At 74.1% G+C, this 57,671-nt stretch carries 52 protein-coding genes (1 of these 52 running past the window's edge); 36 read left to right on the top strand and 16 right to left on the bottom strand.

Annotated features, from left to right (window positions below; all coding sequences use genetic code 11):
• Positions 1-170 carry the final stretch of an acyl-CoA thioesterase gene (locus AB0G13_RS02730; protein ID WP_357867876.1) on the top strand. It extends 349 nt beyond the left edge of the window, so only the last 170 of its 519 coding nucleotides appear in the window; its start codon lies beyond the left edge, outside the window; its stop codon occupies positions 168-170.
• Between the two features lie 192 nt (positions 171-362).
• Positions 363-2,381, top strand: coding sequence for an acetoacetate--CoA ligase (locus tag AB0G13_RS02725; RefSeq protein WP_357867874.1), 2,019 nt, complete (start codon positions 363-365; stop codon positions 2,379-2,381).
• A 146-nt stretch (positions 2,382-2,527) separates the two neighbouring features.
• Here the strand turns inward: AB0G13_RS02725 and AB0G13_RS02720 are convergent, their stop codons facing one another.
• Entirely contained in the window at positions 2,528-3,217 is a 690-nt protein-coding gene (locus tag AB0G13_RS02720; RefSeq protein WP_357867872.1) for a TIGR03089 family protein, read from the bottom strand.
• A gap of 150 nt (positions 3,218-3,367) precedes the next feature.
• Here AB0G13_RS02720 and AB0G13_RS02715 point away from each other — a divergent pair, with 150 nt between their 5' ends.
• Together AB0G13_RS02715 and AB0G13_RS02710 are read left to right on the top strand one after the other, a co-directional pair.
• Positions 3,368-4,513, top strand: coding sequence for a glycosyltransferase family 1 protein (locus AB0G13_RS02715; protein WP_357867870.1), 1,146 nt, complete (start codon positions 3,368-3,370; stop codon positions 4,511-4,513).
• A gap of 61 nt (positions 4,514-4,574) precedes the next feature.
• Positions 4,575-5,666 (top strand): sugar phosphate nucleotidyltransferase, encoded by a 1,092-nt coding sequence (locus tag AB0G13_RS02710; protein WP_357867867.1) that lies wholly within the window; start codon positions 4,575-4,577, stop codon positions 5,664-5,666.
• Here the strand turns inward: AB0G13_RS02710 and AB0G13_RS02705 are convergent.
• The gene (locus AB0G13_RS02705; protein ID WP_357867864.1) at positions 5,635-6,252 is read right to left on the bottom strand and encodes an NUDIX domain-containing protein; all 618 of its coding nucleotides are present in this window, start codon (positions 6,250-6,252) and stop codon (positions 5,635-5,637) included. The two genes, AB0G13_RS02710 and AB0G13_RS02705, sit on opposite strands and share 32 nt — an antisense overlap.
• A 39-nt stretch (positions 6,253-6,291) precedes the next feature.
• On the opposite strand from AB0G13_RS02705, the gene AB0G13_RS02700 reads away from it, so the two are divergent.
• Positions 6,292-7,326 carry a hypothetical protein gene (locus AB0G13_RS02700; RefSeq protein ID WP_357867861.1) on the top strand — a complete coding sequence of 345 codons (1,035 nt, stop codon included), beginning with the start codon at positions 6,292-6,294 and terminating at the stop codon, positions 7,324-7,326.
• Between the two features lie 281 nt (positions 7,327-7,607).
• Positions 7,608-8,612, top strand: a complete 1,005-nt coding sequence (locus AB0G13_RS02695) for a winged helix-turn-helix domain-containing protein (RefSeq protein ID WP_357867859.1) — start codon at positions 7,608-7,610, stop codon at positions 8,610-8,612.
• Positions 8,613-8,639: 27 nt separating this feature from the next.
• Here AB0G13_RS02695 and AB0G13_RS02690 read toward each other — a convergent pair whose 3' ends face one another.
• On the bottom strand, positions 8,640-9,728 hold the full coding sequence (locus AB0G13_RS02690; protein ID WP_357867856.1) for a coenzyme F420-0:L-glutamate ligase: 1,089 nt from the start codon (positions 9,726-9,728) through the stop codon (positions 8,640-8,642).
• Positions 9,725-10,672, bottom strand: a complete 948-nt coding sequence (gene cofD / locus AB0G13_RS02685; RefSeq protein ID WP_357867853.1) for a 2-phospho-L-lactate transferase — start codon at positions 10,670-10,672, stop codon at positions 9,725-9,727. The genes AB0G13_RS02690 and cofD overlap by 4 nt, the downstream gene beginning before the upstream one ends.
• Positions 10,673-10,771: 99 nt before the next feature.
• On the opposite strand from cofD, the gene AB0G13_RS02680 reads away from it, so the two are divergent.
• The 3 genes from AB0G13_RS02680 (at position 10,772) to AB0G13_RS02670 (ending at position 15,538) form a co-directional block, all read left to right on the top strand.
• Positions 10,772-11,731, top strand: a complete 960-nt coding sequence (locus tag AB0G13_RS02680; RefSeq protein ID WP_357867850.1) for a hypothetical protein — start codon at positions 10,772-10,774, stop codon at positions 11,729-11,731.
• 337 nt (positions 11,732-12,068) lie between these two features.
• Entirely contained in the window at positions 12,069-14,576 is a 2,508-nt protein-coding gene (locus AB0G13_RS02675; protein WP_357867847.1) for a bifunctional FO biosynthesis protein CofGH, read from the top strand.
• Between the two features lie 704 nt (positions 14,577-15,280).
• Complete coding sequence (locus AB0G13_RS02670) at positions 15,281-15,538, top strand: WhiB family transcriptional regulator (protein WP_007455784.1); 258 nt, start codon at positions 15,281-15,283, stop codon at positions 15,536-15,538.
• Between the two features lie 35 nt (positions 15,539-15,573).
• On the opposite strand, the gene AB0G13_RS02665 is transcribed toward AB0G13_RS02670, so the two are convergent.
• Positions 15,574-16,023 (bottom strand): metallopeptidase family protein, encoded by a 450-nt coding sequence (locus AB0G13_RS02665; RefSeq protein WP_089001916.1) that lies wholly within the window; start codon positions 16,021-16,023, stop codon positions 15,574-15,576.
• 153 nt (positions 16,024-16,176) lie between these two features.
• On the opposite strand from AB0G13_RS02665, the gene AB0G13_RS02660 reads away from it, so the two are divergent.
• The 7 genes from AB0G13_RS02660 to AB0G13_RS02630 all read left to right on the top strand — a co-directional run bounded on the left by AB0G13_RS02660 (position 16,177) and on the right by AB0G13_RS02630 (position 22,377).
• Entirely contained in the window at positions 16,177-16,545 is a 369-nt protein-coding gene (locus tag AB0G13_RS02660; RefSeq protein ID WP_357867843.1) for a DUF3499 domain-containing protein, read from the top strand.
• Positions 16,546-17,001: 456 nt separating this feature from the next.
• Positions 17,002-17,769, top strand: a complete 768-nt coding sequence (locus AB0G13_RS02655) for a helix-turn-helix transcriptional regulator (RefSeq protein ID WP_357868008.1) — start codon at positions 17,002-17,004, stop codon at positions 17,767-17,769.
• Positions 17,760-17,960 (top strand): DUF397 domain-containing protein, encoded by a 201-nt coding sequence (locus AB0G13_RS02650; protein WP_311414314.1) that lies wholly within the window; start codon positions 17,760-17,762, stop codon positions 17,958-17,960. Before AB0G13_RS02655 ends, AB0G13_RS02650 begins: the two co-directional genes overlap by 10 nt.
• Before the next feature lie 327 nt (positions 17,961-18,287).
• The gene (locus AB0G13_RS02645) at positions 18,288-19,472 is read left to right on the top strand and encodes a spermidine/putrescine ABC transporter substrate-binding protein (RefSeq protein ID WP_357867840.1); all 1,185 of its coding nucleotides are present in this window, start codon (positions 18,288-18,290) and stop codon (positions 19,470-19,472) included.
• A gap of 5 nt (positions 19,473-19,477) precedes the next feature.
• Positions 19,478-20,644, top strand: coding sequence for an ABC transporter ATP-binding protein (locus tag AB0G13_RS02640; protein WP_357867837.1), 1,167 nt, complete (start codon positions 19,478-19,480; stop codon positions 20,642-20,644).
• Positions 20,641-21,555 carry an ABC transporter permease gene (locus AB0G13_RS02635; protein WP_357867834.1) on the top strand — a complete coding sequence of 305 codons (915 nt, stop codon included), beginning with the start codon at positions 20,641-20,643 and terminating at the stop codon, positions 21,553-21,555. Before AB0G13_RS02640 ends, AB0G13_RS02635 begins: the two co-directional genes overlap by 4 nt.
• 3 nt (positions 21,556-21,558) lie before the next feature.
• Entirely contained in the window at positions 21,559-22,377 is an 819-nt protein-coding gene (locus tag AB0G13_RS02630) for an ABC transporter permease (protein WP_357867831.1), read from the top strand.
• A gap of 49 nt (positions 22,378-22,426) precedes the next feature.
• On the opposite strand, the gene AB0G13_RS02625 is transcribed toward AB0G13_RS02630, so the two are convergent.
• Positions 22,427-24,370, bottom strand: coding sequence for a proprotein convertase P-domain-containing protein (locus tag AB0G13_RS02625; RefSeq protein ID WP_357867829.1), 1,944 nt, complete (start codon positions 24,368-24,370; stop codon positions 22,427-22,429).
• Positions 24,371-24,556: 186 nt separating this feature from the next.
• Here AB0G13_RS02625 and AB0G13_RS02620 point away from each other — a divergent pair, with 186 nt between their 5' ends.
• A complete protein-coding gene (locus AB0G13_RS02620) occupies positions 24,557-25,996 on the top strand; it encodes an aldehyde dehydrogenase family protein (RefSeq protein ID WP_357867826.1) in 1,440 nt (479 codons plus the stop codon).
• Between the two features lie 39 nt (positions 25,997-26,035).
• Here the strand turns inward: AB0G13_RS02620 and AB0G13_RS02615 are convergent, their stop codons facing one another.
• Complete coding sequence (locus AB0G13_RS02615) at positions 26,036-27,268, bottom strand: SUKH-3 domain-containing protein (protein WP_357867823.1); 1,233 nt, start codon at positions 27,266-27,268, stop codon at positions 26,036-26,038.
• A gap of 75 nt (positions 27,269-27,343) precedes the next feature.
• Between AB0G13_RS02615 and AB0G13_RS02610 the strand changes: the two genes are divergently transcribed.
• From AB0G13_RS02610 to ahcY, 13 genes are all read left to right on the top strand, one after another.
• Positions 27,344-27,763 carry a YbaB/EbfC family nucleoid-associated protein gene (locus tag AB0G13_RS02610; protein ID WP_357867820.1) on the top strand — a complete coding sequence of 140 codons (420 nt, stop codon included), beginning with the start codon at positions 27,344-27,346 and terminating at the stop codon, positions 27,761-27,763.
• On the top strand, positions 27,763-28,101 hold the full coding sequence (locus tag AB0G13_RS02605) for a hypothetical protein (protein ID WP_357867818.1): 339 nt from the start codon (positions 27,763-27,765) through the stop codon (positions 28,099-28,101). The genes AB0G13_RS02610 and AB0G13_RS02605 overlap by 1 nt, the downstream gene beginning before the upstream one ends.
• Before the next feature lie 18 nt (positions 28,102-28,119).
• Entirely contained in the window at positions 28,120-32,523 is a 4,404-nt protein-coding gene (locus AB0G13_RS02600) for a toxin glutamine deamidase domain-containing protein (protein ID WP_357867816.1), read from the top strand.
• Entirely contained in the window at positions 32,520-32,969 is a 450-nt protein-coding gene (locus tag AB0G13_RS02595) for a hypothetical protein (RefSeq protein WP_357867813.1), read from the top strand. Before AB0G13_RS02600 ends, AB0G13_RS02595 begins: the two co-directional genes overlap by 4 nt.
• Positions 32,970-33,174: 205 nt before the next feature.
• The gene (locus AB0G13_RS02590) at positions 33,175-33,507 is read left to right on the top strand and encodes a hypothetical protein (protein ID WP_357867810.1); all 333 of its coding nucleotides are present in this window, start codon (positions 33,175-33,177) and stop codon (positions 33,505-33,507) included.
• 56 nt (positions 33,508-33,563) lie between these two features.
• Positions 33,564-34,244: a deoxyribonuclease V gene (gene nfi / locus AB0G13_RS02585; RefSeq protein WP_357868006.1), complete on the top strand. Its 681-nt coding sequence runs from the start codon at positions 33,564-33,566 to the stop codon at positions 34,242-34,244.
• Between the two features lie 273 nt (positions 34,245-34,517).
• Entirely contained in the window at positions 34,518-35,669 is a 1,152-nt protein-coding gene (locus tag AB0G13_RS02580; protein ID WP_357868004.1) for a hypothetical protein, read from the top strand.
• A gap of 69 nt (positions 35,670-35,738) precedes the next feature.
• Positions 35,739-37,124, top strand: a complete 1,386-nt coding sequence (locus tag AB0G13_RS02575; protein ID WP_357867808.1) for a phosphomannomutase/phosphoglucomutase — start codon at positions 35,739-35,741, stop codon at positions 37,122-37,124.
• A 62-nt stretch (positions 37,125-37,186) separates the two neighbouring features.
• Positions 37,187-37,369, top strand: coding sequence for a Trm112 family protein (locus AB0G13_RS02570; RefSeq protein ID WP_089001904.1), 183 nt, complete (start codon positions 37,187-37,189; stop codon positions 37,367-37,369).
• Positions 37,366-38,562, top strand: a complete 1,197-nt coding sequence (locus AB0G13_RS02565; RefSeq protein WP_357867805.1) for an SIS domain-containing protein — start codon at positions 37,366-37,368, stop codon at positions 38,560-38,562. Before AB0G13_RS02570 ends, AB0G13_RS02565 begins: the two co-directional genes overlap by 4 nt.
• 76 nt (positions 38,563-38,638) lie before the next feature.
• A complete protein-coding gene (locus AB0G13_RS02560; RefSeq protein ID WP_357867803.1) occupies positions 38,639-39,637 on the top strand; it encodes a cation diffusion facilitator family transporter in 999 nt (332 codons plus the stop codon).
• Positions 39,638-39,640: 3 nt separating this feature from the next.
• Complete coding sequence (gene manA / locus AB0G13_RS02555; protein ID WP_357867801.1) at positions 39,641-40,804, top strand: mannose-6-phosphate isomerase, class I; 1,164 nt, start codon at positions 39,641-39,643, stop codon at positions 40,802-40,804.
• 296 nt (positions 40,805-41,100) lie between these two features.
• Positions 41,101-42,600, top strand: coding sequence for an adenosylhomocysteinase (ahcY, locus tag AB0G13_RS02550; protein ID WP_357867799.1), 1,500 nt, complete (start codon positions 41,101-41,103; stop codon positions 42,598-42,600).
• Between the two features lie 136 nt (positions 42,601-42,736).
• Here the strand turns inward: ahcY and AB0G13_RS02545 are convergent, their stop codons facing one another.
• The 4 genes from AB0G13_RS02545 to AB0G13_RS02530 form a co-directional block, all read right to left on the bottom strand.
• Positions 42,737-42,895 (bottom strand): hypothetical protein, encoded by a 159-nt coding sequence (locus AB0G13_RS02545; RefSeq protein ID WP_357867796.1) that lies wholly within the window; start codon positions 42,893-42,895, stop codon positions 42,737-42,739.
• Complete coding sequence (locus tag AB0G13_RS02540) at positions 42,892-43,764, bottom strand: tetratricopeptide repeat protein (RefSeq protein ID WP_357867792.1); 873 nt, start codon at positions 43,762-43,764, stop codon at positions 42,892-42,894. Before AB0G13_RS02540 ends, AB0G13_RS02545 begins: the two co-directional genes overlap by 4 nt.
• A complete protein-coding gene (locus tag AB0G13_RS02535) occupies positions 43,761-44,213 on the bottom strand; it encodes a hypothetical protein (protein WP_357867789.1) in 453 nt (150 codons plus the stop codon). The genes AB0G13_RS02540 and AB0G13_RS02535 overlap by 4 nt, the downstream gene beginning before the upstream one ends.
• Positions 44,214-44,291: 78 nt before the next feature.
• Positions 44,292-45,359 (bottom strand): RDD family protein, encoded by a 1,068-nt coding sequence (locus AB0G13_RS02530; RefSeq protein ID WP_357867787.1) that lies wholly within the window; start codon positions 45,357-45,359, stop codon positions 44,292-44,294.
• A 33-nt stretch (positions 45,360-45,392) separates the two neighbouring features.
• Here AB0G13_RS02530 and AB0G13_RS02525 point away from each other — a divergent pair, with 33 nt between their 5' ends.
• The gene (locus tag AB0G13_RS02525) at positions 45,393-46,373 is read left to right on the top strand and encodes a stage II sporulation protein M (RefSeq protein ID WP_357867784.1); all 981 of its coding nucleotides are present in this window, start codon (positions 45,393-45,395) and stop codon (positions 46,371-46,373) included.
• Here the strand turns inward: AB0G13_RS02525 and AB0G13_RS02520 are convergent.
• From AB0G13_RS02520 to AB0G13_RS02500, 5 genes are read right to left on the bottom strand one after another with little or no spacing between them, the layout of a single operon-like run.
• Positions 46,364-47,674: a DUF58 domain-containing protein gene (locus AB0G13_RS02520; RefSeq protein WP_357867781.1), complete on the bottom strand. Its 1,311-nt coding sequence runs from the start codon at positions 47,672-47,674 to the stop codon at positions 46,364-46,366. The two genes, AB0G13_RS02525 and AB0G13_RS02520, sit on opposite strands and share 10 nt — an antisense overlap.
• On the bottom strand, positions 47,671-48,663 hold the full coding sequence (locus tag AB0G13_RS02515; protein WP_357867778.1) for a MoxR family ATPase: 993 nt from the start codon (positions 48,661-48,663) through the stop codon (positions 47,671-47,673). Before AB0G13_RS02515 ends, AB0G13_RS02520 begins: the two co-directional genes overlap by 4 nt.
• Positions 48,660-50,156, bottom strand: coding sequence for a DUF4350 domain-containing protein (locus AB0G13_RS02510; RefSeq protein ID WP_357867776.1), 1,497 nt, complete (start codon positions 50,154-50,156; stop codon positions 48,660-48,662). Before AB0G13_RS02510 ends, AB0G13_RS02515 begins: the two co-directional genes overlap by 4 nt.
• Positions 50,153-50,719 carry a DUF4129 domain-containing protein gene (locus AB0G13_RS02505; protein ID WP_357867774.1) on the bottom strand — a complete coding sequence of 189 codons (567 nt, stop codon included), beginning with the start codon at positions 50,717-50,719 and terminating at the stop codon, positions 50,153-50,155. The genes AB0G13_RS02510 and AB0G13_RS02505 overlap by 4 nt, the downstream gene beginning before the upstream one ends.
• Positions 50,716-51,558 carry a hypothetical protein gene (locus tag AB0G13_RS02500; protein ID WP_357867772.1) on the bottom strand — a complete coding sequence of 281 codons (843 nt, stop codon included), beginning with the start codon at positions 51,556-51,558 and terminating at the stop codon, positions 50,716-50,718. The genes AB0G13_RS02505 and AB0G13_RS02500 overlap by 4 nt, the downstream gene beginning before the upstream one ends.
• Before the next feature lie 199 nt (positions 51,559-51,757).
• Here AB0G13_RS02500 and mtrA point away from each other — a divergent pair, with 199 nt between their 5' ends.
• From mtrA to raiA, 5 genes are all read left to right on the top strand, one after another.
• Entirely contained in the window at positions 51,758-52,447 is a 690-nt protein-coding gene (gene mtrA, locus AB0G13_RS02495; protein ID WP_089001893.1) for an MtrAB system response regulator MtrA, read from the top strand.
• Between the two features lie 12 nt (positions 52,448-52,459).
• Positions 52,460-54,247, top strand: a complete 1,788-nt coding sequence (gene mtrB / locus AB0G13_RS02490; RefSeq protein WP_357867770.1) for an MtrAB system histidine kinase MtrB — start codon at positions 52,460-52,462, stop codon at positions 54,245-54,247.
• Positions 54,244-56,040, top strand: coding sequence for an LpqB family beta-propeller domain-containing protein (locus tag AB0G13_RS02485; RefSeq protein ID WP_357867767.1), 1,797 nt, complete (start codon positions 54,244-54,246; stop codon positions 56,038-56,040). Before mtrB ends, AB0G13_RS02485 begins: the two co-directional genes overlap by 4 nt.
• Positions 56,041-56,045: 5 nt before the next feature.
• On the top strand, positions 56,046-56,747 hold the full coding sequence (locus tag AB0G13_RS02480; RefSeq protein WP_357867764.1) for a ComF family protein: 702 nt from the start codon (positions 56,046-56,048) through the stop codon (positions 56,745-56,747).
• A 249-nt stretch (positions 56,748-56,996) separates the two neighbouring features.
• Positions 56,997-57,629, top strand: coding sequence for a ribosome-associated translation inhibitor RaiA (gene raiA, locus AB0G13_RS02475; RefSeq protein ID WP_357867760.1), 633 nt, complete (start codon positions 56,997-56,999; stop codon positions 57,627-57,629).
• Positions 57,630-57,671 lie beyond the last annotated feature (42 nt).

Below are 57,671 nucleotides of genomic sequence, written 5' to 3'. Positions count from 1 at the left end.
CCACCGCGTACCTGGTCTTCGTGGGCGTCGACCTCGGCGGTGCGCCGCGGGTGGTCCGGCCGGTGCTGCCGGAGAGCCCGGAGGACGAGCGCCGGTTCCGGGAGGCGGAGATCCGCCGCGCCCACCGGCTGGCCCGGCGGCGCGCCATCCAGGCCCACCGCGCCGGCTGAGACGTCAGGGAGGGCGCTTCCGCTCAGGAAGGGGCCCCGCCCCGCCTCGCCCACACAGGGTGGTGCCGGGGCATGTGGGTTCCGCACGTGCGCCGACGGAGGTCGGGTGCGGAGAATGGCGCTCTGAGGTAGGGCAAGATGGCGCCACGGCCCATTTCACAGTGTCGTGCGGGGCCAGGGGAGGGTGGAGCAGTGGGTGACGTGCTGTGGACGCCGCCGGCGGACGTACGCGAGCGGTCCCGGATCGGGAGCTACCTGCGCTGGCTGCGTGAGCACCGGGGGCTGGACTTCGCCGACTACGACGAGCTGTGGCGCTGGTCGGTCACGGACCTCGACGCGTTCTGGCGGTCGGTCTGGGACCACTTCGGGGTGGTCGCGCACACCCCGCCGACCGCGACGCTGACCGGCCGGGGGATGCCCGGGACCAGGTGGTTCCCCGGCGCCACGCTCAACTACGCCGAGAACGTGCTGCGGATGCCGGGCCGGGCCGACGACGACCCGATGGTGATCGCGCACGGGCAGACCCGGGCGCCGGTCACCCTCACCGCCGCCGAACTGCGCGATCAGGTCCGCCGGGTGGCCGCCGGGCTGCGCCGGCTCGGCGTCACCGCCGGCGACCGGGTCGCCGCCTACGCGCCCAACATCCCCGAGACGTACGTGCTGCTGCTCGCCACCAGCAGCCTGGGCGCGATCTTCTCCTCCTGCGCCCCGGAGTTCGGCACCCGCAGCGTCACCGACCGGTGGCAGCAGATCGAGCCGAAGGTCCTGGTCGCGGTGGACGGCTACCGCTACGGCGAGAAGCCGGTGGACCGGCGCGGCGAGGTGGCCGCGATCCGGGCCGCCCTGCCGTCGCTGGAGCACACCGTCTGCATCGCCTACCTCGACCCGGCCGGGGATGCGGGCTCCGCGCCCTCGGGCGGCGCTCCGGACCGGACGACGGCCGCGTTCGAGGGCGCGCTCGCCTGGTCGGAGCTGGCCGCCGAGACCGACGAGCCGCTGACCTTCACCCCGGTCGCCTTCGACCACCCGCTCTACGTGCTCTACTCCTCCGGCACCACCGGGCTGCCGAAGCCGATCGTGCACGGCCACGGCGGCATCCTGCTGGAGCACCTGAAGATGCTGGCCCTGCACCACGACCTGGGCCCGGCGGACCGGTTCTTCTGGTTCACCACCACCGGCTGGATGATGTGGAACTTCCTGGTCTCCGGGCCGGCGGTGGGTGCGGCGATCGTCCTCTTCGACGGCAACCCGGGCCACCCCGACCTGGGCGCGCTGTGGCGGCTGGCCGGCGAGACCGGCACCACGTACTTCGGCACGTCCGCGCCGTTCCTGCTGGCCTGCCGCAAGGCCGGGCTGGTGCCGAGGGAGACCGCCGACCTCACGGCGCTGCGCGGGGTCGGCTCGACCGGCGCGCCGCTGCCGGCCGAGGGCTTCACCTGGGTGTACGAGAACGTCGGCGACGACCTCCAGCTCCAGTCGCTCTCCGGCGGCACGGACGTCTGCACCGGCTTCGTCGGTGGGGTGCCGCTGCTGGCGGTGCACGCCGGGGAGATCACCTGCCGGGCGCTCGGCGCCAAGGTGGAGGCCCGTTCGGCCGACGGCACCCCGGTCATCGGTGAGCTGGGCGAGCTGGTGATCACGGAGCCGATGCCGAGCATGCCGGTGGGCTTCTGGGACGACGCGGACGGCAGCCGCTACCGGGAGGCGTACTTCGACGTCTACCCGGGCGTCTGGCGGCACGGCGACTGGATCACCATCAACGACCGGGGCGGCTGCGTGATCACGGGCCGTTCCGACGCCACCCTCAACCGGGGCGGCGTGCGGCTCGGCACGGCCGAGTTCTACTCGGTGGTCGAAGGGCTCGACGAGGTCGTCGACTCGGTGGTGGTGCACCTGGAGGACGACGAGGGCGGCGCCGGTGAGCTGCTGCTGTTCGTGGTGCTCGCCGAGGGGCTGGAGCTGGACGACGCGATGCGGAAGAAGATCTGCCGCGAGCTGCGTACCGCGCTGTCGCCCCGGCACGTCCCGGACGAGATCCACCAGGTCAAGGCCGTCCCGCGCACCCTGTCGGCGAAGAAGCTGGAGGTGCCGGTGAAGAAGATCCTCACCGGCACCCCGGTGGACTCGGCGGCGGCCAGGGGCGCCCTGGCCAACCCGGAGTCCCTCACGGCCTTCGCCACCCTCGCCCAACACCGCACCCCCCGCCCCTGACCCCCCTCCCACCCCACCCCCCCCGCTCGGCGCGTCGATCATGCAGTTGTGGTGCCCCGCAAAAGGCGCATATCCGCACCTTCCGGCCACCACGACTCCATGATCGACGCGCAGGGGAGGGGGCGCGGGGGTGAGGGTGGGGTGGGTCAGGGGAGGGGGCGGGTCACGCGTTCCGTGGTGGCGCGGGTGGGGAGGGTCGACGGGTCGGCGTTGGCGCAGAGGACCGTGGTGGCCCTCGCCGCCAGGGGGGCGAGCAGCCAGTCGACCGGGTCGGGGTACGCCCCCGTGTCGATCAGGACCCGGTCGCCGGGCGCGATGCCCAGCTCCGTCGCGCGGGCCGTCGCGCGGCCCAGCAGCTCCGCCTCGCCCGGGCCACCCGGCGCGTACGGGCTGAAGTGGTCGCCGTGGGCGCGTACCTCCGACACGTAGTCGGCGAAGCCGGGCGGCACCTGGCGCATCGGCAGGGCGAACGGGTCGAGGGCGAGGACGTACCGCTCACCCGCCGACCAGGCGTCCGCCTCGGCCAGCCGCGTCGCGGCGGCGAAGAGCACGTCCACGTCGCCCGGCGTGTCGGCGACGGTCAGCCCGGCCGACCAGCAGCCGAGCAGCACCGCCGCGGTCTGCCAGTGCGGGGGGAGCAGCACCCCGGCGACGTCACCGGGGCCCACGGCCACCTCGTCGACGAGCAGGTTGGCCGTCTTGGCCACCCAGTTCGCCAGCGTGGCGCCGGAGAGCTCGGTGCGTTCGCCCGTGGCGTCGTCGTACCAGGTCAGCAGCGGTCGGGTCGGGTCGGTGGCGATCGCGTCGGCGAAGACCCGGGCAATGTTGTCGGCCATCGGCGCGAACGATACGCCCCCGGTGGCCGTACTCGATGACAGCGACAAGTCGGCGTACCGTCGGGTCGCAGTCAGCGTCCGTGCCGGGCTCCGGCGTAGGCTTGCCGGAGTGTTGTTCCCCACAGGCCCGTCAGTTCAAGGAGTCGCCCCGTGACCGCCGGTCGCCCGCCCCGCGTGCTCATCGACGCCACGAGTGTCCCCGTCGACCGTGGTGGTGTCGGTCGATACGTCGACGGCCTGCTCGGCGCCCTCGGCAAGGTGTGCGGGTCGGGGGTGGAGCTGGCCGTCGTCTGCCTCCGCACCGACCTGGAGCGCTACGCCCGGATGCTGCCCGGCGCGGAGATCATCCCGGCCCCGGCCGCCGTCGCGCACCGTCCCGCCCGGCTCGCCTGGGAGCAGACCGGCCTGCCGCTGCTCGCCCAGCAGGTGGGCGCGCAGGTGCTGCACTCGCCCTTCTACACCTGCCCGCTGCGCGCCGGCTGCCCGGTCACGGTGACCGTGCACGACGCGACGTTCTTCACCGAGCCGGAGCACTACGACAAGTCGCGGCGCACCTTCTTCCGCAGCGCGATCAAGACGTCCCTGCGCCGCGCCAGCCGGGTGATCGTGCCGAGCAAGGCCACCCGGGACGAGCTGATCCGGCTGCTCGACGCCGACCCCACCCGGATCGACGTCGCCTACCACGGCGTCGACCACGCCGCCTTCCACGCGCCCAGCGACGAGGAGAAGGCCCGGGTCCGGGCCCGCCTGGGGCTCGGCGGCACCCACTACGTGGCCTTCCTGGGGGCCAAGGAGCCGCGCAAGAACGTGCCGAACCTGATCCGCGGCTGGGCCCGCGCGGTGGCCGACCGGGAGGAGCCGCCGGCCCTGGTGATCGCCGGCGGCCAGGGGCACGACGACGACATCGACCGCGCGGTGGCGGAGGTCCCGTCGCACCTGCGGCTGCTCCGCCCCGGCTACCTCCGCTACGCGGACCTGCCCGGCTTCCTCGGCGGGGCGCTGGTGGCCGCCTACCCGTCCTACGGGGAGGGTTTCGGCCTGCCGATCCTGGAGGCGATGGCGTGCGCCGCCCCGGTGCTCACCACGCCCCGGCTGTCGCTGCCGGAGGTGGGCGGCGACGCCGTCGCGTACACCAGCGAGGCGCCCGACCAGATCGCCACCGACCTGGCCGCGCTGCTCGACGACGAGCAGCGGCGGTTGTCCCTGGCCAAGGCCGGTTTCGACCGGGCCAAGGAGTTCACCTGGGAGTCCAGCGCCGAGGTGCACATCGCCGCCTGGAGCCGGGCCCGGTCCTGACCGCCGCGACCGGGGGCGTGAGAATGCGTCCCCGGTCAGGCGAATCGGGCATGATGTGCGGGTGATTTACGCCGTCATCCCGGCGGGTGGCAGTGGCACGAGGTTGTGGCCGCTGTCCCGCGCCGGGCATCCCAAGTTCCTCCACCCGCTGACCGGCTCCGCCGCCTCGCTGCTCCAGGCGACGGTGGACCGGCTGGGCCCGCTGACCAGCGCCGAGCGCACCCTGGTGGTCACCGGGACAGCGCACGTGACGGCGGTCGCGCGCCAGCTCGCCGGGCTGCCGGAGGAGAACATCCTGGTCGAGCCCTCGCCCCGGGACTCGTGCGCGGCGATCGCCCTGGCCGCCGCCGTCATCGCCCGGCGCGACCCGGAGGCGGTGATGGGCTCCTTCGCCGCCGACCACCTGATCGGTGACCCGGAGCGCTGGCGGGAGGTCGTCCGGGAGGCGGTCCGCGGCGCCGAACGGGGCCTGCTGATGACGGTCGGCATCACCCCGACGCGGGCCGAGACGGGCTACGGCTACCTCCAGACCGGCGACCCGGTCGACGGGGGCCCGCTGCGGCCGGTGGCCGAGTTCAAGGAGAAGCCGAGCGCCGAGGTGGCCGAGGCGTACCTGCGCTCGGGGCGGCACCTCTGGAACGCCAGCATGTTCGTCTGGCGGGTCGACGTCTTCCTCGCCGAGCTGGCCCGCCAGCAGCCGGCCCTGCACGCCGGGATCGTCGCGATCGCCGAGGCGTGGGGCACCGAGGAGCAGGACGACGTGCTCGGCACGGTCTGGCCGACGCTGCCGAAGATCTCCGTCGACTACGCGGTGATGGAGGGCGCGGCGACCGCCGGTCGGGTGGCGACCGTGCCGGGCGACTTCGGCTGGAACGACGTCGGCGACTTCCACACCCTCGGCGAGGTGCTGCCCGCCGACGCGGACGGCAACGTGGTGCTCGGCGCCGACGCCAAGCCGGGGGTGCTGCTGCGGGACAGCGGCGGACTGGTGGTGGTGCCCTACTCCGGGCGGCTGGTGGCCGCCATCGGCGTGCACGACCTGATCATCGTCGACACCCCGGACGCGCTGCTGGTCTGCCCCCGCGACCGGGCGCAGGACGTCAAGAAGGTCGTCGACGAACTCAAGGAACGGGGCGAAGAGGGGCTCGTCTGAGCGTCGCCAGGGCCGGGGCGACCAGGTGCGCCGTCCCGCCGGCCAGCGGCTGGGGCAGCCGGTCCGGCGGGAACCAGCCCAGCGCCTCGGACTCCTCGCTGACCCGCTCCACCGCGCCGGGCGGGGCGAGCACGGCGAAGCGTACGTCGTGGTGCAGCGAGCCGCCCTGGCAGCTCACCGGGTGGATGTCGACGTCGATCGGTACCGGGTCGATCCGCAGGCCGGCGATGCCGGACTCCTCGCCGGCCTCGCGCAGGGCGGCGGCGGCGAGGGTCCGGTCGGCCGGCTCGCAGTGCCCGCCGAGCTGCACCCACCGCCGGAACTTGCCGTGCAGGCAGAGCAGCACCCGGGAGCCGGTGGCGTCGAGCACCAGCGCGCTCGCCGTGACGTGCCCGGGCCGGTGCGCCCGGCTCATCGCCACCGGCCCGGCGGCCAGCAGCGCCACGGTGCGGTCGCGGGCCTCGGCGGCGGCCGGGCCGGTCGGCTCCCACCGGCTCAGCGTCGCGACGGCGTCGGCGTGCAGCGCCGCGTACGCCTCGACGTCCGACGACGGTCGGGAGGCGGCGGCGGTGGGGGAGTCGGCCATGTGGACACTGTACGAGCCGACGCTTCGTACCCTGGCCCGGTGACCCTGCGACTGTTGGAGTTCGTCGTGGCCGGCAACGAGGCCAGCGACCTGCTGCCGGTGCGCTCCGCGCCGCTGTTGCGGGCGCACGGCGCCCGGCGCGGCTTCTGGACCGTGCTCGACGAGGGTCCGGTGGAGCACTGCCTGGCCCTGCTGCTGGAGCTGGACGACGGCCGCTGGATCGCCCACCACGTGGCCGCCGACGCCGGGGCGGAGAACGGCCGCACGGAGGACGGCGAGGCGCTCGCCCACCACGACGGCTGGGTGTACGTCTTCGGCTCCCACTTCGGCTCGAAGGCGGGCCCGCTGCGCCCGCGACGCGCCTTCGTGGCCCGGTTCCGCGAGGACGCCGCGGCGGCGGGCCCGGTGCCGGTGCAGGTGGTCCGCAACCGGTTCCGGCTGCACCGGGCGGTCAACGACGCCCTGCTCAAGGCGGCGTTCACGCCGCTGCCGCCGGGCGAGCGGGTGCGGGCCCGGTTCATCGGGGAGACCGTCGCCCGGGGCACCGCCCGGTCGAAGGGGTGGGTCAGCCGGCTCGTCCCCGACGACCTGCCGCTGAACGTCGAGGCGGCGGCCTTCACTCCGGCCGGGGGTGTCCTGCTCGGGCTGCGGTTCCCGGTCACCGCCGACGGTGAGCCGATCCTGGTCGAGCTGACCGGGGTGCCGGGCATGTTCGACCCCGCGCCGAGCTGGCCGCAGGCGTCGGGGGCGTACGTCCTGACCGGGGTGACGCCGCCCGGCGCGCTGGCCGGCTTCCGGGCGATCGCGCCCACGGACGACGGCGGCTACGCGGCGATCATCGGGTCGATCGACGCGCTGGGCAAGGGCTCGGTGCTGCTTGACGACCACCCGGCCGGCGGCGAGGTCACCTCCCGGCACGTCCGGTTCCCCGCGCCCGGCGACGGGCACCTCGTCCCCGGCGAGCTGGTGGTCGACCTGGCGCCGTTCCACCACGTGGAGGGGGTGGCCGAGTGGGACGGGCAGAGCTTCTACGTCACCGACGAGGACCATCGGGTGGCGCTCTGGGTCGCCTGACCGGCGGTGGACCGACGAGCGGGCGGCACCTCCGCGGAGCAAGGCCGCAGACCCTCGTGGTGCCGGCCGGCCGCCGGTCCTTCCCCGTCCCCCGGGCGCCCGGTTCCGGGCGTGTCGGGTGACGCGCCCGCCCCCGTGCGCGGGCAGTGGAAGCATGCCCAACGGCCCCGGGGGACGTCGAGGTTTTTCAGCCCACGCTTAAAGACGGAGATAAGTGCCGGCCAGGTACAGTGCAAACGGTTGCCAGGCATCCCCTCTGCCCGGCGACGCGGGAGCCGTCCATGCTGAAGATCTATTTTTCCGCCGAGGACATCCTCCGGACCCGGGTGGCTCCGGCGGCGGATCCGGTGTGGGAGCTGGTTCTCAGCCTGCACCTGCTGCCCGGCCGCGGCCGGGACCCGCTGCTGGCGGGCTGGCGGCGCAGTGTGACACGCGGGCTGCGTGAGGGCAGCGGCTCGGCGGGGCTGCGGCTCCTGCTGACGCTCAACCCGCCCCGCGGCTACTTCCCCGACTTCCTCACCCCGTACGAGAGCGTGTCGGGCTTCGAGGCCGGCATGGAGGCGGTCCGCAACACCCCCGTGGCGCTGCTGCACCGCGACGTGGCGCTGTTCGCCGCCAACGGCTCCCTCCCCGCCGGCGCCGCGGCGCTGGCCCGGGGGGAGCCGGACACGCTGCGCGGCCTGACCGGCGCGATGGAGCGGTACCGCGGCCTGGCGATCGACCCGTACTGGACCCGGATCCAGGCGGCGGTGGAGGCCGACCGGTCCCGGCGGGCCCGGGCCCTGCTCGACGGCGGGGTGGAGGGACTGCTGGCCAGCCTCCGGCCCGCCATGCGCTGGGAGTCCGGGGTGCTGGAGATCCGCGACTACCCGCACAGCCGGGAGCTGCACCTGGGTGGGCGCGGGCTGCTGCTGGTGCCGTCGTTCTTCTGCGCGGCCACGCCGGTCGCCCTGCTCGACCCGGCGCTGCCCCCGGTCCTGGTCTACCCGGTGGACCGGCTCGGCGGCCTGCTGCCGGCCCCCGGCGAGGGCGGCGGCCCCGGCGCGCCGGATCCCGGGCGGGAGGCGCTGGCCGCGCTGCTCGGCCGCACCCGGGCCGCCGTGCTGGCGGCCAGCGACGACGGCTGCACCACCGGCGAGGTGGCCCGCCGGCTGAGCATCTCGGCCGCCGCCGCGAGCCAGCACACCACCGTGCTGCGCAACGCCGGCCTCCTGGTCAGCCAGCGCGACCGCAACACCGTCCTGCACACCCTGACCCCGCTCGGGCGGGCGATGCTCAACTCCTGAGCGCCGCCCGTGCCCGCCCGGGCGCCGTCACAGGGCCAGGGCGGCGCTCGCGGCGGTGCCGGGGGGTGGGGGAAGCAGCAGGGAGGCGACGCCCTCGGCGGCCAGGGCGGTGCGGAGGCGTTGCAGGTCCGCGCCGAAGCGGACCAGGTCGGTCGGGCCGGCCGGGGTGGCTGGGGAGCCGAGCAGCAGCGTCGTCGCCTCCGCCGGCCAGCCGGGCACCCGGGCGGCCAGCCCGGCGCGGGCCTCCTCGTCGGCGACCAGGCTGAAGACCGTGCCGGGGGCGACCACGTCCGCGACGGCGCCGATCGCCCGGCGTACGGCCTCGGGGTCGGGCGGGGTCGGGTTGGGGCCGTCCGGCAGGGTGGCGGCGGCGGCCAGCCCGGCGGCCTTCGCCTCGGCGGTGCCCAGCGAGAAGAGGTCCATCGCGGCGTCCCGGACCAGCGCGGACGCGCCGACGCCGTCGTCGGGTCGGGGCGCGGTGAGGTAGCCGCGCACCACCGCGACCGGCATCTGGTCACACTTGCCCTTGATCAGCTCGCCCGCGCCGGCCAGCTCGTCCACCACCGCCATCTGGGTGAGCTGGAGCTCGTTGCCGTACGGGTCGACCTCGCCCCGGTGGTCGCGGATCGCGTCCATTCCGGCGACGCCGAGCGCCACGTCGGTGAGCCCGTTGCGCCAGGGCCGGCCCATCGTGTCGCTGACGATCACCGCGACGTCCACGCCGTGGCGCTCGCGCAGGGCGGCGCGCAGCGCCCGGGCCGAGGCGTCCGGGTCCTCGGGGAGCAGCACGAGCCGGGTCTTGTCGACGTTCGAGGCGTCGATGCCGGCCGACGCCATCACGAAGCCGTGGTGGGTCTGCACGATCCGGGTCGCGCCCCGGGTGGCCACCACCCTCGCCGTCTCGGCGGCCAGCACCTCGTCGCGCGCGGCGAGCCGCTCCGGCCCGTCCGCCGGGACGTCGACGAGGCGTCCCTCCGCCTTCGAGACGATCTTGCTGGTCACCACCAGCACGTCGCCGTCGCGCAGCCAGGGCGCGGCGGCGGCGATCAGGGCCGCCAGGTCGTCGCCCTCGGACACGTGGCCGATGCCCGGCACCGGCAGGATCTCCAGCCTCACGTCAGCTCCAGCGCGGCGCGGACCATGGCCGCCGTCGCCGCCTCGTCGGTCATCCGCAGCGGCGCCGCGCGGACCGTCACCTCCGGCACCACCGTGCCGGCGTCCTCCTCGGCGACCAGCCAGCCGTCGAGCAGCCCGCCGGCCGACCGGCCGCCGTAGAGCCGGCCCACGCCGGCCGCGCTGCACTCCACCCCCAGCACCGCCAGGCAGCGGTCGGCCATGCCGCGCACCGGCGCGCCGCCGATGATCGGCGACACGCCGACCACCGGGGCGGGACCGTCGGCGACCGCCTCGCGCAGCCCGGGCACGGCCAGGATCGGGGCGACGCTCACCACCGGGTTGCTCGGCGCGATCAGCACCACGTCGGCCCCGGCGATCGCCTCCGTCACGCCGGGCGCCGGCCGGGCGGTCTCCGCGCCGACGAAGACGAACCGGTGGGTGGGGACGTCGCCGCGGTGGCGCACCCACCACTCCTGGAAGTGGATCGCCCGCTGGCCGCCGTCGAGCTCCACCACCACGTGGGTCTCCAGCCGGTCGTCGGTCGCCGGCAGCATGCGTACGCCGGGCTGCCAGCGGGCGGCGAGCGCCTCGGTGACCGCGTGCAGCGGGTAGCCGGCGTTGACCATGGTGGTCCGCACGAGGTGGGTGGCGATGTCCTTGTCGCCGAGCCCGAACCAGGTCGGCTCGGCGCCGTACGCGGCCAACTCCTGCTTGACCGTCCAGCTCTCGCCGACGCGCCCCCAGCCCCGCTCCGGGTCGGCGCCGCCACCCAGCGTGTACATCACGCTGTCCAGGTCGGGGCAGACCTTCAGCCCGTGCAGGAGCAGATCGTCGCCGACGTTGACCACGGCGGTCACCTCGGCGCCGACCTCGCGGGCGTACGCCCGGACGCCGACCAGGAAACGAGCGCCCCCGATGCCGCCCGTCAGAACCACGATGCGCATGCCGACCATCCTCGCGTACGGGCCGCCTCCGGTCCGCCCATGGGCCGGGAGACTAGGCTCACGTCGGCAACTGTCCGCATTCGCCCCAAGGGGGATCCCGTGACCAGCCCCGCCGAGCCCGCGTCCACCGACGCGACGCAGGCCAGCCAGCTGACCAAGCCGCTGCGTGAACTCGCCGCGTTCGTGCTCCTCGGCGCGAACGCCGTGTTCCTCTTCGTCGGCCTGATCCGGATGGTGACGCCGACCGAGTACACCACGTTCGGCGGTCGGGCGGGCAGCGCCTTCTACGCCTTCGTCGGCGTGGAGGCGGTGTTCCTGCCGCTGCTGGCCGTGCTGCTCGCCACGCACGTACGGCCCCCGGTGCCGAAGGCGAAGCTGATCACCCAGGTCGCCCTGGGCGAGTACGCCGTCAGCGCGCTGTTCGGCGGACTGACCTTCCTCTTCTGGACGGTCAACCGGCTCGCCGAGGGCGAGATCCTCGACGCCTTCCTGGGCCTGCTGAGCCGGGTGGCCTGGCTGGCGCTGTTCGCGGTCGCCGCGTACGTCGTGTTCAAGGTCTGGCGCACCCTCTACCACGTGCCCAAGCCGAAGCCCCAGCCCGGCGTGTACGGCCAGCCGCAGCCCGGGTGGCCCCAGCAGCAGGGCGGCTACCCGGCCCCCGGCCAGCAGGTCCCCGGCCAGCAGGCTCCCGGCCAGCAGGGCGCCTGGCAGGCGCCGGGCCCCTACGGCGCCCCGTACGGTCAGCAGCCCGCGCCGTTCGCCGGCGGCCCGCAGCCGGGCTCGCCGTTCAGCCCGGCGCCGCAGTCGGCGCCCCCGGCCGCCCCGGCGCCGCAGTCGGCGCCCCCGGCCGCCCCGGCGCCGCAGTCCGCGCCCCCGTTCGGCCCGCCGCAGAGCGCCCCGCCGTTCGGCCAGCCGCCCTCGGCCGACCCCACCCAGGCGATCCCGCGCCAGTCCGGCGAGCTGGCGGAGCCCACCCAGGCGATCCCGCGTCCCGCCGCCGACGAGACCGACCGCACCCAGCGCATCAACCCCGGCGAGACCCCCGACGCCCCGCGCTGACCGGCCGACGACCCACCCGAGCGCCCCGCACGGCCCCCGTGCGGGGCGCTCGCCGTCCCACCGCACCCGCCCTCGCCGTCCACCCGCCCTCTTCGCCCTCCCCACCCGCCCTCGTCGCGCCCTTCGTCGCGGTGATCAAGAGGTTCTGGCCCGCAGAAAGCGCTTCCCAGGATCCAAACCTCTTGATCACCGCGCGCATGGGCGGGCGCGACCGGGGGCGGGCGGGACCGGGGGCGGGCGGGACCGGGGGCGGGCGGGGCGAGGGCGGCGGGGTGCGCTTGTTCACGGCGTGGGCCGGGTGGGCGGGACGGGGTGGACGAGCGCTTAGGCTGGGCGAATGGTTGATCGCACCGTGCCCGGCCCGACCGACGCGAGCGTGCGGCGGGCACTGCACCGGGCCGCGAGCGGGCGGGCGCTCGACGTCGACGAGGCCGCCGCGCTGCTGGCCGCCCGGGGCGAGGCGCTGGACGGGCTGCTCGACGTGGCGGGCGCCGTCCGCGACGCCGGCCTGCGCGAGGCCGGGCGGCCGGGCGTGGTCACGTACTCGAAGAAGGTCTTCATCCCCCTCACCCGGCTGTGCCGGGACCGGTGCCACTACTGCACCTTCGCGACGGTGCCGCACCGGCTGCCGGCGGCCTTCCTCGACCGGGACGAGGTGCTCGCCATCGCCCGGGCGGGGGCGGCCCAGGGCTGCAAGGAGGCCCTGTTCACGCTCGGCGACCGGCCGGAGGAGCGCTGGCCGGCGGCCCGGCGGTGGCTGGACGAGCGCGGCTACGACTCCACGCTGGACTACCTGCGCGCCTGCGCGGTGGCGGTGCTGGAGGAGACCGGGCTGCTGCCCCACCTGAACCCGGGCGTGCTGTCCTGGTCGGAGTTGCAGCGGCTCAAGCCCGTCGCGCCCAGCATGGGCATGATGCTGGAGACCACGGCGACGCGGCTCTGGTCGGAGCCGGGCGGCCCGCACTTCGGCTCACCCGACAAGGAGCCGGCGGTCCGGCTGCGGGTGCTCGACGACGCGGGCCGGGTCGGCGTGCCGTTCACCACCGGCATCCTGATCGGCATCGGCGAGACCCCCGCCGAGCGGGTCGACGCGATCTTCGCGATCCGCCGCGCGCACCGCGAGTACGGCCACCTCCAGGAGGTGATCGTGCAGAACTTCCGCGCGAAGCCGGACACGGCGATGCGCGGGATGCCCGACGCCGAACTGCACGACCTGGCCGCCACGGTGGCGGTGGCCCGGGTGCTGCTCGGGCCGAAGGCCCGCATCCAGGCCCCGCCGAACCTCATCGCGGGCGAGTACGACCTGCTGCTGCGCGCCGGCATCGACGACTGGGGCGGGGTCTCTCCGCTGACCCCGGACCACGTCAACCCGGAGCGCCCCTGGCCGCAGATCGACGAGCTGGCCCGGCACACGGAGAAGTCCGGCTTCACCCTGCGCGAGCGGCTGACGATCTACCCCGAGTACGTGCGGGCCGGCGACCCGTGGCTGGACCCGCGCCTGCTGCCGCACGTCGGCGCGCTGGCCGACCCGGCGACGGGGCTGGCCGTCGAGGAGGCCCGACCGGTGGGCCGCCCCTGGCAGGAGCCCGACGAGACGTACGGCGGTCGGGTCGACCTGCACGCCACCATCGACACCACCGGGCGGACCGGCGACCGGCGCGGCGACTTCGACCACGTCTACGGCGACTGGTCCGAGGTGGCCGGCAAGGTCACCGCCGGGGGCGGGGCGGGGACCGACCGCGACCTGCGGGCCGGGCTGCGGCTGGCGGCCGACGACCCGGCGGCGCTGCTGGACCCGCGGCACGCCGACGCCGCGCTGGCGCTGTTCGCCGCCGACGGGCCGGCGCTCGACGAGTTGTGCCGCCTCGCCGACGACGTCCGCCGGGCGGCGGTCGGCGACGACGTGACGTACGTGGTCAACCGCAACATCAACTTCAGCAACGTCTGCTACGTCGGCTGCCGGTTCTGCGCCTTCGCCCAGCGGGAGCGGGACGCCGACGCGTACCGGCTCTCGGTGGACCAGGTCGCCGACCGGGCCGAGGAGGCGTGGGCGGCCGGCGCCAGCGAGGTCTGCCTCCAGGGCGGGATCGACCCGAAGCTGCCGGTGACCGTCTACGCCGACCTGGTCAGGGCGATCAAGGCGCGGGTGCCGGGGATGCACGTGCACGCGTTCTCGCCCATGGAGATCGTCACCGCCGCCGCCAAGGCCGGCGTGTCCGTGCGGGAGTGGCTGACCGGGCTGCGCGAGGCCGGGCTGGACACCATCCCGGGCACCGCCGCCGAGATTCTCGACGACGACGTGCGCTGGGTGCTCACCAAGGGCAAACTGCCGGCCGCCGCCTGGGTCGACGTGGTCGGCACGGCCCACGAGCTGGGCATCCGGTCCAGCTCCACCATGATGTACGGCCACGTGGACCACCCCGCGCAGTGGCTCGCGCACTTCCGGGTGCTGGCCGGGGTGCAGGACCGCACGGGCGGGTTCACCGAGTTCGTGGCGCTGCCGTTCGTGCACACCAACGCGCCGATCTACCTCGCCGGCATCGCCCGCCCGGGGCCGACGTGGCGGGAGAACCGGGTCGTGCACGCGATGGCCCGGCTGCTGCTGCACGGCCGGATCGACAACATCCAGTGCTCGTGGGTGAAGCTCGGCGACGAGGGCACGGCGGCGATGCTCCGGGGCGGCTGCAACGACCTGGGCGGCACGCTGATGGAGGAGACGATCTCCCGGATGGCCGGTTCCGGCAACGGCTCGGCGCGTACGGAGGAGCAGTTGATCGCCATCGCGACGGCCGCCGGCCGGCCGGCCCGCAGGCGCACGACCGCGTACGGCCGCCCCCGCCCCTAGCGCGGCGGGCGCCGCCCAGCGGGGTCGCGCCGCAGGTCGTCGGGGGTGGACATCGACGGTTGCCCTGACCGTCCACACCGGACCGTGCGCGTCCCGCCGCTGGCCGGGCGGGCCGGTCGGCCGCGTCCGTACCGACTGGTGGGACGAGTGCCGCCGGTCGCCCGGATTTCTGTCCTCAGTGGAGCGGCGACCGTATTAGTCCGACCCAGCAGCGCCTTGGCGGCTCCCCGGGAGCCGGGGGGCGCCGCCGCGCCGCCCCGCACCGTCCACATCGTGGGCGGAGCACCGTCGGCGTCCCGCGCTCGACGGGCGGTCTGCGCCAACTCGGGTTAACCTGTGCCCCACCAAGATCAACGGATCGTGGTGGGTGACTTCCGAGGGTCCCCACCGACCTGCCCCGTCGGGTCGGCGGGGGAGCGCCACGGGAGAAAACTCGGGCAACTCGCCGGAGAGGGCGTTACTCGGCCGGGGTCTGAATCGATAGGGCAGGTTGCGAGGCCGGATGGCCGGGTGGCCGTCCGGAGTGTTGTCGGGAGGACGACTCCATTATCAAGTCCGGCTTGACGGCGCACGTATTACACGCGTGTAATTTGAATGGGGTTGTTCGCACGGAACGCAACAAATCGGGACCGTACGGACAAGCACGCCTTCCGCGTGGGGGGTTGCAGCGGCGATGACGCCGGTGCGCGACAAGGAGGCATCTGATGGACGGCCAGCTTGAGGTGGCCGACCTGCTCGGAAACGCGCCGGAGTGGCAGGAGCGGGCGCTTTGCTCCCAGACCGATCCGGAGGCGTTCTTTCCCGAGAAGGGCGGCTCGACCCGCGAGGCGAAGCGGATCTGCTCGCGCTGTGAGGTGAAGACGGAATGCCTCGAATACGCTCTCGGCCACGACGAGCGATTCGGGATCTGGGGCGGGCTCTCGGAGCGGGAGCGGCGCAAGCTCAAGCGGCGGGCCGCCTGAGCGTTGCCGGGCCGGGGCGGTGGGGGCCGCCCGGCTCAGGCCAACTCGTCGGGGTCCACCCCGAGCAGATTGGCCACCTGTTCGATGATCACGTCGTGCACGAGATCCGCGAGGTCCTCGCGGTCCATCGCACGGAACTCCAACGGCCGGCGGTAGAGCACGATCCGCGGGGGCACCTCCTGCCGGCCGGGCCGACCGGGCAGCAGCCGGGCGAGCGGCACCTCGCCGTCCTCCAGCACGTCGGAGTCGTAGACGTTGAGGTCCGGCGGGACGTCCTCCACCGCGAACTCGACCCCGGCCAACTCCTTGGCGAACCGCCGTTCGAGGGTCTCGACCGTGTCCAGCACCAGGTCGTCGAAGATCTCCGCCTTCGTACGCGCCAACGGCACCGTCGCCGGGACCAGCCGCCCGCGCAGACCGCGCCCGTGCCGGTCGCGGTGGGCGCGCCGGCCGGGGCCGGGGCGGCGGTGTTCCGGGCTCGTCATGAGGGCAAGGTTAGCGCCCGCACCGACCTGGCCTGCGGCAGCGCCTCTGACGCGGCGCGGCGCGGCCACGCCGGCCGAATTGTGATCACCGTGACGGGCGTGTCGCAACGCGAAGCAGTGCGCCGGACCCGGTAATGGAGATACCCTGCCGCCGTGAGGTCACCACGGCGCTGCTCCCGTAACGGCTGCCCCCGGCAAGCGGTCGCCACGCTGACCTATGTCTACAACGAGTCGACAGCGGTGGTCGGCCCGCTGGCGGCATTCGCCGAGCCGCACACGTACGACCTCTGTGAGCCGCACGCCCGGAGCCTGACGGCGCCGCGCGGCTGGGACGTCGTCCGGCACGAGGGCGAGTTCGAACCCCCGCCGCCGACCACCGACGACCTCGTCGCCCTCGCGGAGGCCGTCCGCGAGGCCGCCCGCCCGGTGGCGCCCCGCCCGCCCGAGGACGACCAGACCGCCAACTCGACTCCCCAGACGGGCCGCCGAGGGCACCTCCGCGTCATCCCCCCGAACCACTGACCCGCCGTTGGCCGGGGCCGCGGGCCAGCCGACGGAGGCCACGGGCGCCGGGGAGAGAGGTCCGCGCGAACTCGGCAGCTTGCCGTGCCGAGGCGCCGGCCGGATGGGCGCGCCGGGCACTGTCGAGCTGAATCGTCTGCGACCTCAGTTCGACAGCGCGGGTGAGGTGGGACCGGGCACCCGCGTTCGGACCCCGGCGAGCCACCGATCGAGGGCGCGCGGCCGGCGCGCGGACCCTTCGGAGGTGCGGCCCGCTCGTTCCGGCGCCTGGCAAGCGTGCCGGCGGCGGAGGACCGGTGGTGCGCCGGGCATGTCCAGGGCCTTTTCCGGGCGGTCGTCGGCCACCTCGGGCGCGCGAAACAGATCCCGCCGCGACACGCCGGCAGCGCCACGACAGGGGCACGCAGCGTGGCTACCGTGCGCCCCAGTGTGATCGCGGGCGCGGGAGGTCGGATGGTGAACGAGGCACTGCGGGTGGCGATGGCCGAGAAGGGGGAGACCGCCGAGTCGCTGGCGGAGAAGGTGGGGGTCGACCCGAAGACGGCGGGGCGGTGGCTCGCGGCAGGCCGGATCCCGCACCCCAGGACCCGGCTCGCCGTCGCCGAGGTCCTCGGGCGCGATGCCGCCGAGCTCTGGCCCGAGCCGTTCCGCCGTCGCGACCTGCCGTGGTTCCGACCGTGGGCCGAACTGGAGCAGGACGCCGTCTCGATCAGGTCGTACGAGCCGCTGCTCGTGCCGGGCCTGCTCCAGACCGAGGGGTACGCCCGCGCGGTGCTGGCGACCGGCGGTCTGCTGCCGGCGGCCGAGGTCGACGAGATCGTGGGTGGCCGGCTGGCCCGGCAGGCGATCCTGGCCCGGGACGCCCCGCCCCAGCTCGTCGCCGTGATCGACGAGGTGGTGCTGCGCCGGCGGGTGGGGGACCGGGCGGTGATGGCCGGGCAGCTGGCCCACCTGCTGGCGGTCGCCGCGCAGGAGCACGTGCAGGTCCGGGTGATCCCCGCCGAGGCGCCGTGGCACACCGGGCTCGCCGGCCCGTTCGTCCTGATCCGCCTGCCCGACGGCGCGGAGACGGCCTATCTGGACAACCAGCTGCGCGGTCAGGTCGTGACCGAGAGTGCCGACATTGCTAGCCTGAGCGCGAGATGGGAGAGCGTCGCCGGCGAGGCGCTGCCGCGACGCCAGTCGATCGAGCTGATCGGGGAAGTGGCGACGACATGGACATGACCGACGCCCGCTGGCGCACCGCGACCCGCAGCAGCAACAACGGCGGAAATTGCGTCGAGGTGGCCGACAACCTGCCCGGTCGGGTGCTCGTGCGGGACAGCAAGGACCGCGCCGGGGGCGTGCTCACCTTCGCGCCCGACGCCTGGCGGGCGTTCGTCGGGTCGGCCGGCCGGCACGGGCGCGCCGGCTGATCGGGCGGGGCCCCAGGCGTACGCCCGTCCGCGCGGGGTGAGGCAGGCGGACGCCGCGGTCGCGAGATCGGGCCGTCACCGCGACGATCCGCCTCACTCCCGCGACGGTCAGCATCGCCTCCGCGGCGGTCAGCATCACTCCTGGGACGGTCAGCACCACTCCCGGCGTCGAGCAGAATGTGGTCGCGCCTTCGCCCTTCGCGCACGCTGACCCGCCGTCCGTCGTCGCCGTCGGCCCATGCCAAGATCTGTCGTTCACCGCACCTGACGTCCCGTCGGCGCGCCACCACCGCCTGTCCGCCGACGATGACCTCAAGGAGTCGTCACATGCGAACTCCCCTCCGGCCCCTCACCCGGCGTGGGCTGCTGACCGGCGCCCTCGGCTCGGCGGCACTGCTGGCGGCGGGCGGCTCGCTGACCGGCTGCGGCACCAGGGGCGCCGCCCAGACGGAGGCCGGCTGCGTCAGCGAGGACCTCTCCGGCACCGAGAAGACGCTGACGTTCTCCAACTGGCCGCAGTACATGGACGTGGACGACGCCGACTCCTCCAAGCGGCCGACCCTCGACGCCTTCGTCGCCAGTAGCGGCATCCAGGTCGCCTACACCGAGGACGTCAACGACAACAACGAGTTCTTCGGCAAGGTGCAGAACCAGCTCGCGGGGTGCCAGTCGACCGGGCGGGACATCATCGTCCTCACCGACTGGATGGCGGCCCGGATGATCCGGCTCGGCTGGGTCCAGAAGCTGGACAGGTCCAAGCTGCCCAACGTCGAGGCCAACCTGCTGCCCTCGCTGCGCGGCCGGTCCTTCGACACGGAGAACCAGCTCGCCATCCCCTGGCAGTCCGGCCTGGCCGGCCTCGCCTACAACGGCAGGGTGACCAGGGAGGTCCGGACGGTCGACGAGCTGCTCACCCGCCCCGACCTCAAGGGCAAGGTCACCGCGCTGGCCGAGATGCGGGACACCATGGGCCTGCTGCTCCAGTCGAACGGCCACGACCCGGCGAACTTCACGGGCGCCCAGTTCGACGACGCGCTCGCCAAGCTCAAGAAGGCCGTCGACTCCGGCCAGATCCGCAGGTTCACCGGCAACGACTACGCGCCGGACCTCGCCAAGGGCGACATCGCCGCCTGCATCTGCTGGTCCGGCGACGCCATCCAGCTCGGCTTCGACGACGACAGGATCAGGTTCGTGGTGCCCGAGTCCGGGGTGATGATCTGGTCGGACAACGTGGTGGTACCGAACAAGGCCACCCACAAGGGCAACGCCGAGCGGCTCGTCGACCACTACTACGAGCCGGCGGTCGCCGCCCGGCTCGCCGCGTTCGTCAACTACATCTGCCCCGTCCGGGGCGCCCAGGCCGAGATGGAGAAGATCGACCCGGCGCTGGCCGCCAACCCGCTGATCTTCCCCGACGACGCCATGCTGTCGAGGTCCAAGGTCTTCATGGCGCTGGACGAGAAGCAGGAACGCGAGTACGAGGGCAAGTTCCAGCAGGTCATCGGGGCGTGAGCGGGATGGGTGGGACGACTGCGGGACGCGAGACCCCGGGCGGCGACCTGCGGCTGGCCAACCTCACCAAGCGCTTCGGCGCCGTCACCGCGGTGGACGACCTCAGCCTGACCGTCCCGCAGGGCTCGTTCTTCGCCCTGCTCGGCGCGTCCGGCTGCGGCAAGACCACCACGCTGCGGATGATCGCCGGCCTGGAGGAGCCGACCGGCGGGCGGGTGCTGCTGGGCGAACGGGACGTCACCCGGCTGCGCCCGTACAAGCGGCCGGTGAACACCGTCTTCCAGAGCTACGCGCTCTTCCCGCATCTGGACGTCTTCGAGAACGTGGCGTTCGGCCTGCACCGGCGGGGCATCCGCTCCGTCGACGACGAGGTCATGGGCATGCTCGCGCTGGTGCAGCTCGACGACCACGGCCACCGCCGCCCCGCCCAGCTTTCCGGCGGGCAGCAGCAGCGGGTCGCGCTGGCCCGCGCCCTGGTCAACCGTCCGCAGGTGCTGCTGCTGGACGAGCCGCTCGGCGCGCTGGACCTGAAGCTGCGCCGGCGGATGCAGATCGAACTCAAGCGGATCCAGACCGAGGTCGGCATCACGTTCGTGCACGTCACCCACGACCAGGAGGAGGCCATGACGATGGCCGACACCGTCGCGGTGATGAACGCCGGGCGGATCGAGCAGCTCGGCGCCCCCGCCGACCTCTACGAGTACCCGGCCACGGCGTTCGTGGCGAACTTCCTCGGCCAGTCCAACCTGCTCGCCGGCGAGGCGGCCCGCGCGGGCGGGAACGAGGTGGCGGTGTCGGCGCACGGCCGTCGCTTCTCGGTGCCCGCCGGCCGGGCCCGGGTCGACCGGGGGCCGGTCCACCTGGGCGTACGCCCGGAGAAGCTGCATCTGGTCGACTCCGCCGACCAGGTCCCCGCCGGGTGCCAGCACGTCACCGGGGTGGTCACCGACGCCTCCTACGTGGGGGTGAGCACCCAGTACCTGCTGCGCACCGGCTGGGGCGGCGAGCTGACGGCCTTCGTCGCCAACAGCGGCACGGCCCGTCCGCTGCCCGTGGGCGCGGAGGCGGTGGCGTACTGGGACCCGCGGCACGCCTTCCTGCTGCCCCGGGAACCCGGCGGGCAGGACCGGACCGCGCCGGCACGCGACGAGCCGGTGGGCGCGCCGTCGTGAGCGCCCTCGCGCACCTGCCCACCGGTTCCGCCCCGCCGGCGGCACCTGCACCGCCCCGCCCGCCCGGGCGGCACCGGCTCCTGCCGTACCTGCTGCTGCTGCCCGCGGCGGCGTGGCTGCTCCTGTTCTTCGCGGTGCCGCTGCTCCAGCTCGCCGCCGCCAGCCTCTACGACCCGACCGGCTCGCTCGCCACCGGGTACGCGATGACCTGGGCGTTCGGCAACTACCCCGACGCGCTCGCCGCGTACTGGCCGCAGTTCGGGCGCTCCTTCGGCTATGCCGGGGCCGCGCTGGTGCTGGCGCTGCTGGCCGGCTACCCGCTGGCGTACGCGATCGCGCAGAAGGCCGGCCGGTGGAAGAACCTGCTGCTGGTCTGCGTGGTCGCGCCGATGTTCACCAGCTTCCTGGTGCGCACGCTGGCGTGGAAGACCATCCTGTCGGACAACGGCTGGCTCGTCGGGCTGCTGCGCGACGTGCACCTGCTCGCCCCCGACGGCCGGCTGCTCGCCACCCCCGTCGCGGTGGTGCTCGGCCTGACGTACAACTTCCTGCCCTTCCTGGTGCTGCCGCTCTACGCGAGCCTGGAGCGGCTGGACCCCCGGCTGCTGGAGGCGGCCGGCGACCTCTACGCCGGCCCGCTGCGGACGTTCCGCCGGGTCACGCTGCCGCTCTCCATGCCCGGCCTGGTCGCCGGCACGCTGCTGTTCTTCATCCCGGCCAGCGGCGACTACATCAACGCCGAACTGCTCGGCACCCCCAACGAGTACATGATCGGCAACGTCATCGACTCGGCGTTCCTGGTCCGGCTGGACTACCCGCAGGGCGCGGCGCTGTCGTTCCTGCTGATGGCGGCGATCCTCGCGGTGGTCTTCGGCTACCTGCGCCGTACCGGCACGGAGGAGGTGCTCTGACCGGTGGGACACCGTTTCGGACGCTGGCTGGCCGACCGCTGGGTGACGGGCGTGGCGCTGCTGGTGCTCGGCTACCTCCTCCTGCCGATCGCCGTGGTCGCCGCGCTCTCCTTCAACCGGCCCTCCAGCCGCCTGTCGTACGACTTCAACGAGTTCACCCTCGACAACTGGCGCAACCCGTGCGCCACCTCCGACATGTGCGACGCGGTGGTGCGCAGCGTGCAGATCGGCTTCATCTCGACCGTGGTCGCCACGGTGCTCGGCACCCTGATGGCGTTCGCGCTGGCGCGGCACCGGTTCCGTGGCCGCGCCGGGATCAACGTGCTGATCTTCCTGCCGTTGGCCACCCCCGAGCTGGTGATGGGCACCTCGCTGCTGGCCCTCTTCGTCTCCGCCGGGGTGCCGCAGGGCTTCTGGACCGTCGTCGTCGCGCACGTCATGTTCTGCCTGTCGTTCGTGGTGGTCACCGTCAGGGCACGGCTGGCCGGGATGGACTCCCGGCTGGAGGAGGCCGCGATGGACCTCTACGCGAGCGAGTGGCAGACCTTCCGACGGATCACCCTGCCGCTGGCGCTGCCCGGCATCGTGGCCGCCGCGCTGCTCGCGTTCTCGCTCTCCTTCGACGACTTCATCGTCACGAACTTCAACGCCGGCACCACCGTCACGTTCCCCATGTACGTCTGGGGCGCCGCCCAGCGGGGCATTCCGCCGCAGGTCAACGTCATCGGCACCGCGATGTTCGTGCTCGCGCTCCTACTGGTCCTGACCAGCACCCTGCGCGCCCGCCGCACGAGACGGGCCCCTCGTCAGGCGGGAGCGTGACGAGGGGCCCTTGGTCCGGGAGCCGGCCCGGGTCGGTCGGGGGTTCGGGCTAGAGGGTCAGGGTCCAGCTGTCGATGTAGCCGGTGTCGCCGCTGGCGGCGTCCTGGACCCGCAGGTTCCAGGTGCCGTTGCGGGTCTCCGTGGAGAGGTTCACCGTGTAGGTCTGGTTGATGTTGTCGGCGGAGCCGCCGCTGCGGTTGTGCAGGGTGTAGGCGCTGCCGTCGGGGGCGACGAGGCTGACCACGAGGTCACCGACGTAGGTGTGCACGATCTGCACGGCCACCTTGCTGGTGGACGAGGCGGTGCCGGTGCAGCCGGCGATCGCGACGCTGCTGGTGACCGTCGCGTTGTCGCCGACGGTGACGTTGTTGGCGTTGGTGCCGGTGCAGTCCGTCGTGCCGGAGCCGCCCAGGTTGAGCGTCCAGCTGTTCAGGTAGCCGGTGTCGCCGGCGCCCGCGTCCTGGACCCGCAGCTTCCAGGTGCCGTTGGCCACCTCGGAGGAGAGGTTGACGGTGTACGTCTGGTTGATGTTGTCGGCGGAGCCGCCGGTGCGGTTGTGCAGGGTGTAGGCGCTGCCGTCGGGGGCGACGAGGCTGACGGCGAGGTCACCGACGTAGGTGTGCACGATCTGCACGGCGACCGTGCTGGCCGAGCCGGCGGTGCCGGTGCAGCCCGCGATGGTGATCGTGCTCTCCACCGTGGTGTTGTCGCGGATGGTCACGTCGGTGCCGTTGGTCTGGGTGCAGCCGGTGGGCGGCGGGGGCGGCGGGGGCGTGGTGCCGCCGTCGCCGACGTACAGCAGCTTGTTGGGCGAGCCGGTGCCGGGGCTGGTCACCGCGTTGCTGGTGGCGTCGGTGACGAGCTTGTCGCGCACCTGCTGCGGGGTGAACGTCGGGTTGGCGGCGAGCACGAGCGCGGCGGCGCCGACCACGTGCGGAGTCGCCATCGAGGTGCCGCTGATGGTGTTCGTGGCCGTGTCGCCGGTGTGCCAGGCCGAGGTGATCGAGCTGCCGGGCGCGAAGATGTCGAGGCAGGTGCCGATGTTGGAGAACGACGAGCGGGCGTCGGTGTTGGTGGTCGAACCGACGGTGATGCCGGCGGGGGTGCTGGCCGGCGAGCTGTTGCAGGCGTTGGCGCCGCTGTCGTTCCCGGCCGCCAGGCCGTAGCTGACGCCGTCGGCGATGGAGCGGGCCACGGCGTCGTTGACGGCCTGGTTGAAGCCGCCGCCGAGGCTCATGTTGGCCACCGCGAGCTGGCCGGCGGCGTGGTCGCCGGTCACCCAGTCCACGCCCTGGATGACGCCCGCGTTGGTGCCGCTGCCCGCGCAGTCGAGCACCCGGACGCCGACCAGCGTGACGCCCTTGGCCACGCCGTACGCGGTGCCGCCGACCGTGCCGGCCACGTGCGTGCCGTGCCCGTTGCAGTCGTCCGCGCTGCCGCCGTCGATCGCGTCGAAGCCGGAGACGGCACGGCCGCCGAAGTCGCCGTGGCCGAACCGGATGCCGGTGTCGATGATGTACGCCTTCACGCCCGAACCGGTGTTCGGGTACGTGTACGAGTTGTTCAGCGGCAGTGCGCGCTGGTCGAGCCGGTCCAGGCCCCAGGACGGGGTGGGGCTCTGCGTACCGCTGATCCGCATGGTGTGGTTCTGCTGGACGTAGCGCACCGAGGGGTCGGCGGCGAGCCGCTTGGCCTCCGCCTCGGACAGCCGGGCCTCGAACCCGCGCAGCGCGTTCTGGTACGTCCGGTTGACCGCGCCGCCGTGCCGGCCGGCGAGGTCACGCGCCTTCTTCGTGACGTCGGCCCGGCCCACCGAGGTGTCCTTGAACACCACGATGTACGAGTCGTCGACGGCGGTGGCGCCGCCCGCCAGGAGGATCTGTCCCTCGGCGGGGGCGGCCGTCGCGGGGGTGCCGAACGCCACGGCGGTGGCGACGGCGGCTGTCAGCACACCGACGCGCCAGCGGCGCGCGGCGGGGTAGGGGAGTGTCATCCCTCGGGTGTTCCTCTCGCTACACGACGGCGGGTACGCCATCGATCGCAATTGATCAAAGTGAGCAAGAGCGTAGGGCCTCCACGGCAAAATGTGGAGACGTGCGGGCACCTTGTATTCGGAGGGGGAACTGCGGTAATGGATCGGTCGGTCTCACTGCCGTGCGGGAGGTCTACGCTGCTCCACGTGGACCCCGTCGCCTTTCATGTCGCCTCCCGCCCCGCCCACGGCGAGGGCGAACTGACCGTCCACCACCCGTACGACGGGCGCGCCGTCGGTCGTACCACCCTGGCCACCGCCGACCAGGTCGAAGCGGCCGTCGCGGCAGCCGCCGGGGTGGCCGCGGTGGCCGCGGCCCTGCCCGCGCACGCCCGCGCGGCGGCCCTGGACCACGTGTCCCGGCGGCTCGCCGAGCGGGCCGAGGAGTTCGCGCGGCTGATCACCGACGAGAACGGCAAGCCGCTGAAGTGGGCCCGCGCCGAGGTCGGGCGGGCGGTCTCCACCTTCCGCTGGGCCGCCGAGGAGGCCCGCCGCTTCTCCGGCGAGCTGCAACGCCTGGACACCGACCCCGCCGCCACCGGGCGGATCGCCCTGGTCCGGCGGGCGCCCAGAGGGCCGGTGCTCGGCATCGCGCCGTTCAACTTCCCGCTGAACCTCGTCGCGCACAAGGTCGCCCCGGCCATCGCGGTCGGCGCCCCGATCATCGTCAAGCCCGCCCCCGCCACCCCGCTGTCGGCGCTGCTGCTGGGCGAGCTGCTGGCCGAGACCGACCTGCCGGAGGGGATGTTCTCGGTCCTGCCGCTGCCCAACGAGCGCGCCGCCGAGCTGGTCACCGACCCCCGGCTGCCGGTGGTCTCGTTCACCGGCTCCGGGCCGGTCGGCGCGGCGATCCGCCGGTCCGTGCCCGAGAAGCACGTCACCCTGGAGCTGGGCGGCAACGCCGCCGCCGTGATCTGCGAGGACTGGAACACCGACGAGGACCTGACCTTCGCCGCGCACCGCATCGCGACGTTCTCCAACTACCAGGCCGGGCAGTCGTGCATCGCCGTGCAGCGGGTCTACGTGCACGAATGGCTCTACGACGCGTTCCTGCCCCGCCTCGTCGCGGCCGTGCAGGAGCTACGCGTCGGCGACCCGTCCGACCCGCTCACCGACGTCGGGCCGCTGATCTCCGCCGAGGCCGCCCAGAGGGTGGAGGCGTGGGTGGACGAGGCGGTCACCGCCGGCGCCACCATCGAGGTGGGCGGCCGGCGCGAGGGCGCGACCTACCCGCCGACCGTGCTCTCCGGCGTGCCGGGGGACGCCCGGGTCTGCACCGAGGAGGTCTTCGGGCCGGTGCTGGTGGTCGCCCGCGTCGCGCACGACCAGGCCGCGTTCGCCGCCGTCAACGACTCGGCGTACGGGTTGCAGGCGGGCGTCTTCACCCACCGCCTCGACACGGCCTTCGCGGCGCACCGCGCCCTGGAGGTGGGCGGGGTGATCGTCGGGGACGTGCCGTCGTACCGGGCCGACCAGATGCCGTACGGCGGGGTGAAGGGCAGCGGCGTCGGCCGCGAGGGCCTGCGCAGTGCCATGGACGACTACACGGAGCCCCGGGTCATGGTGCTGACCGGCCTGCCGCTGTAGCGGCCCGCCGGCTGTCGCCCGCTCACCGGAGTCGCCCGCTCACCAGGTGCCGTCGTCGCGGACGCGGGCCGGCGCCCGGCCGAGCAGCAGGGTGGTCAGCGCGGCGTCGATGTCCTCGCCGAGGAACCACTCGCCGGCCTGGTCCAACGCGAAGACCCGACCCCGCTCGTCAACGGCGAGAATGCTCTCCTGCCGCTCGGTGCCGATGGGGAAGAGTCGTACGCCCAGCACCGCGGCGAAGTCGGCGAGCGTGTCGGCGGTGTGGGCGACCTGCCGCGGACGGATGTCGAAGCGGGAGATCCACACCTGCTCACCCGGGCCGCGCCGAGCGCCCACCAGGCTCGGGAAGGCGGTGAGTGTCGCCAGGACCGCGGGGAAGTCGGCGTGCGCGGACGTCTCACCCCTGACGGCGCTGAGGTCCCGGATGGCGGACAGGGCCACGATCTCGTCCCCGAAGTGCGGACGCCAGCCGGCCGCGACGAGCGCCTGCGCGACGTCCGGGTGAAACCGACCGGGGACCGGGTCCGGCTGCGGGTCGGGCTGCCACGGCATCGTGAAGGCCCGGTCGGACCAGGGCAGCACATTGAAGTCCACGAGCATGTCGACGCACGAGTCGCAAGGACGGTCGGCGAGACCGCCGTTCGGGTCGCCCGGCTCGCGCACGCGGTAGACCTCGAACCGGGCGGTCTGCAGGATGTCCTTAGCGTCGGCCATGCCGAGCGGCGCGATGCCCTCGGTGGCGCGACGGTGGTCGTAGTCGTGCAGGACGTCGGAGACGACGATCAGCTCGGCGTGCCGGTCGCCGCCGCGCACCAGGTGCCCGGGAGGTAGCTCGTCCAGGTAGGACCGCACCAGTGGGTGGTGGTTCAGCGCGACGTCGCCCTTGGCGCCCTGCGCGCGGAACAGCCGCCCCTCGACCGTCAGGTGCGCCGCCGTGCCAGGAGTCGGCAACCGGCGGATCTCGCGGAGCAGTTGGCTCGCCGGATCGACCGTGCGGGGAACACCGGGGCCGTCCGGCCGGCTCCGGCGGTACATCTGCGCGACCACGTCGACCGGCACGCGCGGCCAGGTGGTCACCTCGCCGGTCAGCTTGTCCACCACCGTGGTCGGCAGGTCGCCGGGCACCGACCTCGCCTCGACGGGCACGGTGGACGTGATGACGTAGCCGAGGTCGAACTCGTCGACGCTCGGGCGGCACTCGTGTCCCAGGCGCTGTGACTCGCGGCGGGCCCACACGGCGGCGAGCTGTTCGGCCTGCTGGCGATCGATCACGGCTTGAAAGTACCGGACCCCCACGGATTCATGGCGCCCGGTATGGTTCGCCCTACCGACGGTAACCGGGGGAGGGTGGCGTTGGCCGAGAGTGTGGACCGGGACGCCAATCGCGCGCTGCGGGCGCGGTTCGACGAGGTGTACGGGGACTACCAACGACTGAGGTCCGGTTTGGACGAGCTGCAGGGTCGGCTCGCCGAGCTACGGGTGACCGAGCGCTCAGAGGACGGCCAGGTGACCGCCACCGCCGGCGCCCGGGGCGAGGTGATCTCGGTGGAACTGCACCCCTCCGTCTTCCACGACCGGGACGCCAAGGCGTTGAGCCGGAAGGTCACCGCCACCATCCACCGGGCCGGGGCCGCCGCGGTCGCCGCCACCCAGGAACTCGTGGCCGGCTACCTGCCCGCCGGCTCCGGGGCGACGGAATTCCTGCGTACGGGTGACTTCGGTTCGTTGCTGGGCCGGGCCGACGCCGTGCTGCGCCGGAGCGAGTGATGGACGGCCAGCTCTGGCTCGACCCGCAGCGCGCCCGGCGCGGCGGCGTCGACCTCTCGATGTCCGGCGAGGCGATCACGGCACGGCGCCGCCAGGTGGGCGGCGCGATCGCGGCAGCGAGCGACCGGTCGCCATGGGGCAAGGACGACATCGGGGCGGCGTTCGAGCAGAAGTACCGCGGAGTCGAGGAGCTGGTCCTGCGCACGTGGGAGGGCGTGGGTCGGCACCTGGAGGGCCTCGGCGCCGACGTGGTCCGGTCGGTGGACGCCAACCTGCGGACGGACGCGGCGAGCGCGGGCCGGCTCGGCCGCGTCGGCGACCGGCACCAGCAGCGCTGATCCGCTGAGGAGACCCGGATGAGTCTGTTGCCGAGCCCCATCCCGCACCCGCTCGACTACTCGCCCTGGCAGCTGCCCGGCTGGGTCTACGAGGCCCTCGACTGGGTCATCGGTGTCGAGTGGCCGGAGGGGAACGAACGCGCGGTCTGGGAGCTTGCCGACCAGTGGTACGCGGTGGCCGCCGCACTGGCCGGGCCGCGGGCCGACGCCGTCGCCGCCGCCGGCGAGGTGCGCAGCGGGTACGGCGGTGTCGGGGCGGTCGCCGCCGCCTTCGACACCGCCTGGCGTCGGGTGGCGGAGGGCGACGAGGCGCCGCTGCCCGTGCTGCTCGCCGTCAGCACCGAGCTGGGGCGGCTGGTGGAGGAGTGCGGCTGCGACATCGAGGGCGCCAAGCTCGAGGTCTGGATCGAGCTGGGCATCCTGGTGGTCGAGCTGCTGTCGCTGGCCGTCGCGACCGTGCTCACCGCGGGCGCGGCCTCGCCCGCCGCCGGGGCGGCGATCACCGCCACCAGACTGATCGTGCAGCAGATCTTCAAGCGTCTCATGGCACAGCTGGCCCGCAAGTCGATCAAGCAGGGACTCAAGGAGGCCGGCGAGCGGGCGGCGAAGGAGGTCACCAAAGGCGGCGTGCGCGGGTTCAGTCGCCGCGCGGCGCTCAGCGGGGCGTCCGAGGCTGCCGAGGAGAGCGGCATCAACCTCGCCACACAGGCGTACCAGAACTCGACCGGCCGCCGGCACGGGCTGGACGTGACGGAGTTGGGCACGACGGCGCTCGGCGGCCTGGCCGGCGGGGCGGTGGCACCGCTGGCCGGCCTCGGACGGCACGCCACCGGCCGGGGCGCACGGATCGGGGAGCACTTCGGCCGCGAGATGGCCGGCGAGGTGATGGCCGATCAGGCCGCGAGCCTCGCCACGGGCCAGGGGCTGACCTCCGTGGAGGACGCGGCCCGCGCGGCGGCGTCCGGCGCCCGTGGTTCCGCCACCGCGCAGGCCGACGCGGCGTTGCAGGCACGGCTCAACGGGCAGATGAGCGCCCTGGCCGGGATGCCGCTGACGTCGACGGGAGGCGGCGGAATCTCGACGCCTCCCGGAGTGCCGGCAGCGGATGGGCCACCTGTCGCCATGCCCAGCGCGGGAGTGGGGGCGTCCGTTACCGCGCCCGGCGCGGGAGGGGAATCTCCGACCCACGGGTCAGGGGCATCGGCCAGTGCGGCAGGTGAGAGCCAACGAGGTGTGACCGGTGCTGAGGCGGCACCGTCGGCCCCACCTCCGCCGGGGGCCCAGACACAAGCCGGCCCCGCGACGGCCGCCGCCCACACTGGCGACCAGACCGCGCCCGTGACCGCTGCCGGAATCGAACGGGCGGGCGCGACCGTCGCGGCCACGTCGTTCGCGCTGCCGGAGTCCGCGCTCAGCCCGACTCTCTCCTCGGTCACGACGGCGGCGCCCGTCCTCGGCGCCGGAGGCGTCTCGACCGGCGTGGACGGCCAGACGACCATTTCCGGGAACGCCGCGAGCGGCGCCGGTTCCGTCAACGTCGCGAGCGTTGCCGTCCCGTCGACCGCGCCGGCGGCGGTGTCCCCGGCAACCGGGCCCAGCGCAGGCCCGCCTGGCGCAGGCGTCGGCACCGCGACGGTCGGGCCATCCCCCGCCTCCTCGTTCCCCGAGCCGAGGACGGCCGCGTCCGTCCCAGCTGCGGGCCATCTTCCGCCGGCCGTCGGTCCCGAGCCCGCCGTCGCACGAGGAGCCACCGGAGCGGTGGCGGCGCCGCCCCAGCCGGCACCGCCGACGCTGCTGCCCTCGCCCGGTGCGCCGGCATCCGGGCAGGATCCAGATGTCCACCCGGGCGCGTCGGAAGCGGCCGGTCGGGATGAGTCGGCCGGTCCCCGGGTCAGGACACCCGAGTGGTACGCGGCCAAGTGGGCCCTCGACCGGGAGGCGTTCGAGAGACGCCGCTACCGCGGCTACTACGAGTCGCAGCGGGCGTGGTTCGAGGACAAGCGCCGCTTTGACGAAGCTGGCCGGCTCAGGGCCCGCGCAGACGAGCACCACCAGAGGGCGCGGGACTTCGCCGCCCACGCCTTCCACCTGCACCAGACGGGCCAGGCGCGCCAGGCTGACGGGTGGCGGTGGGCAGCAAACGACGAGATGCGGGCGTACGGACAGTGCCTGGACCACGCGGAAGCCGTACTGGCCGGCAATGTCGTGCCGTCAGTCGTGGGCGTCGTCGACCCAGCGGACTTCCGCCGGATCAACGACGACGTCGGCGACCTGGCGTACGGCGCCGTGGAGACCGCCGACCGCTCGGCGCTGACGGGCGACGACCACCCGCCACCGATCGACCGGTCAAGGAACTACGGCCAGCCCGGCGGCCTGCGTCCGCCGCTGGCCCTGCACCAGACCGACATCGAACGGCAGGTGCCCCGAGAGCCTGACGGGAGCGTCCGGCGGAACGCCGACCCGCGCGTGGGCCGCTGGTTCGGGTTGGTCAACGACGGTGGACCGCGGGCCGACCCGACCCGCGGCATCAACTGCATCGACTGCACCCTGTCGCTCTTCGACACCTGGATGCACGGCCGACCCCGGGTGGCCGCTCCCCGCACCTTCGACGCCTACGTGGCCGGCGACGTCACGCGCCCCATCCACGGCGAGCGGGACGGCATGGGACGGGTGGAGGACATCACCGGGGGACGCTTCCAGCGCCTCTGCCAGCCGACGGAGGACATCCAGGGCGTCGAGCGGCAGCGGGCCATCGACACGGGCTACCGCAACCTCCACGACCAGCTCCGTCTCGGGGGCCACGGCAGCTTCGCCTTCGTCGTCAACAGCTGGGAACGGGGCGGTTCCCACATCTGGGTTGCCCTCAACCAGAACGGCACCATCCTCTACCTCGACCCGCAGACCCAGGCCGTGTCGACCACACCCCTGTACCGGCACCACGGCTTCCCGCACCCGCACAACGCCGTCGACACCGAGGTCCTGGTGCTCGGTCCGGACGGCAGACCGATGCCGCTGGGAGGACTGCGGCGGGGGCGGTTCAGCCAGCGACCGGACCTACCGCAGTACCCACCCGTCGAAACCGACCAGGGGTACGGCGAGCTGTACCTCAACCGCGTACACCTGCTCGACGGGCCGGGCTCGGCCCCGTCCGACGGGTCGGTGTCACCAGGGCTACCGCCACAGCCCGACGACACGGGACCGGCCCCCGAACGGAACGACGCCTCGCCCGAGGACCTGCGGGCGGCGCGGGAACGCGCGCAGGCGGAGCGGGCGGGGAGCGCCATCCCCGTCGCCGCGATCCTGGCTGCGGAGCCCGATCTGGAACGGGTGTTCGCTGCCGGCGTGACGCCGGCGGAGGTGGCGGCGGGGATCGATCCACCGACACTTCGGCGACTCGTACCGCAACTCGACGAAGCGGGCTCCGGAGACGTGGCGCGGCTGTTTGCGGACCCACGCGTGCAGCGGATGCTGGATGAGACGTGGCGGAAGCCGCCCAAGGACGAGCCGATGCTCGCCGAGGCGCTGGTCCGGCAGTTGGCGCTGCGGCCCGACCTGGCGCGAATGGTCCTCGCTACGCCTGAGTTAGCCAATTCGCTGGCAGCTCGGCCCGTGACGCTGCATCATCTCGCCAGCCAGCAACAGGCGATCGATGTCCTCGGTTCTGTGCTTGACCACATAGCGGTACGAGGTGTAGAAGCAGTTGCCTTTGAGCGGGTTCCTGACCCTCTACCCACGCCTCTAACGGATGATCAGCAGCAGATTAGCGCCAACTTTCCTCCCGAAGAGGAAAGAGCACTGCAGGCTGGTTTCGATATGTCCCGTAAGAGTGATGCCCAATATCGCCGTGAATATCTTGATCGGTTGTATGTCGACGCAGTCGAGGCGCAACGGGAGGTGGTGGCCCTCGCGAAGCGTTTGGCTGCAGATGTTCCCGGTTTCGCCGAGCCAGCAGGTCGCCCGGCACCGAAGGAAAGGAAGCGGGCCAACGACAAGATCGCCAAATATCGGGATAATGTTTCTATGCTGACTGATCTTGCTGCGGCGAAAGTCGCTTTTCGGGATCTGTCAGATCTTTATGCGGCGTTAGACGCGCTCCGTCGGTATGAGGATGTCGACGTCGTTGAGTTCGAAGATCGTTTCATCGGTCCGCAGGAAAGCGGCTATCGTGACATTCAGATGTCTTTACGGATGTCGAACGGCCACATCGCGGAGTTTCGCCTGCACCTCAGCGCACTCGATGAAGTGGCGTCCTGGGAGCATGCCTTGTACAAGGTTCGGCGTGACCTCAAAGCGGTCGCGAAGGAGCAGGGCCGTATCATGTCGCCGATGGAGCGAGCCGTCTATAACGGTGTCCTCAAAGAGGAGCAGCGTCACTTTTGGCAGGCGTTGCAGACAGCATTGGGTGGAGGCCCGCAGAAATGACCGTGATGCCTGGCCTCACGCTCCCAGCGTATTTCAGCTATTACAAGTCGCCGGTGAAGATGGCTGGTACGCCGGAGGGCGGCATCAAGGCGTGGCGCCTGTCGCACGACACTGGCGGATGGGAGCCTGCTGATGATCTCGTCGAGGAGATTTTGTTTGCCGTCGGCGGAGAGATTAGTTCGCTGACCGTAGACTCCTTTATTCAATGGACAGAGCATGATCGTGGTCGTTATCTGAGGGGCGAGGGGCCCGTCTTCGCGTTGTACGAGACAGTTAGGGCGATCGTGGAGAGTGCCCAATCCGAAGGGCGACGCCTGACGGCGAGGGAATTGGCGTTGATTCGCGGCATCCGGCGCAAGACGTTTGTCATGTTTGAGAAGCAACTTCAGCAGGCGGGCGACCCCGCGGCTGATCCTTCGTTGGAGGCTGAGGAAGGCGACTCCTGAGCTTTGCCGGATGCTGCCGAAAGAGTTGTTGCAACTCCGGTCGGGCGTCTGTCAGGCGCTGGTATGCCACCGGACGCACCAGGCCAACCAGCCGACACGCTCGGTGGCACCCACCATGCGAGGTGCTGGGCCGCGGGGGGCATACGTGGCGGCGGAGGTGGAGTTCGCCGAGGGGCGGGTTGTGGGGCCGGAATACCATGGCGAAATGGCTGAATCAGACATTGTGCAGAAGTCGTCCGGCACCGGTAGGTGGCGGTCCAACGTCTGGACGTGGCCGGTCGGCCTCCTGCTCGGTCTGGTCATCGGCCTGGCCGCACTGGACGGAGCGGCCGGCGTCGGCGTCGGCATCGCCATGGGCGTGGCCTTCGCCGTCGCCCTGGGGGCCGGCAGCGCCGAGGACGTCGACGGCGAGGACGACCACGAGCAGGATGCCGTCAGCCAGCACCCCGTCAGCGAGGACGGCGGGGAGCAGGACGCTCACCAGCAGGACGCTCACCAGCAGGGCGCCGTCAGCCAGCGCACCGGCAGGTCGTCGTGACGTCGGGCGGATGGGGAGCCGTGCCGGTGGAGACGACCGGGGCGCCGGACGCCCGGATGGTGGTGCCGGGCAGCGTGGCGGAGGCGCTGGCCGTACAGGAGCGGTTGCGTCCGCTGGTGGACCTGGTCGGGCCCGGCCCGGCCGAGCCCGCGACGGTGGCCGGCCTGGACGTGGCGTACGCCGAGAGCGGTGACCGTCTGGCGGCGGCCGTGACCGTGCTGGACGCCCGGACCCTCGCGGTGGTCGATTCGGCCGTGAGCGTGGGCCGGCCCGCGTTCGGGTACGTCCCGGGGCTCTTCGCCTTCCGGGAGCTGCCCGCGCTGCTCGACGCGCTCGACCGGCTGACCGTGCGGCCCGAGCTGCTGGTCTGCGACGGGCACGGGCTGGCCCACCCGCGCCGGTTCGGGCTCGCCTGCCACCTGGGCGTGGTGACCGGCCTGCCGGCCATCGGCGTGGGCAAGACGCCGCTGCTGGGCGAGTGGACGCCGCCGGCCGACGGCCGGGGCGCGTGGGCGCCGCTGCGCGACGGGGACGAGGTCGTGGGTCGGGTGCTGCGTACCCGGGACGGCGTCAAGCCCGTCTTCGTCAGCGTCGGCCACCGGATGAGCCTCGACGAGGCGACCGCGCGGGTGCTGGCGTTGACGCCGCGCTACCGGCTGCCGGAGACCACCCGTACCGCCGACCGGCTCTGCCGCGACGCCCTGGCCGCCGCCGGACCCACCGCCCGCGCCACCTGAGGCCGCCGCCGGTTCGGCGACCCGGATCCACCGCCCGCGCCACGCCAGGCCGCCGCCGGTTCGGCGACCACGGACCCACCCGCCACCTGAGACCACCGCCGGTTCGGCGACCCCGGGCCACCGGGCACGCGACCGTCCCGCCGGCCAGGTGCGCCGGCAGGGCCGCGGGGGTAATACGGCGCACATCCGGAGCGCTCAATGACCGGGCTCCGACCGGGACCGGTAGTAGCCTGACCGGCGGACCCCCGTCGGGGGAGGAACGGCGAGGTGATCATGGCGGTACGTCGGCACGCGGCGCGGCTCGCGACGGTCTGCGCGTTGCTGGGCGGCCTGGTGACGCTCGGCGCGACGCCGGCGCTCGCCGAGGGCGACTCGGTCCGGGTGCGTTCGGCCGGCAGCTTCACCGCCGGTGGTTCCGCCGGGGGCGTCTCGATCGAGGTGCGAAAGCGCAGCGACGGCTGCGTGCTGCTGCGTACCGCGTTGGGGCTGCGCCTGGCCGGCCTGCGCGCCGACCAGGCCAGCGTGCAGGTCTACGTGGGCGGGCGCTGGTTCCCGGTGTCGCTCTCCGGGGGCCGCGGCAGCGCGGCCACGTCGGCCACCTCGCCGCTGAACCCGAGGCTCTGCAAGGGCAAGGGCATCACCGTGCGCTACCGGGTGGCGTTCGCGGCGGAGGTGCCGGGCGGCCGGCTGACCGTGAGCGGCGTGGCCAGCGACGCGCTCGGGCGGGCCCTGGGCCGGGGCGCGGTGGCGTCCCGGGTGGTCGGTGGCCGGGCGACGCCCTCGCCGACGCCGAAGCCCTCGAAGAAGCCGTCGCCCACCCCCAGCGCCGCCACCGAGGTGCGGGCCGCCGGGGCGGACCCGAGCCTGGCCGCCGCCGGCCAGGGCGCCGGCGCCGTCAGCAACGCCGCCGAGGAGGAGTCCTCCGGCGGTTCCGTGATCATGTTCTTCGGCATCGCCATGGTCGCGGTGGGGATCCTGCTCATCGTCCTGCTGTTCCGCCGTTCGCGGGCGGACAAGGAACCGGCCGGCGACCCGGGCCACGTCCCGCTGCCCCGCAACCCCGGCGGCACCACCTACTACCGCTCCGGGCAGGGCCCGGCCGCCGCCCCCGGCCCACCCGGCCAGGTGTACGGGCAGCAGCCCCCCGCCCCCGGCCTGTACGGCGGCACGCCCGCCCCGCGCCCGGCCGGCGGCGTGTACGGCAGCCGCCCGGCGCCGGCCCCGGAGGCCACCCAGGTGGTGCCCGACTCCCCGCCCGTGTCGGCTCCGCCCGCCGGCCCGCGGCCGGTGCCCCCGGTGCCCCCGGTGCCGGGGCAGTACGGGCCGCCGCCGTCCGTGCCGCCCGCGAAGGGTGGGCCCGGTGACCCGCCGCCGGAGGCCGGCGGTGGCGACCACACCGTGATCATGCCCCGGCTCCCTGGCTGAGCCGGGCCGCGCCGCGGCCCTCCGATACGCTCAGCCCGTTGAGGACCTGCGGCGCAAGGAGCGAGACCGGTGTCTGATCTGTCCCAGATCGTGAAGGCCTACGACGTCCGTGGGACGGTGCCGGACCAGTGGGACGAGCGCGCCGCCGAGGCCCTCGGCGCGGCCTTCGCGCAGGTGCTGAACGGCTTCGGCGAGCAGGGCGAGGCGGTGCTCGTCGCGCACGACATGCGGGCCACCGGTCCGGGGCTGGCGACCGCCTTCGCCACCGGCGTCCGCGCCGAGGGACGCGCGGTCGTCGAGCTGGGCCTCGCCTCGACCGACATGCTCTACTACGCCTCCGGCGCGCTGGGGCTGCCCGGGGCGATGTTCACCGCCAGCCACAACCCCGCGCAGTACAACGGCATCAAGATGTGCCGCTCCGGGGCCCGTCCGATCGGGCAGGACAGCGGGCTGGCCGAGATCCGCGAGCGGGCGCAGGCCCTGCTGGACAAGGGCGAGGCCCGCCCGGCCGACCCGCCGGCCGCGCCGGTCGAGCGCCGCGACCTGCTGGCCGACTACGCGGCGTACCTGCGGCAGCTGGTCGACCTCTCCGGCATCCGTCCGCTGAAGGTGGTCGTCGACGCCGGCAACGGCATGGGCGGCTACACCGTGCCGGCCGTGCTCGGCGACACCGTCCTGCCGGCGCTGCCGCTGGAGATCGTGCCGCTCTACTTCGAGCTGGACGGCACCTTCCCCAACCACGAGGCCAACCCGCTGGACCCGGCCAACCTGGTCGACCTCCAGCGCGCGGTGGTCGAGCACGGCGCCGAGATCGGCCTGGCGTTCGACGGCGACGCCGACCGCTGCTTCGTGGTCGACGAGCGGGGCGAGCCGGTCTCGCCGTCGGCGATCACCGCCCTGGTGGCGGCCCGCGAGCTGGCCAAGCACCCCGGCTCGACGGTGATCCACAACCTGATCACCTCCAACGCCGTGCCGGAGATCATCCGTGAGCACGGCGGCGAGCCGGTCGTCGCGCGGGTCGGGCACTCCTTCATCAAGGCGGAGATGGCCCGGACGAACGCGATCTTCGGCGGCGAGCACTCGGCCCACTACTACTTCCGCGACTTCTGGTTCGCCGACACCGGCATGCTCGCCGCGCTGCACACCCTGGCCGCCCTGGGTGAGCAGTCGCTGCCGCTCTCCGTGCTGGCGAGCGAGTACGAGCGGTACGTCGCCTCGGGCGAGATCAACTCGACGGTGGCCGACCAGGCCGCCAAGGTGGCCGAGGTGCGGGCCGCGTACCCGCAGGCCGACGCCGACGAGCTGGACGGGCTCACCCTGCGCTTCCCGGACGGCGCGTGGTTCAATCTGCGCGCCTCCAACACCGAGCCGCTGCTGCGGCTCAACGTCGAGGCCCCGACGCGGGAGCGGATGGCCGCCCTCCGTGACGAGGTGCTCGACCGGGTTCGCCGATAAGATCGCCTGCGCCGGTCGGCACCGTCGATCGGTGAAACCGCATACGTGGAAGGAGCCGCGCCGTGGCCCTGGACCCGCAGTTGCTGGAAATCCTCGCCTGTCCGGACACGCATCACGCCCCGCTCGACTACGACGCGCAGGCGCAGACGCTGACCTGCACCGAGTGCGGCCGGATCTTCGAGGTCCGCGACGACGTGCCGGTGCTGCTGCTGGACGAGGCGCGCGGCCCCGCGGAGCAGTCATGATCGACGGTACGGCCGGAGTCAGCGGCCAGCGCGAGCCCGACGAGGCACTCCTCGACGACCCGGCCGCGCTGGCCGAGCGCGACCCGGGCGGCATGCTGCGGCACACCGCCTCCGCCGGGGCGCAGGTCCGCGAGACGGCCGCCCTGGCCGCCGAGGCCAACCTCCAGGTGCTCGCCGACGAGGGCCGCCCCCGGGCGGTCGTCATCGCCGGCATCGGCACCGCCGGGCGTACCGGTGACGTGCTGGCCACCGTCGCCGGGCCGCGCTGCCCGGTGCCGGTCATCCCGCACCGCAGCGCCGGCGTGCCCGGCTGGGTGGGCGCCGCCGACGTGGTCATCGCCGTCAGCGCCTCCGGTCGCAGCCCCGAGGCGCTGGGCGCCGCCGAGGCCGCGCACCGGCGGGGCGCCCGGCTGGTCGCCGTCGGCGCGCCCGACTCGCAGTTGCAGTCCGTGGCCGAGCGGGCCCGGGCGCCGTTCATCCCGGTGCCCCGGCGCGCCCCGGCCCGGGCCAGCCTCTGGGCGCTCACCGTGCCGGTCCTGCTCGCCGCCCGTACGCTCGGCCTCGTGAAGGTCAACGAGGCGGATCTGGCGGAGACCGCGGCCCGGCTGGACGCGGACGCCGATCGCTGTCGTCCGACGGCCGAGTCCTTCGTCAACCCGGCGAAGTCGCTGGCGCTGGGCCTGGCCGGCTCGGTGCCGATCGTCTGGGGCTCGTCGCCGCTGGCCACCGTCGCGGCCCGCCGGTTCGGCGACACCCTGTCCGCCAACGCCCGCTACCCCGTGGTCAGCGGCGCGCTCGGCGAGGCGGGGCGCGGCCGGGTCGGCCTGCTCGACGGCGTCTTCGGCGGCCTGGCCGAGGGGGAGCGGGACATCTTCGCCGACCCCGACGAGGAGGCGCCGTCGGGCACCCGGCTGCGGTTGGTGCTGCTGCGCGACGGCGGGCTGAACCCGGAGGACGACGCCGACGAGCCCCTCGACGTCGAGGAGCGGCGCGCGGACGCCGTGCAGACCCTCGCCGAGCGGCGGGGCGTGCGCTGCGACGTGGTGACCGCCGAGGGCGGCTCCGCGCTGGAGCGGCTCGCCTCGCTGGTCGCCGTGCCGGACTTCGCCTCGATCTACCTCGCCCTGGCACACGGACTGGACCCGATGGCCGTGCCGGCCATCACCGAAATGAAGGAGCTGGCAAACCAGTGAGCGATAGCAGGGAACGGGTCGAGGGGCGCGCCGCGCCGATGCCCGGCGGTGCCGCGCGACACGACGGAGCGACGGCGTGAGCGCCAACGGTGGTACGAAGGCGATCGTCGCCGCCCTGCTGGCCAACGCCGGCATCGCCGTCACCAAGTTCGTCGCGTTCCTGCTGACCGGATCGTCGTCGATGCTGGCCGAGTCGATCCACTCGGTCGCCGACTCCGGCAACCAGGGGCTGCTGCTGCTCGGCGGGCGGCGGGCCAAGCGGGCGGCCACCCCGCAGCACCCGTTCGGCTACGGCCGGGAGCGCTACATCTACGCGTTCATCGTGTCCATCGTGCTGTTCAGCGTCGGTGGCCTGTTCGCCCTCTACGAGGCGTACCACAAGTGGTCGCACGAGGAGGGCATCACCTCGTGGCACTGGGTGCCGGTCGTGGTGCTGGTGGCGGCGATCATCATGGAGACGTTCTCCTTCCGCACCGCGATCGTCGAGTCCAACCTCGTTCGGGGCAACCAGTCCTGGGTGAAGTTCGTCCGGCGGGCCAAGGCTCCCGAGCTGCCGGTGGTGCTGCTGGAGGACCTGGGCGCGCTGGTCGGCCTGGTCTTCGCGCTCTTCGGCGTCGGCATGACGCTGATCACCGGCAACGGCCGGTGGGACGCGGTGGGCACCGCGATGATCGGTGTGCTGCTGGTGGTGATCGCGATCATCCTCGCCATCGAGACCAAGAGCCTGCTGCTCGGCGAGGGCGCCGAGGCGCAGGACGTCGCGGCGATCGAGAAGGCGGTCACCGACGGTCCCGAGTTCGAGCGGATCATCCACATGAAGACGCTCTACCTCGGCCCCGAGGAGCTGATGGTGGCCGCCAAGGTCGCCGTGCCGTCCGGCGACACCGCGGAGGTGCTGGCCCGCAGCATCAACACCGTCGAGACCCGGATCCGCGCAGCCGTGCCGACCGCCCGGGTGATCTACCTGGAGCCGGACATCTACAGCGTCGCCGCCGAGCGGGCGGGCGCCGGGACCGCGTCGCCCGCCGCGCCGGGCGCCGAGCCGGGTGAGGCGGCCGGGCGGCCCGGGAGCTGACCGGTGGAGCTGCTGCACGGACCGATCCGCGACTACGCCTGGGGGTCCCGCTCGGCCATCGCCGAGTTGCAGGGGCGGCCGGTGCCGAGCGACGGCCCGGAGGCCGAACTGTGGCTGGGCGCCCACCCGGGCGGCCCCGCCGCGGTCGACCGCGACGGTGACCGGGTGAGCCTCACCGACCTGCTGCTCGCCGAGCCGGACCACTGGCTCGGCGAGCGGCTCGTCGGCCGGTTCGGCACCCGGCTGCCGTTCCTGCTCAAGGTGCTCGCCGCCGACGCCCCGCTGAGCCTCCAGGCGCACCCGGACGCCGAGCAGGCCCGCGCCGGGCACACCGCCGACGCGGCCCGCCCCGACGGGCAGCGCAACTACGTCGACCCGTACCACAAGCCGGAGCTGCTGGTCGCGCTCTCGCCGATGGAGGCGCTCTGCGGGTTCCGGGACCCGGCCGCCTCGGCGGCGGCGCTGGCCGGCTTCGGCGTACCCGCGCTGGAGCCGGTGCTGGCGGCGCTGCGCACCGGGCCGGCGGGCCTGCGCGAGGCCGTACGGCTGCTGCTGACCTGGCCCGCCGACCGGCGCGACGCGCTGGTGGCGGCCGTGGCGTCGGCGCCGGTCGCGGGGCCGGACGCGGAGCTGGCGCGGGACCTGGCCGCCGCCTACCCGGGCGACCCCGGGGTGCTGGTGGCGATGCTGCTCAACCGGGTGCGGCTGGCACCCGGCGAGGCGATCTGGATGCCGGCCGGCAACCTGCACGCCTACCTGCGCGGCACCGGCGTGGAGATCATGGCGGCCAGCGACAACGTGCTGCGCGGCGGGCTGACGCCGAAGCGGGTGGACGTCGAGGAGCTGCTGCGGGTGCTGCGCTTCGAGGTGCTCCGCGACCCGGTGGTGCCGCCGCTGGAGGTGGCCCCGGGCGTGGTCACCTGGCCGGTGCCGGTGGAGGACTTCGCGCTGCACCGGGTGACGGTGGGCGCGGGGCTGCCGCAGGTGACCGTCGAGGTGCCCGGGCCCCGGGTGGTGCTCTGCGGCTCCGGTGAGGTCTCGGTCGACGACGGGGCCGGCGCGGTGACGCTGGGGCCGGGGCGGGCGGCCGTCGGGAGCGCCGCCGCCGGGCCGTTGCGCCTGGGTGGCGCGGGGGAGGCGTACGTGGCGAGCTGCGGCCTGCGCTGAGGCGCGGGACGACGGCGCAAGTCCGACTTTCCCGGAATAGCTTGACTCGGCACTGGCGCAGTGTGACTCTATGAGTACGCAGCGTTATCGCGACGACGGTCCGAGAACGTGCGGGGGAACCAAACCGGGGGGATGCACGGGGCGGGCGGCTGGCGGACGGGACACCGTCCACGACCGACCGCCCCGTGCGCTGTCCGCTGATGTCTTCGTGCTCTCTTCACCGGCCGGTCCTCGCGAGGGCGGTCCGCGCGCGTAAGGTGAATGGTCGCGCAGCACATCGTCCGACAGGAGATTCCATGACCAGCACCCTCCCGGCGTCCGCCAGCGGGACGCCGTCCGAGGCCCGGCCGAGCACTCTCGCCGAGGGCGACTACAAGGTGGCGGATCTGTCGCTCGCCGAGTTCGGGCGCAAGGAGATCCAGCTCGCCGAGCACGAGATGCCCGGCCTGATGGCGATCCGTCGTGAGTTCGCCGACGCCCAGCCGCTCGCCGGTGCCCGGATCACCGGGTCGCTGCACATGACCATCCAGACCGCCGTCCTGATCGAGACCCTGGTCGCGCTCGGCGCGCAGGTCCGCTGGGCGTCCTGCAACATCTTCTCCACCCAGGACCACGCCGCCGCCGCGATCGTGGTCGGCCCGGACGGCACCCCCGAGGCCCCGGCCGGCGTCCCGGTCTACGCCTGGAAGGGCGAGAGCCTGGAGGAGTACTGGTGGTGCACCGAGCAGGTGCTCGCCTGGCCCGACGGGCAGGGCCCGAACATGATCCTCGACGACGGCGGCGACGCCACCCTGCTGGTGCACAAGGGCGTCGAGTTCGAGAAGGCCGGCGCCGTCCCGCCGGTCGAGTCCGCCGACTCCGAGGAGTACGCGGTCATCCTCGGCGTGCTGCACCGCTCGCTCGCCTCCGACGGCCAGCGGTGGACCCGGATCGCCGCCGGCATCAAGGGCGTGACCGAGGAGACCACCACCGGCGTGCACCGGCTCTACGAGATGCACCGCGCCGGCACCCTGCTCTTCCCCGCCATCAACGTCAACGACTCGGTGACGAAGAGCAAGTTCGACAACAAGTACGGCTGCCGCCACTCGCTGATCGACGGCATCAACCGGGCCACCGACGTGCTGATCGGCGGCAAGATGGCGGTCGTGCTCGGCTACGGCGACGTCGGCAAGGGCTGCGCCGAGTCGCTGCGCGGCCAGGGCGCCCGGGTCGTGGTGACCGAGGTCGACCCGATCTGCGCGCTCCAGGCGGCGATGGACGGCTACCAGGTCGCCACCCTGGACGACGTGGTCGAGCAGGCGGACATCTTCATCACCGCCACCGGCTGCTTCGACGTCATCACCAACGAGCACATGGCCCGGATGAAGCACCAGGCCATCGTCGGCAACATCGGCCACTTCGACAACGAGATCGACATGGCCGGCCTGGCGAAGCGTCCCGACGTCGAGCGGGTCAACATCAAGCCGCAGGTCGACCTCTGGAAGTTCGCCGACGGGCACGCCATCATCGTGCTGTCGGAGGGCCGGCTGCTGAACCTGGGCAACGCCACCGGCCACCCGAGCTTCGTGATGTCGAACTCGTTCGCCAACCAGACGATCGCCCAGATCGAGCTGTTCACCAAGACCGAGGAATACCCGATCGGCGTCTACGTGCTGCCCAAGCACCTCGACGAGAAGGTCGCCCGGCTGCACCTGGAGGCGCTCGGCGCCAAGCTGAGCACCCTGACCAAGGAGCAGGCGGCCTACCTCGGCATCTCCGTGGAGGGCCCGTTCAAGCCGGAGCACTACCGGTACTGACCCCGGCCGCACCGACCGGGCCGACCGCTCCCTGCCGAGCGGCCGGCCCGGTCGGCGTTTCCGGGGCGGGCGCGCCGCCGGCACCGGGGCGAGCCGGCCGGCGTTGCCGCGCGGGCGGACGCGTGCCGCCCTGCGGTCAGTCCCGGTGGGAGCGGCGGCGGGCGGGGCGGACCCAGCTCCACACGCACCAGACGAGCCAGGCCACCGAGACCACGGCGGCGAGCGTGCGCAGCCGCAGCGCGTCGAGCAGCAGCACCACGGCGAGGACGGCCAGCCAGGGCCCGAACGCCCTCACGACCGCCACCGGCCCAGCACCATCCGGCGGACCAGCGGCGGAGCGATCCACGACCAGACGCAGAAGAGCATCCAGGCCACGGCGAACAGGCCGCCGAGCACGTTCAGGCCGGCGGCACTGAGCAGCACGATCGTGCCGACCGCGAGCATCCAGGTGCGGAAGATCCCCAGCCGGTAGAGCGGGCGCAACGGCAGCAGCAGCGGGTGCGCGTACACCCGGGTCTCCCAGGCGGCGTCGGCGTAGTCGGCGTCGGTCGGATCGTGCGCCGCCGCCTGGCCGAAGGCGCGGTGCGCGGTGCCCACCCGGCCGCGCTGGGCGGCGGCGGCGCCGTGCAGGGCGAGCGCCACCGGGTTGTCCGGCCACGCCCCGAGGAACTCCCGGGCGACCCGCTCGGCCGCCCGGTCGTCACCCCGGGCGTACGCGAGCTGGAACCGGGAGGCGAAGACGGCCGGCGCGTCCGGGGCGATCGCCGCCGCGCGGGCCACCAGGCGTTCCGCCTTGTCGGTCTGGCCCACGGCGGAGCAGAGGTCGGCGTACTGGCAGAGCAGCCACGGGTTCTCCGGCTCGATGGCGAGCGCGTCGAGCAGCGCCCGCTCGGCGAGGGCGTGCTCGCGACGGTGCCGCAGCGCGAGGCCGAGCCGGCCGAGCAGTTCGGCGTCCGGGCCGTGCTCGGCGAGCCCCTGCCGGGCCACGGCCACCACGTCGTCCCAGCGGTCGAGCACGGTCAGCGCGCCCGCCCGCAGCCGGAACGCGAGCAGGCTGGTGGCCAGCGGGGCGGGCAGCCGGTCGACCTCGGCCAGGGCCTGCTCCGGGCGGTTCACCTCCAGCAACCGGGCCACCCGGGCGAGCTGCAACTCCGGGGCGGTCACGCGACGGCCACCAGGAAGACCAGCACGGCCTCGGCGAAGCCGAGCACGAACACCGCCCCGAGGCCGGGCAGCCACAGCGACGCGGGCTGGCCGCCGCGCAGCTCGTACGCCCGGAACAGGCGCTTCTGCGTGGCGGCGGCCACGAGCCAGACCAGCCCGCCGGCCAGCGCCCCGATCAGCCGTACGGGGCGGTTGCCCCCGTCGTCGAAGAACGCGAGTGTGATCGTCAGCCGGGCGACCAGCCCGGCCAGTCCGGTGCCGAGCACCGCCAGGTGGGCCGGGCGGGACGCCCCCAGGCGACGCCCGTTGACCAGCGCCAGCACGGTGACGGCCGTCGGACCACCGAACGCGGCGGGGAAGATCAGCGACTGGGGCCGCCACGGTGGGCGTCGCGCCTCGTACGCCGCCGGTGCGATCGTGGGGGTGAACAGGTCGTCGGCCACGGTCATCCTGTCTCCGTAGGGGCGAGCCGGATCCTGCCACAGCCGACGCCCGCCCCGCCTGCCCGGCCGGACCGGGCCGCCCGCTCAGGCGCCGGCGTCGGACCAGGTGCCGGCGGGGGACGCCGGGGCGCCGCCGTCCCGCGCCGACAGCACGACCGCCGGTCGTAGCGCCGGAGCGGCCTGCGCCGGCACGGCGGGCCCGGCCACCGGGGCGAGGTCGGGCGCCGCCGGCCGGATCGGGCCCGACGACGCGTCGGTCCCGGGCCGAGCGGCGGCCGGCGTGGGCGGACCGGGCACGAGTTCCGGCCAGAGCGTCGCGGCGGCCGTCCGGTCGAGCCCCAGCCGGTACCTCGCCCGCCGGTGCCGCTCGCCGAGGACCGCGGCCAGGTAGACCGACGCGGGCATGCCCGGGGGCGGGGGCGGCGTGATCACCGCGGAGATCTCGGTCCACAGCCCGTGCCCCAGCCGCCCACGCGCCGGCTCCGCCAGCTGGTGCACCCGGGCCAGGTACTGCCGGGCGGCCAACGCCAGGGTGTCGTCCAGCCGGCTCAGGTCCACCGTGGCCGTCCAGCCCGCCAGCGCGGGCACCGCCGTGGGAACGGGCCGCCAGGCGGTCGCCGCCCGGGTGTGCACGACCAGCGTGCCCGCCACCAGGTCGCCCAGCCGGCGCCCGCGCCGGTCCGTCATCATCACCGCCACCCCGGCCACCCAGCTCAACAGCGGCAGCACCAGGCCGGGCCACTCCACGGCCACGCCGACCAGCGCCCGGGTCAGCGACTGCCGCGCCGCGACCGGAGCGCCGTCGGCGCTGACCACCCGCAGGCCGACCGCCATCTTGCCCAGCGTGCGGCCGTGGTTGAACCGCTCGCACAGCACCGGGTAGCCGACCAGCACCAGGATCAGGCCCACCGTCGCGAGCCCGCCGGCCAGGGCGCCGTCGACCAGCCCCTCCGGCAGGTTGAGCAGCGCGACGCCGACGCTCATGGACAGCACCAGCATGAGGACCGCCTGGGCCAGGACGTCGAGCAGCAGCGCGAGCACCCGGGAACCGATCCGGGCGGCCCGGACGTCCAGCTCCACGGCCTCCCCGCTGACCAGCCCGGCGTCACCCCACGGGGCGGGTCGGGCCGGCGGTCGTGGTTGTGCTCTCACCCCGACAGTGAACACTATGATCGCCGGACGGGGGTGACGGTGGATCTCGACGCGTACGTCGCGGAACACGGCGGGGAGTGGCGACGGCTGGAGGAGCTCTCCGGTCGCGGCCGACTCGACGCCGCCGAGGTCGACGAGCTGGTCGTCCTCTACCAGCGGGCGGCCACCCAGCTGTCGGTGCTGCGCAGCCGCTCACCCGACCCGGCGCTGGTCAGCCAGCTCTCCCAGGTGGTGCTGCGCGCCCGGGCCCGGCTCACCGGCCGCCCGCGCCCGTCGTGGGCGGCGGTCGGGCGGTTCTTCGTGACCGGCTTCCCCGCCGCGGTCTACCGCGCGTGGCCCTGGTGGTGCGGGGTGGCGACCGGGTTCAGCCTGCTCAGCCTCTTCCTGATCTGGTTCGTGGCGGGCAACCCGCAGACGGCGGCGGCCTTCATCGGCGACGAGGCGGCCGCCGACCTGGTCGAGTCCGGCTTCGCCGGCTACTACACCGAGTTCGCCGCGCCGACGTTCGCCTTCCACCTGTGGACGCACAACGCCTGGCTCGCCGCCCAGTGCCTCGCCGCCGGGGTGCTGATCGTCCCGGTGCTCTACCTGCTCTGGCAGAACGCGCTCAACATCGGCGTGGTCGGCGGGGTGATGGTCGCCTACGGCCGCGCGGACGTCTTCTTCGGCCTGATCACCCCACACGGGCTGCTGGAGCTCACCGGGGTCTTCGTGGCAGCCGGGGTGGGCCTGCGCATCGGGTGGGCGTGGATCGCGCCGCCGACGCAGCTCACCCGGGGGCAGGCGGTGGCCCGGGCGGGACGCGAGGGCGTCCTGGTCGCCGTCGGGCTGGTGGGCCTCTTCGCGGTCTCCGCCGTCATCGAGGCGTTCGTGACCCCCGCGCCCGTGCCGGTTCCGCTCCGCGTCGCCGTGGGCGCCGCCGTCTGGCTCGCCTTCCTGGCGTACGTGGTGGTCCTCGGTCGCCGGGCCACCGCCGGGCAGCGCCGCCACGCCGCCGATCCGCCTCAGAGCTGACCGAGGGCCTTGAGGCGCAGGTAGGTGTCGGCCAGCGTGGGGGCCAACCGGCCCGCCGGGGCGTCGACGACGGTCACGCCGTGCCGGCCCAGGGCGGCGCGCACCCGGTCGCGTTCGGCGAGCGCCCGCCAGGCCGCCGCCGCGGCGTAGGCGTCCGACGGGCGCCGCGGGACGGTGCCGGTGAGGGCGGTCAGCACCGGGTCGTGCGTGGCCGCGATCACCACCTTGTGCCGGGCGGCCAGCCGGGGGAGCACCGGCAGCAGCCCCTCGCCGAGGGCACCGGCCTCCAACGCGGTGAAGAGCACCACCAGGCTGCGCTGCCGCTGCCGGCGCAGCAGCTCGCCGGCGATGAGGTCGAAGTCCGTCTCCGCCAGCGTCGGCTGGAGCGGGGCGAGGGCGTGCACCACCCGGGGGAGCAGGGCCGGCCCGCCGCTGCCGCTGACCGTGGCGCGCACCGCCGTGTCGGCCGCGAGCAGGTCGACCCGGTCGCCGGCGCGGGCGGCGAGGGCGGTGAGCAGCAGCGCGGCGTCGATCGCGGTGTCCAGCCGGGGCTCGTCGCCGACCCGCACCGCCGACGTCCGCCCGGTGTCCAGCACGCACACCAGCCGGCGGTCCCGCTCCGGCCGCCAGGTGCGCACCAGCACGTCGGCCCGGCGCGCGCTCGCCCGCCAGTCGATCGACCGCACGTCGTCGCCGACCACGTACTCGCGGAGGGTGTCGAACTCGGTGCCCTGGCCCCGCCCGCGGCTCACCTGGGTGCCGTCGATGACCCGCAGCCGGGACAGCTTCTCCGGCAGGTGCCGGCGGGAGTCGAAGCGGGGCAGCACGCGCACCGTCCAGGGCGGGGTGGCCGGCCGGCCGGCACGCTGCCGGAACCCGAGCCCCAGCGGCCCGAACGAGCGCACGGTCAGTGCCACGGCCGGCCGGTCGCCCCGCCGCAGGGGCGTGAGCCGGCTGGGCAGCGCCACCGTCGCGCCCGGCTCGACGCGTACGAGCTGCGCCGGGGGCACGTCGGGGCGGGCGCCGGCGGAGGGCACCCAGGCGTCGCGGACCCGGGCCCGCAGCGTACGACCGGAGGGGTTGTGCAGCAGCAGCGCGACGGTGGCGGTGCCGCCGAGCCGGACCGCGCGGTCCCCCTCCCGGGCGGCCGTGAGCGCGCCCGGGGGCGCGGCCAGCGCCCGGTCGAGCAGCACCAGCAGCAGTACCGCCCCGGTCATCACCAGCAGCCCGGCGAACGGCGACGGCCAGGCCGGCAGGGTCAGCGCGCCGACCGCCAGCAGCAGCGCCGCCCGCCAGGTCATCGCGGCGTCGGCACGGTGGCGAGCACCGTGTCCAGCACCGCGTCCACGCCGACGCCCTCCAGCTCCACCTCGGGGCGCAGCCGCAGCCGGTGCCGCAGCGTCGGCCGGGCGACCGCCTTCACGTCGTCCGGTACGACGTGGTCGCGGCCGGCCAGCCAGGCCCACGCCTTGGCCGTGTTGAGCAGTGCGGTGGCGCCCCGGGGCGAGGCGCCCAGCTCCAGCGCCGGGGTGTTGCGGGTGGCCCGGCAGAGGTCGACGATGTAGCCGAAGAGCGGCTCGGCCACGTGCACCCGGCCGACCGCCGCCCGGGCCGCCGCCAGGTCGGCCGCGTCGGCCACCGGCCGTACGCCGGCGGCGGTCAGGTCGCGCGGGTCGAAGCCGGTGTGGTGCGCGCGGAGCACGCCCAGCTCCTCCTCCCGGTTGGGCAGCGGCACGGTGAGCTTGAGCAGGAACCGGTCGAGCTGCGCCTCCGGCAGCGGATAGGTGCCCTCGTACTCGATCGGGTTCTGGGTGGCGGCGACGATGAACGGGTCGGGCAGCAGCCGCCGTTCGCCCTCGACCGAGACCTGCCGCTCCTCCATCACCTCCAACAGCGCCGACTGGGTCTTCGGCGGCGTCCGGTTGATCTCGTCGGCGAGCAGCAGGTTGGTGAAGACCGGCCCCTCGCGGAAGGTGAAGGCGGCGGTGCGCGGGTCGAAGATCAGCGAGCCGGTGACGTCGCCCGGCATCAGGTCCGGGGTGAACTGCACCCGCTTGGACCCCAGGTCGAGGGCCGTGGCCACGGTGCGGATCAGCAGGGTCTTGGCCACGCCCGGCACGCCCTCCAGCAGCACGTGCCCCCGGCAGAGCAGGGCGATCACCAGGCCGGTGACGACCGCGTCCTGCCCGACGACCGCCTTGGCGACCTCGGCGCGCAGCCGGTGCAGGGCGGCGCGGGGGTCGACGGGGTCGATGGTCGGCGGCTCGGCGGTGCCGGCGGGTCGGGTCACCGGGGGTCTCCTTCGGCTCGGTGCGGGTGCGGTGCGGCGGGCGGGGGCGGGCCCTCGGCGGGCGGCGGCGCGGCCGGCGGGGGGCCGTCGGCGGGCGGCGGGGCGACGGCGCGGGTCAGCCGGTCCAGCGCGCGGGCCAGGTCCAGCAGCTCCTGGTCGGTCTCGGGCTCGACGCCGTGCAGCACCCCGTCGGTCCACCGGGGATCGTCGCCGGTGCGGGCGGCGACCGCGGCGGCCACGTCGGCCGGCGGCGCGGCCGGCGGCAGGTGCAGCCGGGGCGTCAGACGGTCCAGGGCGGCGGCCCGCAGCGTCCGCGCGGCCGCGCCCCGGGCACCGGCCTTCTCGTAGAGCCTGGCCCGGCCGAGCACCGTCTCCGCCGAGCGGACCGTGACCGGCAGTGGCTCCACCGCCGGCGGGCCGAGCCGGCGGGCCCGCCAGAGCGCGGCCAGCAGGGCGGCCACGGCGAGCTGGGCCAGCAACGCCCACAGCCAGCCGGGGAAGGCGGACCAGAGCGGGTTCGGCGGGTCGGGCCTGTCGGCGCGGGAGGTGCTCCCGTCGGCGTCCTCGCTGTCGTCGTCGGACTCCCCGCCCGGGCCCGCCGGGCCGCCGGGGCGCCCGTCGCCGGTGCCGTCTCCGGTGCCGGTGCCGGGGCCACCGTTCCCGGTGGAGCCGCCCGGAGTGGGCGACCAGGCCGGGCTGCCGCTGCTGCCGTCGCCGAAGACCGGCGGGGGTTCGGGGCCGTCCAGGTCGAGCCACACCACCCGACCGGTCCCGCCGAGCAACGCGGTGGCGAACGCCCGGTTGTCCCACTCGTCGATCCGGTCGTTGCGGAACGGATCGCTGGCGCCCACCGCCACGGTGCTCTCGGGGACCCGGGTCAGCAGGGCGAGCCCGTCGGCGAAGCAGAACCGGACGGGCGCCGACGCGCCCGAGGCGACCGCGTAGCGCTGCAGCCCGACCGCCGCGCGCCCGAGGTCGCGCAGCTCGGGCAGCGGGCAGGGCAGGCCCCGCGCGTCCGGCCCCACCGCCTGCGCGGCCCACCGGCGGCCGGCCGGTTCCACCGGCAGCAGCCGGACCGTCTCCAGCACCCGTCGCGGCGGGTCCACCAGCACCAGCCTGGTGGCCGAGGGCAGCGAGTCCAACGCGCCGACCGTGTCGGGGTGCAGCAGCGCCGGCGCGGGCACGAAGAGCGTGGCCGCCCCGCTGCGGGCGGCCAGCAGGGCGCGCAGCGTGTCCGTCTCCCGCTGCACGGTGACGCCCCGCTCGCGCAGCGCGTCGGCGAGCCGGCTGCCGCCGTCGTCCCCCGTCGCCACGGGGGAGAGGAACCCCTGGTCGCCGGGGTCGGGCTGGTCGACCGCGTGGGTGATCAGGGTGGTGGTCAGCAGCAGCGCGGCCAGGCCCAGCGGGATCAGCAGCCGGTGCCGGCGGCGTCGTCGCCGGGGGGCGGCGTCCGTGCGTGCCGCCGGTGGGACGGCGATGGCCTGTGCGCTCATGGTCGTGGCCCGTCCTCGGGTCGGCCGGTCAGCACCCGGTCCAGGTCGGCGGCGTGCTCCCGCATCCGGTGGTCGTGCTCGGCGGAGGCGGGGCGCTGGCCGTACCAGAGCTCGGAGAAGATCGCCCCGGCGGCGCTCAGCGGCGGGTTGACCTGCGGTCGGCTCTCCGTCGCGGCCCGTACCAGCTCGACGACTGTCATGCCGGGCTGCGGCTGCACCACGCGCCGGAGGGCCAGCTCCCGGACCATCGCGCGCAGCCGCTCCCGGACGGCTTCGGCGTACCGGCCCTCGGCGGCGAGCCGGTCCGCCAGAGAGACGTACGCGGCGGCCGGCAGCTCCGGCTCGCGGGGAGCGGGGACGACCGGCGCCGGGGCGCCCGGGGGCGAGGCCTTCCGGCGGCGTCGGCGCAGCCGGGGCAGCCGCCGGGGGATCCAGGCCGGGAACGTGTACCAGCCGGCCGCGACCAGCACCGCGGCGAGCACCAGCAGCAGCGCGACCAGGGGCAGCGGCACCCGGTCGCCGAGCGCCGCCGTGGTCTCGGTCCACCACCGGCTGAAGCTCATCGCCCCGCCGCCAGCAGGACGGTCTCCGGGGTGCCCGGTCGGGCCCGGGAGAGTCGGATGTCCAGTCCCTCGGTACGCATCCGGGTCTCCAGGTGCAGCACGGCGTCCAGGCAGGCCAGGGCCGGGTAGGCGACGCTGTTCACGCCCGCCCAGACGGCCAGCGACAGCCACCCGGCCCAGGCCCGGTCGACGAGGTCGAACGAGTCCAGCCCGAGGTAGACGCCGATGCCGAGGCCGAGGCGAAGGATCCACCAGACCAGGTAGCCGAGCAGCCGGATCCAGCCGGCCCGGCCGGCGCCACGGACGGCCAGGGCGGCGGATCGCAGCGGGGCGCGCAGCGGGTGCACCCGGTCGACGACCAATGCCGGCGCGACGGCGCCGAGCAGGGCGAAGCCGACGATCCAGACCGGCCCGAACAGCGCGAACCCGCACATCACCACGCCGATCAGGACGGCGAGCAGCGCGGTGGCGCCCCAGCGCGCGCCGGCCGGGCGGAGCAGTTCCCGGGGGCCCACCGTGCGGCCGAACAGCGCGCCCCCGGCGGCGCGGGCGGCCGGGTTGCCCAGCAGCAGGATGATCACCGCCTCGGTCGCGGCGCCCACCGCCAGCAGCAGCCAGTACGCGCCGAACCGCCCGAACTCCAGGAACCAGACGGGCGGCGCCGTGCCGGCGGCGAGCCGCAGCGGGTACAGCAGGAGCTGCTCGGCCACGGCCAGCGCGAGGGCGATCGGCACCAGCACCCGCGCCTGGCCGCGCAGCAACAGGACCGCGGAGTCCAGCAGCTCGCCGACCGTGAGGGGGCGGCGCGGGAGCACGGCGGTCGGGCCGGCGTCGGGCACGCGTACTCCTGGGGACGGGCGGCGGTGGCGCGTGACGGCGCACACGGGGATCATGGTGACACGCCCGTTCCGATCGGGTGGACCCGCACGTCGGGGCGGCGACGCCGGGCACCGGTTGCTGGGCGGCGACGTCCCACGGCAGTACCGTGCCGGGTGACGCGGATCCCACCGAACTGAAGGGGATGCAAACATTAACCCCATGAGAGCCCGGGTACTGGTGGTCGACGACGACCCCGCGCTCGCCGAGATGCTCGGCATCGTCCTGCGCAGCGAGGGGTTCCTGCCCTCCTTCGTCGCCGACGGCGAGCGGGCGCTGGCCGCGTTCCGCGAGAACCGCCCCGACATCGTCCTGCTCGACCTCATGCTCCCCGGCATGAGCGGCATCGACGTGGCGCGGTCGATCCGGGCCGAGTCGGGCGTGCCGATCGTCATGCTGACCGCCAAGAGCGACACGGTCGACGTGGTGCTCGGCCTGGAGTCCGGGGCCGACGACTACGTGGTCAAGCCGTTCAAGCCCAAGGAGCTGGTCGCCCGGATGCGGGCGCGGCTGCGCCGTGGCGAGGACGTCGCCCCGGAGATGCTGACCATCGGGCCGCCCGGCAACCAGATCACCATCGACGTCCCGGCGCACACCGTCAGCCGCAACGGCGAGGAGGTGAAGCTGACGCCGCTGGAGTTCGACCTGCTGGTCGCGCTCGCCCGCAAGCCGCGCCAGGTCTTCACCCGCGAGGTGTTGCTGGAGCAGGTCTGGGGCTACCGGCACGCGGCGGACACGCGGCTGGTCAACGTGCACGTGCAGCGGCTGCGGGCCAAGATCGAGCCGGATCCGGAGCGGCCGGAAATCATCCTCACCGTGCGGGGCGTGGGCTACAAGGCGGGCACCGGATAGCCTGGTCACACTGTGGCCACCTCCCCGATTCCGGACCCCCCGACGGCAGCTCCGCGCCGGCGTGTCGCCGCGCGGGAGCTGTGGCGTGGCGTGAACGGCCGGGCCGCGCGCCTGCTCGCCGGGTTGCACCAGAGCTGGCGGCGCTCGCTCCAGCTGCGGGTGGTGACCATCACACTGGTTGCGTCCAGCCTGCTGGTGGGCGGTTTCGCCTACCTGATCGCCGACAAGATCACCGGCATCCTGGTGGAGAACGTCGAGACCGACGTGCGGATCCGGCTGGGCAACGGCGCGGACTACGCGGCGAAGCAGTTCGGCCTCTACAACCAGCCGCAGGAGGGTCAGCTCCAGGAGACCATCGACGGCACGGTCAACTACCTGGCCGGCGGTGACCCGCAGCAGACCACCGGCGTGATCGTGGCGCTGACCGCCGACAACCACACCGGGGCCATCCAGCCCCGGTCCTCGCCCGCGGTCAACGTCCGCCCGCTGATCAGCCGCGAGCTGCGCGAGACCGTGGCCGGGGGCAAGGTCGCCAGCCAGATCCGCACCGGCAGACTGGGCGAGAAGCGCACGAAATACCTGGTCTACGGCTCGCCGGTGCCCACCCGTTTCGGCCAGGTGGAGCTCTACTACCTCGTGCCGCTGGCCCGGCAGGACAACACGGCCGCCGACGTCCGGGACACCGTGGCCGCCACCGGAGCGGCCCTGGTGCTCCTGCTCGCCCTGCTCGCCGGCCTGGTCACCCGACTGGTGGTGACCCCGGTACGGGTGGCCGCCCGCACGGCCCAGCGGCTCTCCGCCGGCCTGCTCGACCAGCGGATGGTGGTCGACGGCGAGGACGACCTCGCCCTGCTCGCCGCGTCGTTCAACCAGATGGCGACCAACCTGCAACGGCAGATCCTGCGGCTGGAGGAGATGTCCCGGCTGCAACGCCGCTTCACCTCCGACGTGTCGCACGAGCTGCGCACCCCGCTGACCACGGTCCGGATGGCCGCCGACCTGATCTTCGCGGAGCGGGACGAGTTCGACCCGGCGGTGGCGCGCAGCGCCGAGCTGCTCCAGGCCGAGCTGGACCGGTTCGAGGAGCTGCTGACCGACCTGCTGGAGATCAGCCGCTTCGATGCCGGCTTCGCCATGCTGGACTCCGAGCCGACCGACCTGGTGCCGGTCGTGCACCGGGTGGCCGACCGCCTGGCCGGCCTCGCCGAACGCGTCGGGGTGGCCATCGAGCTGGACGTCCCCGGCACCCCGGTGATCGCCGAGGTCGACCCCCGGCGGGTGGAACGGGTGCTGCGCAACCTGGTCGGCAACGCCGTCGAGCACGGCGAGGGCAAGCCGGTGCTGATCACGCTCGGGGTGGACGACACGGCGGTGGCGATCACCGTCCGGGACCACGGGGTGGGGCTCAAGCCGGGCGAGGAGAAGCTGGTGTTCAACCGCTTCTGGCGGGCCGACCCGTCCCGCGCCCGGCAGACCGGCGGCACCGGGCTCGGCCTGTCGATCAGCCTGGAGGACGCCCGGCTGCACGGCGGCTGGCTGGAGGCCTGGGGGGCGCCCGGGCAGGGCGCCCAGTTCCGGCTCACCCTGCCGTCGCGGGCCGGCGACCGGTTGACCACCTCGCCGCTGCGGCTGGTACCGGCCGACGCCGCGCTGCCCTTCGGCGGCCCCCGGGCGGGCGGGCTGCTGGCCATCGGCCCCGGCACCGGCGGCGCGCTCGCGATCGGCCCGGGTGCCGACGGCGCGCTGACCGTCGGTCCCGGGCGACCGGGCAACGGCGGGCACGCGGAGGTGGGGTCGTGAGGCGTCGGCTGCTCGCCGGCCTGCTCGGCGGGGCGCTGCTGCTGGGCGGCGCGGCCGGCTGCGGCATCCCGGAGAACACCGAGGTCCGGGTGAAGGGGCCGGGGCCGGCGGCGGAGGCCGGCTCGACCAGCGGCAGCCGGGGCGAGCCCCCGAGCCGGAGCGCGGGCGGCACCGACGCGGAGCAGTTCGTCGAGAACTTCCTCTCCGCCGCGGCCGGCGAGCCGGACCGGGCCTACCAGCGCGTCCGGCAGTTCATCACGCCGGCCGACCGCGACCGCCTCCAGGCGAAGGAGGGCAGCGAGGTCGCGCTGGCCGTCGTCCGGCTCACCGAGGAGCCGGTGATCGTGTACGCCCCGGACCGGACCGAGGTCACCCTCAAGGTGCAGCAGGTCGGGCAGCTGCGCACCGACGGCACGCTGGCCCCGCCGGAGACGAGCACCACGACCTACACCTTCGAGCTGCGCAGCCAGCCCGGGCAGGAGGGCCTGACGGACGGGGGGTTGTACGTGGCGAACCCGCCGACCGCGCTGCTGCTCAGCGTCGAGGCGCTGGAGACGTACTACCAGAGCCGGACGATCTACTTCTGGAACAACGACCGCAGCCGCCTCGTCCCCGACCAGCGCTACCTGCCTCTCGCCGTGCCGGACGAGCGGCGGGTGAGCGAGGTGGTCAAGTGGCTGACCGCCGGCCCCTCGGCCTGGCTCGGCACGGGGGTGAGCAGGCTGCCGGACGGCACCCGCCTGATCAACAACGCCACCCGGACGGACGGCCGCTGGGAGGTCGACCTGGAGATGCCGGAGGACAAGGCCCGGCTGGAGCAGCTCGGCACGCAGCTCGCCTGGTCGCTGTCGGACCTCGACGGGCCGCTCGACATCAAGATCCGTAACCAGTCCCAGGAGTTCATCCCGGACCTGGAGCGGCGCCGCCTGGAGCGCCCGGTGCACCAGCTCGCGGAGAGTTTCCAGCGGTTCTGCGTCTACGAGGGGGCCGTCCACCCGCTGGCCTACGCCGGAGAGCCGAGCGGCCCGGTGCCCGTGGACGCCAAGGCGAACCGGAACGTCGTGTCCGCCGGGCTCAGCCGCGCCGACAACCAGATCCTGGCGGCGCTGGTGGTCACCGACGCCGACCGCCAGTGGCTCTCCGTCGGCACCGGCACCGATCCGGTGGCCGTGTTCACCCGCAGCGCCAAGAGCTACGCCGCCATGAGCCGGCCCGTCTGGCTGCGCTCGACGTACCGGGGGCAGCCGGCCGGGCTGGTGGTCGCCGACGGAAGCCTGTACCGCTTCGACGCGCAGGCGCAGCTCACCCCCGTGTCGCTGGGCGTACCCGGCCCGGTGACCGCGGTCGCGGCCTCGCTGGACGGTCACCGGATCGCCTTCATCGCCGGAGGCACGCTCTACGTCGCCGCCCTCAGCCCCGACGGTGCGGGGGGCACCCCCGGCCCGGCCCGTCGGCTGCACACCCGGCTGACCAACCTGTCGGCCGTCGACTGGTACGGCGAGAACACCCTGGTCCTCGCGGGCGCGGTCGGCCGCCCAGCGGTCTACGAGGTCAGCGTGGACGGCGCGCGGGAGAGCCGGCTGGAGGACAAGATCGGCGCCCGGGTGACGCACCTCGCCGCGTACCCGGCGAACGCGGTGGGCCGCCTCGGCGCCGCGATGTACGAGGCGAACGGGGTGGCGTACCGCAGCGGCCCGTTCGAGCGGATCCAGCCCGAGCAGGTGCAGGAGGTCGCGCCGCCCTCGGCCGGGGCGCGGGCCGGCAACCCGACCGCCCCCTTCTTCCTCTACTGATCTCCGTGCGGGATCTCGGCGGGCTCTGGGCGGACCTCACCGACCTGGTGCTGCCCGTGGAGTGCGCCGGCTGCCGGGAACGGCGGCCGGGGCTGCGGCACGGAGTCTGCCCGGAGTGCGTGACGGCGCTGGGCGCGCTGCGTCCCCGGGCCGTACGTCCCACTCCCGCCCCGCCCGACCTGCCGCCCTGCGTCGCCCTCGGCCCGTACGCCGGCCCGCTGCGGGAGACGCTGCTGGCGTACAAGGACCACGGCCGGCACGGGCTGGCCCGGCCGCTGGGGGCGCTGCTCGCCGAGGTCGTGGCGGCGGCGGTGGGCGAGGTCCGCCCGGTGACGCTGGTGCCGGTGCCGGACACCGCGGCGGCGGCCCGCGCCCGGTACGGCGACCACCTCGGCCGGCTGACCCGGCACTGTGCGGACCGGCTGCGCCGGGCGGGCTGGCCGGTGCGGGTGCGGCGCCCCCTGCGCGCCCTGCCCCGGCCCGACTCGGTGACCCTGGACAGCGCCGGCCGGGCGGCGGCGGCCGAGGCCGCCTTCCGGGTCCGCCCGCGGGTCCCGTCCGGGCCCGAGACGGCGGTGGTGGTGCTCGACGACATCCTGACCACCGGGGCCACCCTCGCCGCGGTGGGGCGGGCGCTGACGGCGAGCGGGCTGTCACCCACGGTCGCCGCGGTGCTCGCCGCGACCGAGAAACGGCGCAGGTTGTGACGGTGCGTGTTTCCGTTTCACCCGTTGGTGTATGAGCTGTGAAAAATTATTGGCTGTCCCGGCGACCGGGGGTGACTGTGGGGCGAACAGGAGTTAGCGTTTTCCTGTCGGGGGTAGGAGGTCTTTCCACCCGCCCCCGGTGGTGAAAGGAGGCGTAGCCGCACTGACCGGTCGACGCCGAGTGGGACCTCCCCCAGGGGTGCGCGACCGGATGCCGGAACGAACGACCGTCCGAACTAGGGAGGTCACATGGACATCGTGGTCAAGGGCCGTAACGTCGAAGTGCCGGATCATTACCGGGTGCACGTGGCGGAGAAACTCGCAAAGGTCGAACGCTACGACCACAAACTTATTCGTGTCGATGTAGAGCTGTTTCACGAGCGCAATCCACGCCAGGCGGACCACTGCCAGCGCGTCGAAATCACCTGCGTTTCCCGTGGCCCGGTGATCCGGGCGGAGGCCTGCACGAACGACTTCTACAGCGCGCTCGACGCGGCCATCGCCAAGCTGGACACCCGGTTGCGCCGGGCGGCCGACCGTCGCCGCGTCCACCGTGGCCGGCACGCGCCGCTCTCCGTCGCCGCCGCCACCGCCGGCCTGCCGGTGGCCGGCCTCGACGCGCCGCTGGGCGCGTCCCCCGACGGCGCCGGCACGGCCACCGCCGTCGCCGAACGGGTCGAGGAGGAGGAGCGCGACCAGCCCTGGCACATCGCGCGGGAGAAGGTGCACCCCGCCGAGCCGATGACCGTCGACGACGCCCTGTTCCAGATGGAACTCGTCGGCCACGACTTCTACCTGTTCCAGGACAAGGAGTCCGGCCGCCCGAGCGTCGTCTACCGGCGGCACGCCTACGACTACGGAATCATCTCCCTCGCCGTCTGATCGTCGGGCGGCCGTGGTGGCGGCCCTCGCCGCCGCCCGGGC

It is taken from the genome of Micromonospora sp. NPDC023633, from assembly GCF_040640035.1.
Lineage (GTDB): Bacteria > Actinomycetota > Actinomycetes > Mycobacteriales > Micromonosporaceae > Micromonospora.
This window is presented reverse-complemented; position numbering and strand designations above follow the sequence as displayed.

Coding starts and splice junctions, on each gene's coding strand:
- AB0G13_RS02520 (WP_357867781.1), bottom strand. CDS start 47,674: ATGACCTGGCGGGCGGCGCTGCTGCTGGCGGTCGGCGCGCTGACCCTG.
- cofD (WP_357867853.1), bottom strand. CDS start 10,672: ATGCGCATCGTGGTTCTGACGGGCGGCATCGGGGGCGCTCGTTTCCTG.
- ahcY (WP_357867799.1), top strand. CDS start 41,101: ATGACCAGCACCCTCCCGGCGTCCGCCAGCGGGACGCCGTCCGAGGCC.
- AB0G13_RS02645 (WP_357867840.1), top strand. CDS start 18,288: ATGCGAACTCCCCTCCGGCCCCTCACCCGGCGTGGGCTGCTGACCGGC.
- AB0G13_RS02650 (WP_311414314.1), top strand. CDS start 17,760: ATGGACATGACCGACGCCCGCTGGCGCACCGCGACCCGCAGCAGCAAC.
- mtrA (WP_089001893.1), top strand. CDS start 51,758: ATGAGAGCCCGGGTACTGGTGGTCGACGACGACCCCGCGCTCGCCGAG.
- raiA (WP_357867760.1), top strand. CDS start 56,997: ATGGACATCGTGGTCAAGGGCCGTAACGTCGAAGTGCCGGATCATTAC.
- AB0G13_RS02695 (WP_357867859.1), top strand. CDS start 7,608: ATGCTGAAGATCTATTTTTCCGCCGAGGACATCCTCCGGACCCGGGTG.
- AB0G13_RS02580 (WP_357868004.1), top strand. CDS start 34,518: ATGGCGGTACGTCGGCACGCGGCGCGGCTCGCGACGGTCTGCGCGTTG.
- AB0G13_RS02505 (WP_357867774.1), bottom strand. CDS start 50,719: ATGAGCTTCAGCCGGTGGTGGACCGAGACCACGGCGGCGCTCGGCGAC.
- nfi (WP_357868006.1), top strand. CDS start 33,564: ATGGTGGTGCCGGGCAGCGTGGCGGAGGCGCTGGCCGTACAGGAGCGG.
- AB0G13_RS02665 (WP_089001916.1), bottom strand. CDS start 16,023: ATGACGAGCCCGGAACACCGCCGCCCCGGCCCCGGCCGGCGCGCCCAC.
- AB0G13_RS02595 (WP_357867813.1), top strand. CDS start 32,520: ATGACCGTGATGCCTGGCCTCACGCTCCCAGCGTATTTCAGCTATTAC.
- AB0G13_RS02590 (WP_357867810.1), top strand. CDS start 33,175: ATGGCTGAATCAGACATTGTGCAGAAGTCGTCCGGCACCGGTAGGTGG.
- AB0G13_RS02625 (WP_357867829.1), bottom strand. CDS start 24,370: ATGACACTCCCCTACCCCGCCGCGCGCCGCTGGCGCGTCGGTGTGCTG.
- AB0G13_RS02605 (WP_357867818.1), top strand. CDS start 27,763: ATGGACGGCCAGCTCTGGCTCGACCCGCAGCGCGCCCGGCGCGGCGGC.
- AB0G13_RS02600 (WP_357867816.1), top strand. CDS start 28,120: ATGAGTCTGTTGCCGAGCCCCATCCCGCACCCGCTCGACTACTCGCCC.
- AB0G13_RS02675 (WP_357867847.1), top strand. CDS start 12,069: ATGGTTGATCGCACCGTGCCCGGCCCGACCGACGCGAGCGTGCGGCGG.
- AB0G13_RS02510 (WP_357867776.1), bottom strand. CDS start 50,156: ATGAGCGCACAGGCCATCGCCGTCCCACCGGCGGCACGCACGGACGCC.
- AB0G13_RS02705 (WP_357867864.1), bottom strand. CDS start 6,252: ATGGCCGACTCCCCCACCGCCGCCGCCTCCCGACCGTCGTCGGACGTC.
- AB0G13_RS02720 (WP_357867872.1), bottom strand. CDS start 3,217: ATGGCCGACAACATTGCCCGGGTCTTCGCCGACGCGATCGCCACCGAC.
- AB0G13_RS02535 (WP_357867789.1), bottom strand. CDS start 44,213: ATGACCGTGGCCGACGACCTGTTCACCCCCACGATCGCACCGGCGGCG.
- AB0G13_RS02670 (WP_007455784.1), top strand. CDS start 15,281: ATGGACGGCCAGCTTGAGGTGGCCGACCTGCTCGGAAACGCGCCGGAG.
- AB0G13_RS02565 (WP_357867805.1), top strand. CDS start 37,366: ATGATCGACGGTACGGCCGGAGTCAGCGGCCAGCGCGAGCCCGACGAG.
- AB0G13_RS02640 (WP_357867837.1), top strand. CDS start 19,478: ATGGGTGGGACGACTGCGGGACGCGAGACCCCGGGCGGCGACCTGCGG.